General features: G+C 34.6%; 55 protein-coding genes and 1 other RNA gene (2 of these 56 cut by a window edge). 32 read left to right on the forward strand and 24 right to left on the reverse strand.

All coding sequences use genetic code 11. From position 1 onward, the window contains the following. The 3 genes in view from QO182_RS00305 to QO182_RS00315 are tightly spaced (at most 29 nt apart) and all read left to right on the forward strand, a layout consistent with a single transcriptional unit that may run on beyond the window. Positions 1-47, forward strand: the final stretch of a protein-coding gene (locus tag QO182_RS00305; protein ID WP_371541206.1) for an SDR family NAD(P)-dependent oxidoreductase. 637 nt of this gene lie to the left of the window's left edge; 47 of the gene's 684 nt are visible here — the last part of the coding sequence; its start codon lies off the left edge, out of view; the stop codon is at positions 45-47. A 29-nt stretch (positions 48-76) separates the two neighbouring features. Then, a complete protein-coding gene (gene folE / locus QO182_RS00310) occupies positions 77-691 on the forward strand; it encodes a GTP cyclohydrolase I FolE (RefSeq protein ID WP_091433551.1) in 615 nt (204 codons plus the stop codon). A gap of 23 nt (positions 692-714) precedes the next feature. After that, positions 715-2,133, forward strand: a complete 1,419-nt coding sequence (locus tag QO182_RS00315; protein ID WP_371559234.1) for an SDR family oxidoreductase — start codon at positions 715-717, stop codon at positions 2,131-2,133. A gap of 95 nt (positions 2,134-2,228) precedes the next feature. On the opposite strand, the gene QO182_RS00320 is transcribed toward QO182_RS00315, so the two are convergent. The 8 genes from QO182_RS00320 to QO182_RS00355 all read right to left on the reverse strand — a co-directional run bounded on the left by QO182_RS00320 (position 2,229) and on the right by QO182_RS00355 (position 11,433). Further along, the gene (locus tag QO182_RS00320) at positions 2,229-3,524 is read right to left on the reverse strand and encodes a deoxyribodipyrimidine photo-lyase (RefSeq protein WP_371559238.1); all 1,296 of its coding nucleotides are present in this window, start codon (positions 3,522-3,524) and stop codon (positions 2,229-2,231) included. Next, positions 3,524-3,985, reverse strand: a complete 462-nt coding sequence (locus tag QO182_RS00325; RefSeq protein WP_371559242.1) for a hypothetical protein — start codon at positions 3,983-3,985, stop codon at positions 3,524-3,526. Before QO182_RS00325 ends, QO182_RS00320 begins: the two co-directional genes overlap by 1 nt. 174 nt (positions 3,986-4,159) lie before the next feature. Further along, positions 4,160-4,600: a carotene hydroxylase gene (locus QO182_RS00330; protein WP_371541194.1), complete on the reverse strand. Its 441-nt coding sequence runs from the start codon at positions 4,598-4,600 to the stop codon at positions 4,160-4,162. Positions 4,601-4,644: 44 nt separating this feature from the next. Continuing rightward, the gene (locus QO182_RS00335) at positions 4,645-5,484 is read right to left on the reverse strand and encodes a phytoene/squalene synthase family protein (protein WP_371541191.1); all 840 of its coding nucleotides are present in this window, start codon (positions 5,482-5,484) and stop codon (positions 4,645-4,647) included. Between the two features lie 2 nt (positions 5,485-5,486). After that, positions 5,487-6,956 carry a phytoene desaturase family protein gene (locus tag QO182_RS00340; RefSeq protein WP_371541189.1) on the reverse strand — a complete coding sequence of 490 codons (1,470 nt, stop codon included), beginning with the start codon at positions 6,954-6,956 and terminating at the stop codon, positions 5,487-5,489. A 35-nt stretch (positions 6,957-6,991) separates the two neighbouring features. Beyond that, positions 6,992-7,888 carry a MerR family transcriptional regulator gene (locus QO182_RS00345; protein WP_371541185.1) on the reverse strand — a complete coding sequence of 299 codons (897 nt, stop codon included), beginning with the start codon at positions 7,886-7,888 and terminating at the stop codon, positions 6,992-6,994. 304 nt (positions 7,889-8,192) lie between these two features. Further along, positions 8,193-10,238 (reverse strand): CotH kinase family protein, encoded by a 2,046-nt coding sequence (locus QO182_RS00350; protein WP_371559246.1) that lies wholly within the window; start codon positions 10,236-10,238, stop codon positions 8,193-8,195. Between the two features lie 229 nt (positions 10,239-10,467). Further along, a complete protein-coding gene (locus QO182_RS00355) occupies positions 10,468-11,433 on the reverse strand; it encodes an ion channel (RefSeq protein ID WP_371541179.1) in 966 nt (321 codons plus the stop codon). A 578-nt stretch (positions 11,434-12,011) separates the two neighbouring features. On the opposite strand from QO182_RS00355, the gene QO182_RS00360 reads away from it, so the two are divergent. The 13 genes from QO182_RS00360 to QO182_RS00420 all read left to right on the forward strand — a co-directional run bounded on the left by QO182_RS00360 (position 12,012) and on the right by QO182_RS00420 (position 21,642). Beyond that, complete coding sequence (locus QO182_RS00360) at positions 12,012-12,635, forward strand: phosphoribosyltransferase (RefSeq protein ID WP_371559250.1); 624 nt, start codon at positions 12,012-12,014, stop codon at positions 12,633-12,635. 53 nt (positions 12,636-12,688) lie between these two features. Beyond that, on the forward strand, positions 12,689-13,351 hold the full coding sequence (locus QO182_RS00365) for a dienelactone hydrolase family protein (RefSeq protein WP_371541173.1): 663 nt from the start codon (positions 12,689-12,691) through the stop codon (positions 13,349-13,351). Between the two features lie 116 nt (positions 13,352-13,467). Next, on the forward strand, positions 13,468-14,151 hold the full coding sequence (locus tag QO182_RS00370; RefSeq protein WP_371541170.1) for a nitroreductase family protein: 684 nt from the start codon (positions 13,468-13,470) through the stop codon (positions 14,149-14,151). 37 nt (positions 14,152-14,188) lie between these two features. Further along, on the forward strand, positions 14,189-15,079 hold the full coding sequence (locus QO182_RS00375; RefSeq protein WP_371559255.1) for a dienelactone hydrolase family protein: 891 nt from the start codon (positions 14,189-14,191) through the stop codon (positions 15,077-15,079). A gap of 6 nt (positions 15,080-15,085) precedes the next feature. After that, on the forward strand, positions 15,086-15,979 hold the full coding sequence (locus QO182_RS00380; protein WP_371541165.1) for a DUF808 family protein: 894 nt from the start codon (positions 15,086-15,088) through the stop codon (positions 15,977-15,979). Beyond that, positions 15,979-16,419, forward strand: a complete 441-nt coding sequence (locus tag QO182_RS00385) for a GNAT family N-acetyltransferase (RefSeq protein ID WP_371559260.1) — start codon at positions 15,979-15,981, stop codon at positions 16,417-16,419. Before QO182_RS00380 ends, QO182_RS00385 begins: the two co-directional genes overlap by 1 nt. 9 nt (positions 16,420-16,428) lie before the next feature. Next, positions 16,429-16,902 (forward strand): SRPBCC family protein, encoded by a 474-nt coding sequence (locus tag QO182_RS00390; protein ID WP_371559265.1) that lies wholly within the window; start codon positions 16,429-16,431, stop codon positions 16,900-16,902. A 232-nt stretch (positions 16,903-17,134) separates the two neighbouring features. Continuing rightward, positions 17,135-17,497, forward strand: a complete 363-nt coding sequence (locus tag QO182_RS00395) for a hypothetical protein (protein ID WP_371541160.1) — start codon at positions 17,135-17,137, stop codon at positions 17,495-17,497. A gap of 251 nt (positions 17,498-17,748) precedes the next feature. After that, complete coding sequence (locus tag QO182_RS00400; RefSeq protein ID WP_371559267.1) at positions 17,749-18,378, forward strand: peptidylprolyl isomerase; 630 nt, start codon at positions 17,749-17,751, stop codon at positions 18,376-18,378. Between the two features lie 235 nt (positions 18,379-18,613). After that, positions 18,614-19,654 carry a zinc-dependent alcohol dehydrogenase family protein gene (locus tag QO182_RS00405; RefSeq protein ID WP_371541155.1) on the forward strand — a complete coding sequence of 347 codons (1,041 nt, stop codon included), beginning with the start codon at positions 18,614-18,616 and terminating at the stop codon, positions 19,652-19,654. A 29-nt stretch (positions 19,655-19,683) separates the two neighbouring features. After that, positions 19,684-20,292: a DUF3784 domain-containing protein gene (locus QO182_RS00410; RefSeq protein ID WP_371559272.1), complete on the forward strand. Its 609-nt coding sequence runs from the start codon at positions 19,684-19,686 to the stop codon at positions 20,290-20,292. Between the two features lie 156 nt (positions 20,293-20,448). Further along, the gene (locus QO182_RS00415) at positions 20,449-21,132 is read left to right on the forward strand and encodes a hypothetical protein (protein ID WP_371559276.1); all 684 of its coding nucleotides are present in this window, start codon (positions 20,449-20,451) and stop codon (positions 21,130-21,132) included. Between the two features lie 162 nt (positions 21,133-21,294). After that, entirely contained in the window at positions 21,295-21,642 is a 348-nt protein-coding gene (locus QO182_RS00420; protein ID WP_371559280.1) for an SdpI family protein, read from the forward strand. 155 nt (positions 21,643-21,797) lie between these two features. Here QO182_RS00420 and carB read toward each other — a convergent pair whose 3' ends face one another. Together carB and rpmH are read right to left on the reverse strand one after the other, a co-directional pair. Then, on the reverse strand, positions 21,798-24,650 hold the full coding sequence (gene carB, locus QO182_RS00425; protein ID WP_371559293.1) for a carbamoyl-phosphate synthase large subunit: 2,853 nt from the start codon (positions 24,648-24,650) through the stop codon (positions 21,798-21,800). Positions 24,651-24,840: 190 nt separating this feature from the next. Beyond that, positions 24,841-25,002 (reverse strand): 50S ribosomal protein L34, encoded by a 162-nt coding sequence (rpmH, locus tag QO182_RS00430; RefSeq protein WP_074723512.1) that lies wholly within the window; start codon positions 25,000-25,002, stop codon positions 24,841-24,843. A 164-nt stretch (positions 25,003-25,166) separates the two neighbouring features. On the opposite strand from rpmH, the gene QO182_RS00435 reads away from it, so the two are divergent. Beyond that, entirely contained in the window at positions 25,167-25,682 is a 516-nt protein-coding gene (locus QO182_RS00435) for a DUF2892 domain-containing protein (protein ID WP_339920921.1), read from the forward strand. A gap of 167 nt (positions 25,683-25,849) precedes the next feature. Here the strand turns inward: QO182_RS00435 and QO182_RS00440 are convergent, their stop codons facing one another. From QO182_RS00440 to QO182_RS00450, 3 genes are read right to left on the reverse strand one after another with little or no spacing between them, the layout of a single operon-like run. Then, entirely contained in the window at positions 25,850-26,215 is a 366-nt protein-coding gene (locus QO182_RS00440) for a sulfite exporter TauE/SafE family protein (protein WP_371541146.1), read from the reverse strand. 17 nt (positions 26,216-26,232) lie between these two features. Further along, positions 26,233-27,132, reverse strand: coding sequence for a lytic transglycosylase domain-containing protein (locus QO182_RS00445; RefSeq protein WP_371559298.1), 900 nt, complete (start codon positions 27,130-27,132; stop codon positions 26,233-26,235). A 37-nt stretch (positions 27,133-27,169) separates the two neighbouring features. Further along, entirely contained in the window at positions 27,170-27,844 is a 675-nt protein-coding gene (locus QO182_RS00450) for an esterase/lipase family protein (protein ID WP_371559302.1), read from the reverse strand. A gap of 794 nt (positions 27,845-28,638) precedes the next feature. On the opposite strand from QO182_RS00450, the gene QO182_RS00455 reads away from it, so the two are divergent. Next, positions 28,639-28,923: a GNAT family N-acetyltransferase gene (locus QO182_RS00455; protein WP_074723593.1), complete on the forward strand. Its 285-nt coding sequence runs from the start codon at positions 28,639-28,641 to the stop codon at positions 28,921-28,923. 25 nt (positions 28,924-28,948) lie between these two features. Here the strand turns inward: QO182_RS00455 and QO182_RS00460 are convergent, their stop codons facing one another. Beyond that, positions 28,949-30,127 carry a hypothetical protein gene (locus QO182_RS00460; protein ID WP_371559306.1) on the reverse strand — a complete coding sequence of 393 codons (1,179 nt, stop codon included), beginning with the start codon at positions 30,125-30,127 and terminating at the stop codon, positions 28,949-28,951. A 544-nt stretch (positions 30,128-30,671) separates the two neighbouring features. Between QO182_RS00460 and QO182_RS00465 the strand changes: the two genes are divergently transcribed. The 3 genes from QO182_RS00465 to QO182_RS00475 are packed head-to-tail and all read left to right on the forward strand — an operon-like array spanning position 30,672 to position 34,183. Then, complete coding sequence (locus tag QO182_RS00465) at positions 30,672-32,054, forward strand: TolC family protein (RefSeq protein ID WP_371559307.1); 1,383 nt, start codon at positions 30,672-30,674, stop codon at positions 32,052-32,054. A gap of 12 nt (positions 32,055-32,066) precedes the next feature. Continuing rightward, the gene (locus QO182_RS00470; protein ID WP_371559309.1) at positions 32,067-33,020 is read left to right on the forward strand and encodes an HlyD family secretion protein; all 954 of its coding nucleotides are present in this window, start codon (positions 32,067-32,069) and stop codon (positions 33,018-33,020) included. A 2-nt stretch (positions 33,021-33,022) separates the two neighbouring features. Further along, a complete protein-coding gene (locus QO182_RS00475) occupies positions 33,023-34,183 on the forward strand; it encodes an ABC transporter permease (RefSeq protein ID WP_371541137.1) in 1,161 nt (386 codons plus the stop codon). A gap of 58 nt (positions 34,184-34,241) precedes the next feature. Here QO182_RS00475 and QO182_RS00480 read toward each other — a convergent pair whose 3' ends face one another. From QO182_RS00480 to QO182_RS00495, 4 genes are all read right to left on the reverse strand, one after another. Further along, entirely contained in the window at positions 34,242-35,876 is a 1,635-nt protein-coding gene (locus tag QO182_RS00480; protein WP_371541135.1) for an ABC-F family ATP-binding cassette domain-containing protein, read from the reverse strand. Between the two features lie 167 nt (positions 35,877-36,043). Continuing rightward, positions 36,044-37,507, reverse strand: coding sequence for an alanine/glycine:cation symporter family protein (locus QO182_RS00485; protein WP_371541134.1), 1,464 nt, complete (start codon positions 37,505-37,507; stop codon positions 36,044-36,046). Between the two features lie 309 nt (positions 37,508-37,816). Beyond that, positions 37,817-38,992 carry a GlmU family protein gene (locus QO182_RS00490; RefSeq protein ID WP_371541133.1) on the reverse strand — a complete coding sequence of 392 codons (1,176 nt, stop codon included), beginning with the start codon at positions 38,990-38,992 and terminating at the stop codon, positions 37,817-37,819. 151 nt (positions 38,993-39,143) lie between these two features. Beyond that, on the reverse strand, positions 39,144-39,395 hold the full coding sequence (locus tag QO182_RS00495; RefSeq protein WP_371541132.1) for a type B 50S ribosomal protein L31: 252 nt from the start codon (positions 39,393-39,395) through the stop codon (positions 39,144-39,146). Between the two features lie 231 nt (positions 39,396-39,626). Between QO182_RS00495 and QO182_RS00500 the strand changes: the two genes are divergently transcribed. From QO182_RS00500 to QO182_RS00520, 5 genes are all read left to right on the forward strand, one after another. Then, on the forward strand, positions 39,627-40,169 hold the full coding sequence (locus QO182_RS00500) for a DUF4199 domain-containing protein (protein ID WP_371559310.1): 543 nt from the start codon (positions 39,627-39,629) through the stop codon (positions 40,167-40,169). 3 nt (positions 40,170-40,172) lie between these two features. After that, the gene (locus QO182_RS00505) at positions 40,173-41,129 is read left to right on the forward strand and encodes a glycosyltransferase family 2 protein (protein WP_371541129.1); all 957 of its coding nucleotides are present in this window, start codon (positions 40,173-40,175) and stop codon (positions 41,127-41,129) included. 149 nt (positions 41,130-41,278) lie between these two features. Beyond that, the gene (locus QO182_RS00510) at positions 41,279-43,006 is read left to right on the forward strand and encodes a phospho-sugar mutase (RefSeq protein WP_371541128.1); all 1,728 of its coding nucleotides are present in this window, start codon (positions 41,279-41,281) and stop codon (positions 43,004-43,006) included. Continuing rightward, positions 43,006-44,835 carry an ABC transporter ATP-binding protein gene (locus QO182_RS00515; protein ID WP_371541126.1) on the forward strand — a complete coding sequence of 610 codons (1,830 nt, stop codon included), beginning with the start codon at positions 43,006-43,008 and terminating at the stop codon, positions 44,833-44,835. The genes QO182_RS00510 and QO182_RS00515 overlap by 1 nt, the downstream gene beginning before the upstream one ends. Positions 44,836-44,918: 83 nt before the next feature. Further along, positions 44,919-45,623: a hypothetical protein gene (locus tag QO182_RS00520; RefSeq protein WP_371559311.1), complete on the forward strand. Its 705-nt coding sequence runs from the start codon at positions 44,919-44,921 to the stop codon at positions 45,621-45,623. A 15-nt stretch (positions 45,624-45,638) separates the two neighbouring features. Here the strand turns inward: QO182_RS00520 and QO182_RS00525 are convergent, their stop codons facing one another. From QO182_RS00525 to QO182_RS00535, 3 genes are all read right to left on the reverse strand, one after another. Then, on the reverse strand, positions 45,639-46,361 hold the full coding sequence (locus QO182_RS00525; protein ID WP_371541124.1) for a hypothetical protein: 723 nt from the start codon (positions 46,359-46,361) through the stop codon (positions 45,639-45,641). 116 nt (positions 46,362-46,477) lie between these two features. Continuing rightward, positions 46,478-48,940, reverse strand: a complete 2,463-nt coding sequence (locus QO182_RS00530) for a TonB-dependent receptor plug domain-containing protein (protein ID WP_371541266.1) — start codon at positions 48,938-48,940, stop codon at positions 46,478-46,480. Between the two features lie 20 nt (positions 48,941-48,960). Next, on the reverse strand, positions 48,961-50,661 hold the full coding sequence (locus tag QO182_RS00535) for a M23 family metallopeptidase (RefSeq protein ID WP_371559313.1): 1,701 nt from the start codon (positions 50,659-50,661) through the stop codon (positions 48,961-48,963). A gap of 178 nt (positions 50,662-50,839) precedes the next feature. Here QO182_RS00535 and QO182_RS00540 point away from each other — a divergent pair, with 178 nt between their 5' ends. From QO182_RS00540 to rny, 4 genes are all read left to right on the forward strand, one after another. After that, a complete protein-coding gene (locus tag QO182_RS00540; protein ID WP_371541120.1) occupies positions 50,840-51,130 on the forward strand; it encodes a hypothetical protein in 291 nt (96 codons plus the stop codon). 8 nt (positions 51,131-51,138) lie between these two features. Continuing rightward, positions 51,139-51,432, forward strand: coding sequence for a cell division protein ZapA (locus QO182_RS00545; protein ID WP_091092450.1), 294 nt, complete (start codon positions 51,139-51,141; stop codon positions 51,430-51,432). Positions 51,433-51,483: 51 nt separating this feature from the next. Then, positions 51,484-51,592: non-coding RNA, 6S RNA (gene ssrS / locus QO182_RS00550), on the forward strand. Positions 51,593-51,641: 49 nt separating this feature from the next. Next, positions 51,642-53,204 carry a ribonuclease Y gene (gene rny, locus QO182_RS00555; protein ID WP_371541118.1) on the forward strand — a complete coding sequence of 521 codons (1,563 nt, stop codon included), beginning with the start codon at positions 51,642-51,644 and terminating at the stop codon, positions 53,202-53,204. A 129-nt stretch (positions 53,205-53,333) separates the two neighbouring features. Here rny and xerD read toward each other — a convergent pair whose 3' ends face one another. Further along, positions 53,334-54,236 (reverse strand): site-specific tyrosine recombinase XerD, encoded by a 903-nt coding sequence (gene xerD / locus QO182_RS00560; RefSeq protein ID WP_371541117.1) that lies wholly within the window; start codon positions 54,234-54,236, stop codon positions 53,334-53,336. A 368-nt stretch (positions 54,237-54,604) separates the two neighbouring features. On the opposite strand from xerD, the gene QO182_RS00565 reads away from it, so the two are divergent. Then, positions 54,605-55,171 (forward strand): porin family protein, encoded by a 567-nt coding sequence (locus QO182_RS00565; protein WP_371541115.1) that lies wholly within the window; start codon positions 54,605-54,607, stop codon positions 55,169-55,171. A gap of 75 nt (positions 55,172-55,246) precedes the next feature. Further along, positions 55,247-55,663, forward strand: a complete 417-nt coding sequence (gene aroQ, locus QO182_RS00570; protein ID WP_371559316.1) for a type II 3-dehydroquinate dehydratase — start codon at positions 55,247-55,249, stop codon at positions 55,661-55,663. 80 nt (positions 55,664-55,743) lie between these two features. Here aroQ and QO182_RS00575 read toward each other — a convergent pair whose 3' ends face one another. Continuing rightward, the gene (locus QO182_RS00575) at positions 55,744-56,619 is read right to left on the reverse strand and encodes a cation diffusion facilitator family transporter (RefSeq protein ID WP_371541112.1); all 876 of its coding nucleotides are present in this window, start codon (positions 56,617-56,619) and stop codon (positions 55,744-55,746) included. A 19-nt stretch (positions 56,620-56,638) separates the two neighbouring features. After that, positions 56,639-57,671: the 3' portion of a UDP-N-acetylglucosamine 1-carboxyvinyltransferase gene (gene murA, locus QO182_RS00580; RefSeq protein WP_371541110.1), read on the reverse strand. Its footprint extends 281 nt past the window's final position; 1,033 of the gene's 1,314 nt are visible here — the last part of the coding sequence; its start codon lies off the right edge, out of view; the stop codon is at positions 56,639-56,641.

Raw genomic sequence — 57,671 nt, forward strand, 5'->3', positions numbered from 1 at the left:
GCCAAATTTTTGAAATGGATTACGGCATTGTTACCTTTAAAATGTAATTAAAATCAAGTACTAATAAGACCAGAATATGATAGTTAAAGAAATCAAAAGTTACGAAAAAGTAGAGCGTTATGATACTGAAATCACTGATGCAATTGCTGAAAATTATAAATCGATAATCGATAATTTAGGGGAAGATGTGAATCGGGAAGGAATTGTGAGTACACCGGTTAGAGCAGCTAAAGCAATGCAATACTTAACGCATGGTTATGGCCTGGACCCACTAGAAATTTTAAAGTCGGCACTATTTACAGAGGATCACAGACAGATGATTGTTGTAAAAGATATAGAAGTGTATTCCATGTGTGAACATCATATGTTGCCATTCTTTGGAAAAGCGCATGTTGCTTATATTCCAAATGGTAAGATCGTAGGGCTGAGTAAGATTCCTCGAATTGTCGATGCTTTTGCGAGAAGAATGCAAGTACAAGAAAGATTAACCGATCAAATAAAAGATTGTATTCAAGAAGCTCTAAATCCGCTTGGAGTAGCTGTTGTTATTGAAGCGCAACATATGTGCATGCAAATGCGAGGCATTCAAAAACAAAACTCAGTAACTACCACCTCCTCTTTTACAGGTGCTTTTGAAAAAGACAAAACCAGAAAAGAATTTATTAGTCTAATTTCCAATAAATTTAGCTAAATTTAATTCTTAAAATAAAATCTATGAAAATTCTCTTAACAGGCGCAACAGGTTACATCGGGAAACGACTATTACCAATTTTGGTAGGACAAGGACACGAAATAATCTGTTGTGTTAGAGATAAAAATAGATTTTATACGCCAAAAGAATTTGAAAAGAATATTGAAGTAATCGAAGTCGATTTTCTTAAGGAAGAAACGCTATCAGCAATACCATTAGATATTGATGCCGCTTATTACCTCATCCATTCTATGTCTAGCTCATCAGACAATTATGATGACTTAGAAAGTACTTCGGCTAAAAATTTTCTGCAACGAATCAATCAAACAAATGCACAACAAGTCATTTACCTCACCGGAATTGTCAATGACAAATCACTTTCGAAACATTTGTCTTCCAGAAAAAATGTAGAGGATATTTTAAGCTCGGGAACTTATGCAATGACTGCACTCAGAGCAGGAATTATCGTGGGTTCTGGTAGTGCTTCATTTGAGATTATTAGGGATTTGGTGAACAAGCTTCCTCTGATGATTACTCCAAAATGGCTGAACACAAAATGCCAACCCATAGCAATTGCTGATGTACTAGACTTTCTTTCGAAATCATTACTAAACCCAGTTACTTATAATCAAAATTTTGACATTGGCGGACCCGATATTCTTACTTATAAGGAAATGTTGTTGGGTTTTGCCAAAGCAAAAAAACTAAAACGATGGATTTTTACTGTTCCTGTAATGACACCTAAGTTATCTTCTTATTGGTTGTATTTTGTAACCTCTACTTCTTATAAACTAGCATCTGCTTTAGTAAGCAGTATGAAAGTTGAAGTCATTTGTAGAGATCATCGCATCAATGAATTATTGCAGCTAAAACCCATGACGTACGAACAGGCTTTGTCTAGAGCATTAATAAAAGTAGATGAAGATAAAGTAGCGTCTAGCTGGAAAGACTCTCTAGTTAGCGGTCGATTTAATACCAATATGTCTGATTACCTAAAAATTCCAGAAAAAGATTGCTTCATTGATAAAAGAAAAATGAAAATCGTAGACAGAGAATATACCGTAAATAAAATCTGGTCCATTGGTGGAGATACGGGCTGGTATTATGGAGATTGGTTATGGGAATTACGTGGTTTTATAGACAAACTATATGGTGGTGTTGGTTCCCGCAGAGGACGAACGAATAAAAGAGAAATTCATGCAGGTGACGCCTTAGATTTTTGGCGCGTACTTTATGCCAACAGAGAAGAAGGGAAATTAGTTTTGTTTGCCGAAATGAAATTACCCGGAGAGGCTTGGCTGGAGTTTAAAATCATCGATAACACCTTAATTCAGACAGCAACTTTTAAACCGAAAGGATTTTGGGGTAAATTATACTGGTATTCTGTTTTTCCGTTTCATGGGTTTATATTTAATGGAATGCTGAATAAATTGATCAAATAGATTTTAACATCTAAGTTAAATAAGTTTTTTTTAAACTGAAACTGTTTTAAAGGAATGCTGAATAAATTGACTAAGAAGATTTGCAACAAAAAAAATCATTTCAGTATCCCCGCTTTATAAGTTGCAATCGCTCGGTCTCTAGCCATAGCATGTTCTACCATAGGTTCACCATATCCTAATTCAAACTCTTTTATCCATTTACGGATATAAATTCCTTTTTCATCAAATTTTTTCAATTGAATCTCGGGATTAAAAACCCTAAAATAGGGCGCCGAATCACAACCAGTTCCTGCAGCCCATTGCCAGTTCCCTACATTTGCTGATAAATCATAATCCAATAGTTTTTCGGCAAAATAAGCTTCTCCCCATTGCCATTGTATCAGTAAATGTTTGCAGAGAAAACTTGCTACAACCATCCGCACTCTGTTGTGCATATATCCAGTTTCATTGAGTTGTCGCATTCCGGCATCAACCATAGGATATCCCGTAGTTCCAGCACACCAGCGCCTGAAATCGTCCTCATTATTACGCCACTGAATTCCGTCATAAGCAGATTTGAAATTATGAGTGACCACTTTTGGGAAGCTAAACAAGATTTGCATAAAAAACTCTCTCCATATCAATTCACTCAAAAAGACATCGTTTTTATGAAATGCCCAATTCACTAATTTGCGAGTGCTTACTGTTCCAAAACGAAGATGTGGTGATAGATAAGAGGTTTGATCCAAAGCAGGAAAATCTCTTATCTCTTGGTAATTAGAAATGAATTTTAAGTTGTGAGGCTTAACTTTGATCGAACTTTCTTCGAAACCTATCTGTTCTAAGCTTGGAAAAACAAAATCGGATTTATGTAAATTAGAAAATGTAGCTGTGCTATCAAATTCCTCAACTGGAGCCATTGATTTGTATTTCTCTAGCCATTTATTTTTATACGGCGTATAGATGGTGTAAGGCAAACCATCTGCTTTTGTGATTTCAAGTTCTTCAAAGATTACTTGGTCTTTAAAAGTATAGCTAGCTGTATTATTTGCTTCGAATAACTCACTAATGGCTGTATCCCGCTTTATCGCATACGGCTCGTAATCTTTGTTGAAGAACACTTCCTCTACGTCATACTCTTGAATAAGTGATTCCCAAATAGCAGTAGTATGTCCCTTTTTTATCAAAAGTGAACTTCCTATTTCTTGTAGTTTATCATTTATTTTCGAAAGGGATTCGTGTATAAAACCAACCCTAGCATCATTTTTTGGCAAACTGCCTAAAATCGAGTCATCAAAAATAAATAGTGGTATTACAGGAAATTTTGACTGCAAAGCATGAAACAAACCTACATTATCCTCCAGGCGTAAATCGCGTCTGAACCAAAAAAAAGTTACTTCTTGTTTGTTCATTATTTAGTATTAAACATTTTATCGACCATGACACGCCTATGCTCAAAAATATCTTTTAATTTATTTTTAACGACCAGTGTATTCATGATACGTCCAATGAAACCCAAAGGCAGGGCATAGTGCACTACATCGGTCATTTTTGTACCGTTTTCTGTGGCTTCAAAAAAATGTTTGTGATGCCATAAAGCATAAGGCCCTGAAAGTTGTTCATCAACAAAATAACTTTTTTCTTTCACAAAAGTGATTTCGCTTACCCACGATAGTTTTAACCCTAAAAGCGGAGACACTTTATATTGTATAATTTGGCCTGCATACATGGATTTGTTATCGAAATCAGTGATTTCAAACCCCATCGTTTCAGGTGTTATTTTTTGAAGATTTTTTGGATTAGAAAAAAATGTCCAACATTCTTCTAAACTTGCATTTACGTGTTGAACGCTTTCTTTTTTATAGATTTTCATCTGTCTTGTTTTTTTGTTTTTCAATAGAAAATTGTACGGAAGTGTGGCTTGCGTGAGGGATAATAGTGGAGCTCTTTTTATAACTGATATTTTTTACCAGTTATAAAAAAGCGGGAACGAATAACCCGACCCGTCCCGATAGCTATCGGGACAAGTCACGCCCAAAAGAAATTATTATATTTTATAGTATTTCAAAGGTACAAACAACATCCCAAAACACTCTCCGTGCTCCTTACCCAAGTGCTTGTGATGCACTTTGTGCGCTTTTCGCAATCCTATCAGGTATTTGTTATTGGTATTTTTGAACCACTTAAATCGCTGATGAATCAGGACATCGTGTATCATGAAATAACAGAACCCGTAAAATGTGATTCCAAGTCCAATGAAAAACAGATAGTTTACGCCACCTTGCACTCCAAAATAAAAAAGTACGATGCTGGGAACGGCAAAAATCACAAAAAAAATATCGTTTCGTTCGAAAACATTTGCATATTTGGGTTGGTGATGATCAGCATGAAAATACCACATCAATCCGTGCATTACGTACTTATGAGTCAGCCAAGTAACGCATTCCATAAAAAGAAAAACGCCTAGAAATATTAAAAAGGAAATCATTGTTTTTTATTTATAAATATTCATTTTAAAAATAAGCATATTTTTTATACTAATCTCAACTTGTAGGTTACAAAAGATTGCGCTAGTAATCCCGCTTTAGTGTAATTAGATACCCGAATCCTTTCATTTCCAATCTCATGACAGGGGGTGTTTTCTAACTTTTTCAACAGCTTTTTATAGTAGACAAATGCAGTGTAAACACCAAATTTAGCAACGATAGGCAGTTTCATAATACCTTGATAGGCAACTCTAAAATCCTCTTCGATTTCCTCTATGATGGCAAGTTTAGCCTTTTCATCAAATGAGTTTAAATCTACTCCAGGAAAATAATTCCTGTTTAAAATTAAATTATCATCCTTAAGATCACGCAAGAAATTAACTTTTTGAAAGGCCGATCCCAAACGCATAGCTTCGTCTTTTAACTGATTGTATTTCTCATCATCTCCGTTTACGAAAACCTTGAGACACATTAAACCAACAACGTCAGCTGAACCATAAATATAGTCGTCGTATTCCGCTTTATTGTTATAATCTAATTTGATTAAATCTAATTTCATACTTTTCAAAAAAGATTGAATCATATCATCAGTAATATTATATTCTTTAACCGTTTGCTGGAAAGAGTTCAAAATAGGGTTCAAACTAATGCCTCTATCCATTCCCTTGTAATACTCCTTTTCGAAGTCGTTAATCAAATCCTCTTTGTCGTAACCATGAAATGAATCCACAATTTCATCTGCAAAACGCACAAAACCATAGACGCTATAAATAGCATCTCTTATACTTGGCGAAAGCATATAGACTGCCAATGAGAATGAAGTACTGTAGTTTTTTGTTACTATTCTACTGCATTTAAAAGATACATCGTCAAATAATTGCTTCATAATTATTGTTCTAAAAATTGCTTGTTTACTAAATCTGATACTAATTTCCCAGATATCAATGCTGGAGGGACACCCGGTCCTGGCACAGTCAACTGACCTGTGAAATACAAATTATTTACCTTTTTACTTTTTAGTTTTGGTCTTAAAAAAGCCGTCTGCATTAAAGTGTTCGCCATTCCATATGCATTACCTTTGTAAGAATTATATTCTTCTACGAAGTCATTTTTACAAAACGACTTTTTAAAGATAATGTTATTTTTTATACTTTGCTGCGTTAAAATCTCAAAGCGATCAATTATTTTATTGAAATATTCCTCTCTCAACTCCTCAGTATCATGGATGCCTGGAGCTAACGGAATCAGAAAAAAACCAGTCTCCATTCCTTCTGGAGCAGCTGTTTTATCAGTAAGTGATGGGAAATTGGCATAAAACAAAGGTTCCTTTGGCCATTGCGGCGCATCATAAATATCCTTTGCATGCTGATAAAAATCAACATCAAAAAATAAAGCATGATGTGATATGTTTTCTATTTTCTTGTCAAAACCAACATAAAACAAAAGAGATGAAGGAGCAAATACGCGACTATCCCAATATTCTTCTGAATACACTCTATGCTTAGCATCTAATAAGGTTTCCGTATGATGGTAATCAGCACCACTCAAAACTATATCCGAAAATATCGTTTCACCATTAACTACTACTGCTGTTGCTGCTTTATTTTCGACAATAATTTTCTCAATATTGGAATTGGTATGAAACGTCACTCCCAGTTCTCTGGCTAGGCTTTCCATCGCTCGCACCACATCAAACATTCCTGTTTTTGGATGCCAAGTTCCCATTCCGAAATCAGCGTAATTCATAAAACTGTAAAAGGACGGAGTATCTGACGGCTTTGCTCCTAGGAACAAAACAGGAAATTCAAGAATTTGAATTAGTCGTTCATTTTTAAATTTCTTGCGAACATCACGACTAATATTGCTAAAAAACTGCCCTATCTTCTTCGTTGTTTCTAGCGTTACAAGTTCTAATGGTGAAACTCCCGGACGGTATACTAAATCTTTTATGGCAATGTCATAATTGCTTTTTGCTTCTGTTATGAATTCATTCAAGATCTTTCCGCTTCCTTTTTCTATAGCTTCAAAAGTAGCTTCGATTTCTGCTAGATTATCTGCGATTGCAATAAACTCATTTTCTCCAAAATAAACCCTGTAAGCCGGTGAGAGCTTGATGAGCTCATAATAATCTGTTGTCTTTTTTCCAAAATCAGCAAAGAAACGATCAAAAACATCTGGCATCCAGTACCAACTCGGTCCCATATCAAATGTAAAACCATCTTCTTTTAATTGCCTCGCTCTACCACCAATGGTTGTGTTCTTTTCAAAAACGAGAACCTCATGTCCGGCTTTAGCCAAATAGCAAGCAGCAGACAATGCTGAAAATCCTGAACCTATAATTGTAATTTTCTTTTTCATTTGTTTAGCAAATATACAAAATCATTAAACAAAACCTATATTTTCTCTATTAATTCTGCCATAGAATTAAAAACGACTATCCTATCAGATAGATTTTCTTTATCAATAAACTGAGTCAACCATCCGGTATACCAGAGTTCAGTAGTATCATCTAATAATTCATCTGTCATTTGAGCTATATACTCGTTAATGGCACTTCTCTCCGGCTGAACCGTTAAATAAGACACAAAAACAATAGATTCAAAATGTTTTTTCAGGTCTTTTAAGTTATCAATGGGCATACTCTCCCCTAAATAGACTGTTTTATATCCACTTAATAAAATTTCGTAATTGAGATACATCAACCCCAACTCATGTATTTCATTCATCGGAAGTGAAAGTACAAAAACCTTGTCTAATTTAGTACGTTTTTCCGCCTGAAGTTTTTCCGTATTGACCAATACTTTTTGTTTGATTAAGTAGCTGATAAAATGCTCATGAGCAGGAGTGATAGTATCAGTTTGCCATAATAAACCTAATTCTTCAAGCAATGGAATAAATACCTGATGAAATATTTCCTTAAATGACTTTTCTTCATTCAGCCAATTGTACGTGTTTAAAAAAAGTTCTTGATCAAAGTTCATCATAGCCATTTTGAAAGCGGTGATAGCATGATTTTTAGCACTCTTTGAAGATACAATTTCTTTTACCATCAATGGAATCTGTTCCTCTGGATAGGCCGAAATTTTAGATATTTTATATCCGTAATCGTGTAATAAAGTAATGTTCAACAGTTTTTGCAAACTCGCTAAATCATACAATCTGATATTAGTGTCTGTGCGCATGGGTTGCAGCACATTATATCTTTTTTCCCAAATACGTATGGTGTGTGCTTTTATACCGGAAAGATTTTCGAGATCCTTTATGCTAAAAACATTTTTTATATTGTTCATTATTTATTCATATTTATTAAACAAATATAAAAATAATTTAATTAAAAACCCTTATTATCGCCTTTAAACTTTCATTTTTGCTTAATTTTTCTATGCATTAGCATAAACAAAACAATTAGGAATATGACTTCTTTCCGAATATCAAATGGTAATTACAGCAGTTGCATTAACGATTTCTCTCCAACTTCCATCAAAAATCAAACTTTAGGAAACACCAAGGAAAAATGCATATACAAAAAAAGATAAGTAAAAGTCTACGCCTTTACTTATCTGATCTTAACATAAATACTCTTACTGTTTAAATTTATTTTTTTATGATTTCTTTGCTTGTAAAACCGTTTTGGTTGTAGATTGTTATAATATAGAGACCAGGGGAATGCCCACTTAAATCCACATTTATGTTTTCTGAATTTGATTTAATATCTTGTACTAAAGCACCAAAAACAGTAAACACTTTAACTCCAGTGACCACTTTATCAGATTGAATAATCACCCTATTTGAAAATGGATTAGGATAAACGGTAAATGAAGAAGAAGCTAGGTATGATTGAGTAGATAAGGCATTGTCATTTTTAGCAACCCAACTTGAGGCGATGTTATTGTCTAGAGAAGTGCTTACTAAGTCAAGATAATCTCCTCCTCCATCAGCTGATGTTGGCCATGGGTCAGCGTCAAAATACTCGACTGAATCAATTGTATTTCCATAGGCATCAGCGAGAACAATTTTTTGAGATTTATTGGATAGATTTCTAGTGAACTGACCAAAAGGAGCTATTCCATATTTATTTTGAAAAATCGTAGAATTACTAGCCAAATAAATAGTTCCTTCTGCTTCAATTGTTGAATTGTAAGGAAACTGATAGGTCAGTCCTAATTGTCTCAAATAAATCCCTGAAAGATTTATTTCCTGATTACCTATATTCTTAATAGCAATAAATTCTAAATCACTACTTACTGCAAAAGCAGTAGACGTTTTAGGATTGTAGTTAATTTTAGTAATTACAAGCGGTGGTAAAGTGACAGTAGAACAGTCAGAAAACGGCCCTATATTATTTGTAATCCAGGTAGTTCTTTCTTCAATAAAGGTTTTAACTCTATTTATATCGTTAGTGTGATCTCCGAGCGTTCCCCAACGTTCATTCTCCCGAGGTATAGCTTCACTGATATAACTTAAAGTGTTATCAATATAGGCAATTAGCACCTCTTTATTCAATGGTTGACCAGGTGCTATCACCTCGTTCCATCGCTTTGCTAAATAACATCTAAAATCTTCATTATCGAATAAATAAGTCCAAAATGGCGGACCGATTCTATTCCCATTGTTAAATTGCCATTGATCAACTTGACTGTCGCCGTTTGCAAATGTACTACCCAAACTTAGATTAAAATCCCACACTGGTCCTGCTCGCAATTTTCCATCTCTGTCTTTATGAAAAAAGGTACTGGACTGATAAACATCTGAATTAGAGCATAACTCATTCACCAACATAAAATCAACAAAGGAAGGTACATCAATAACAGTTTTGTACCCATCTTCTAAATCATTGTCGTAAGCATGGTCTTGCAATTTATTGAAGACACCTTCGATATACTGTGTCTGCTCAGTTGTCGCATTTTTAGATTTTGGTAAATCATGTACAAACTTAGTTTCGTCCATCCAGAAAGCGATGGGATCACCCCCGGTAGTTTTATCTGCTTTTGTAATATATCCTCCCGTGATATTGGGTAAAATATTATCTGTTTTTTCAATTTTTAAGACATCTACTCTGTTTTCATCTGATTTTATTTTTTCCTGAAAAACATACAGCCCTTTGTAATCTCCGTTAATCACAACCTCGCAAAATTGTGTTCTACTGGCATAATTCCCCAATTGTCTTGACATATAATAAGCCATGTAATCCCTAACTAAAGATGGGTCAAATCCTAATCCATTTAAGATCCAGTCATTCTCCTCTGGCATTCCAAAAATACTTACATTATTATTAGACGTATTGTCCGCTTTTAAGGTAGTTAAACCGTATTGTTTTTTTGGTAGAAGTTGAGTAGAAGAACCCCTAATTTCGATACCAATTCTACCACTATAATTTAAAAATCCAGGTGTATTTTGATCCGAAATAAAATTTCTAGTACCGTCTGGTCTCTTGATAATTTTCATACTTGCCAAAATTTTTGGCTCATCCAAAATTTCAAGTGGCAAATTTGTACTCGGATCATTATCAGTCGTAATAATTACAATAGGTAAATTACTCCCAGTAAAAGTTTGAGCAGTCACAGAATAAGAAGTAATGAATACAACTAACAAAATAATTGTTGAAATTGTATTAAGCTGAGTAATGTAAAATTTTTTCATAATCATATATCTCATTAAATTCATATTAAATTTAAAAAGAAATAATGATATAACCTATTGAAAAATAGAAGTTTAAAACAGTATACAAGACTATAAAAATTGAAAACTCTACGTTTTATGGAGGTATCTGCACGCGCTGTTTACACTCGATAATAGGTTTTAACCAAATAGAGATGGAGTACGCTATTTTGCCAGAAAGACTTTATATAGTTTATGAATAAGTTAAAAACTATCCTTTTAAAGGGACATCCTTGAATGAATTGAGCTTATCTAAATACAAAATAGTTTTAGAATTGTCCGTGCTTCGGGTGTACATCGGTTCAAATTTAGCCCCATAGATTACTTCCTCAAAAGTATAGGAAGTACGAGTGGCCACGGTATTACTGAACATATCATCAAACGTTTTTACAAAAACAAGGATCTCCCCGTGCGTATTGGCAAAATCCTCTTTCGTGAATTGGTATAGGGGACTTTCCTCAGTAATGGGATGTACTAAAGTCCAGCTCAAGGGCAGTGCGTTTACCTTTTCTAATTCTAAATCCAACGCATAGAACTTATTAACCTTCTTTCCGTTTTCCTCCACGCTCATCCCTAAAGTTATTTTCGCTTCCGCATCGGTAAAATTCGTGTTTTTATACGGCGTTAAGCGTATCATCAGTCCTGAGATATCTCCATAAGGTGCAATCACTGCATTGTGTGAGAATTTTAGAAAAGCAGTTGGCTTGCTGAACTTTCCAAAGAACAATCCTGTGGCAATAGCAAAACTCAATAAACCAATTAATGCCTCGGCGGCTGAAAGTGCGCTGGTCAAAAAACCAGTGGGACTGATATGTCCATAACCAACCGTGGTGAAGGTTTGTGCACTAAAAAAATAAGCTTGACCAAATTTAACCCATTCACTGTCCGTACTTGTAATTCCGTCCAAATGTTCGATTCCAATTACATAATAAATAGTGGCAAATATAAAATTGATACTCACATAAAACGACAGAATAATAAGCATGAATCTCCACACTGCCATATCAATCATGGTATGATACCAGCTGATGCGCTGCAAAACAGGCATTCCTCGCTTCTCTACATTAGCGCTTCCGTTTTTGTTGACAAAACGACCGCCATAACTATTGGCATTAGTACCAAATCCTGTATTCTTATCCGCTTTTGCTCTTAGATTTATTCTTTCTAACAATGCCATTATTTATGTCTTATATAGGAAGTAAAATTAGATAAAATTACCAAGCATCCAAAGATTATGTTCCGAAGGAAAATCACCGCAACATCCCAAGACCGTAATTCCTAATGAAACTAGGGCCAAAACTCAATCAACCACTTTAAAAGTCTTTCATTTCAATCTCAAACCTGATCGAATAATACCACATACTATCAGAATTATTTATTTTATTTATCATTCGAACCCGAAAAAATTTTTATAAAAGTAAACTTGGAAAATATCTTTTTTAAGCTTAATACGTTTGGTTATCACCGTTTCCATGCTCTTCCTTCCTGTTGCCAGCGTGGTAGGAATCTCTCCGCTTCCGTTTCTTAATTTTGCAATTATGATAGGCATCGTAGTTCTCTATATCATTACAGCCAACTTTTTGAAAGTTTAGTTTTTTTAAAATATAGGGCTAATTGAAAATTAATACTTCGTTCTTTATACTAACAATTAAAATTAGCTGTCAATCAATAAATTTTTACTCCGCATTTCATAAATGACTTAAAATCAGTATCTTTATGTGTGTTGTGACATTTTATTGTATAAACTTTTGAGACATGTATAACGAAATCCTAAAAGACAGAACGGAAGCGGCATTTTTGCTTTCAGAAAAATTAAAAAAGTACAAAAACAGCAATTCAGTTGTTTTAGCGGTACCTAGAGGTGGTGTTCCACTTGGCTATATAATTGCCAAAAGCTTACAACTACCTTTAGACATTGTTCTTTCTAAAAAAATAGGGCATCCATCCAATAAAGAATTTGCGATTGGCGCCGTTTCACTGAATTCTACCATTTTAGATGAACATCCTACTGTCCCAAAAGAATACATAGAAAATGAAATTGCTAGACTCCGAAATGTACTTCGCGAAAAATACAAACTCTACAGAGGCGATCGAGAACCCCAAGTTCTTGAAAATAAAAATGTTATTCTCGTAGATGATGGAATAGCAACAGGAAATACACTATTAGCAAGTATAGAAATGTTGCGAAAACAGCATCCTGCAAAAATCATTGTTGCTGTTCCAGTCTTACCCTACGATACTGTCCCCCTATTTGAAAAACATACCGATGAGCTCATCTATTTGATTGCTTCAAAAAATTTCAGGGGCGTGGGCGGATTTTACAAAGATTTTCAACAGGTAGAAGACGAGGAGGTAATCAAAATGATGCAAGCCAACTAACCGCTGGAGTAAAAGTTAAACATTACCATGTACTTATTATAAGAAAGGAAATTATGAAAAAACTAGAACTTGACATCCCCCTAACGTATGTAACATTAAAAGGAAATTTAATAATTCCTGAAGAGGCAACAGGAATTGTTGTGTTCTCACATGGTAGTGGCAGTAGCAGGTTTAGCACCCGAAATAGGATGGTTGCTGAACTCATTCAAAAACAAAAAATAGGCACTCTATTATTTGACCTGCTAACAGTCGAAGAAGATAGCGTTTACGAAAATCGATTTAATATTGACCTTTTGGTTAGCCGATTAATAGAAACTACGGAATGGCTTATGAATTATAATGAAGCGAAGGACTTGCCCATCGGCTATTTTGGAGCCAGTACGGGAGCGGCTTCGGCATTGCGGGCGGCGGCTTATTTTGGTGATACCATAAAAGCGGTGGTCTCTCGCGGTGGTCGACCAGACTTGGCGCTTAGCGCTTTGCATCAGGTGACTGCTCCCACATTACTAATTGTAGGAGGCAATGATGTGCCTGTTATCGAAATGAATAAGACAGCTTATGACGAATTACATTGTACAAAAGAAATGAAAATTGTTGCCGGAGCAACCCACCTATTCGAAGAGCCGGGAAAACTCTCTGAAGTCGCTGATTTAGCGATTAGCTGGTATAAAAACCATTTGGTCACTACACAAGGAGCTTCATTAAATTACTTCTAAAATCCCAATTTAGGGATTTTTTTGTGTGCTGTCAAAAGAAATACCTACTTGAGCAGTAAATCTACTATTTAGACTCATTTTTTTTTATATTTGACAATAAGAAAAAAACGTTCAAAATGCCCGATAAAAAAATAATCGAAGACCATCCGTATATCCGTTATAGCAAACCTATTCTTTCTGACGAAGAAATGCTCGAACGTTCCCTCTCTTTTTATGAAGCCATGGACAGCAGACGTTCGGCAAGGGAATTTTCAGACAGAGCAGTTCCTCGAGAAGTAATTGAAAATATAATAAAAACAGCCTCTACCGCTCCTTCTGGTGCGCACAAACAACCTTGGACTTTTTGTGTAATTGAAAATCCCGAAATTAAAAAGAAAATTCGCATCGCTGCTGAAGAGGAAGAACTACAAAGTTATGAGTCCCGTATGTCTAGTGATTGGTTGGACGATTTAAAACCGTTGGGAACAGATTGGCACAAGCCGTTTCTAGAAACCGCTCCCTATCTCATCATCGTTTTTAGACGCATTTATGAATTTGGTGCTGACGGCAAAAAGAAAAATAACTATTACGTTCAGGAAAGTGTTGGATTGGCTGCCGGATTTTTGTTGGCAGCGATACATAATGCAGGTTTGGTTTCCTTAACTCATACTCCTAGCCCAATGAATTTCCTGACCAAAACTCTGGGTCGACCGGATAATGAGAAACCTTTTCTATTGATTCCCGTTGGCTATCCAGCCGAAGAATGTTGGGTTCCAGATTTACAAAGAAAAGGACTCGAAGATATTTGCGTCTTCTATTGATTGAAACAAATACGTACCTTTAACAAAAGCTATAACCATGAAGAAATTAACCAAAGAAGATATAAGTCAGGAAGTATTTGACCTTTACGATGACTACGCACATAACAAAATTGACAGAAGAAGGTTCGTTGAAAAATTATCCTTGTTTGCGGTAGGAACGCTTACTGTTCCTTCTCTACTTAGTTTTATGACGCCTAATTATTTAGATTCCATTTTGATTAAACCCAGTGATCCACGGTTAAAATCAGAATATATCACATACGAGTCCCCGAAAGGTGGAGGAAAAATTAAGGCTCTTTTATCACAGCCAACGGAAACGAAAAAGAAACTACCCGGAATCATCGTAGTACACGAGAACCGCGGACTAAATCCTTATATCGAAGATATAGGACGTAGAGCTGCCATAGAAGGCTTTATCACTCTGGCACCAGATGCTTTATCGCCATTAGGCGGTTATCCTGGAAATGATGACGATGGAAGAGAATTACAAAAAAAACGGACACGTGAAGAAATGCTAGAAGACTTCATTGCGGCCTATGAGTATCTCAAGTCCCACAAAGAGTGTAATGGCCAAGTAGGAGTTGTAGGATTCTGTTTTGGAGGTTGGATTGCCAATATGATGGCGGTGAAAATTCCAACTTTAGCGGCAGCAGTTCCTTATTATGGTGGGCAACCCACTGCCGAAGAAGCAGCGCAAATAAAAGCACCGCTATTACTGCAATACGCAGGTTTAGACAGTCGGGTAAATGAAGGTTGGCCAGCATATGAAGCCATACTCAAAAAAAATAAAGTAGAAAACACCGCCTATACGTATCCCGGGGTCAATCATGGCTTTCACAACAATACCACACCCCGATACGATGATGCAGCTGCTACCTTATCGTGGACAAGAACAATTGATTTTTTTAAAGAAAAACTAAACAAATAGTAGATTATGGCATCAGGAATTTTTGCACTGCTAGACGATATTGCAGCACTTATGGATGACGTTGTGGTGATGAGTAAAATAGCAACAAAAAAAACAGCAGGAATATTAGGCGATGACTTAGCTGTCAATGCTGAAAAGGCATCAGGTTTTGTTTCCTCAAGAGAAATCCCTGTGTTGTGGGCCATAACAAAAGGTTCTTTTTTAAACAAACTAATCATCCTGCCACTCGCGTTGCTACTAAGTTATTTTATTCCCTGGTTAATTACGGTCGTCCTTATACTTGGAGCTATCTATCTTGCCTTTGAAGGTGCCGAAAAAATATACGAATACATAGTTCCTCATGAACAGGAGGGTACTAAAATTGACACCATAATCCCGAGCAAAGAGGAAGTATTAGCTCTCGAAAAAGGAAAAATAAAAGCAGCCATTCTAACTGATTTTATACTATCGATAGAAATCGTGATTATAGCCCTAGGTAGCGTAGAAGGAAAACCGATTACGACCCAAGTTATTGTAGTCACTTTTATTGCCTTTTTAGCCACCGTAGGAGTCTATGGTATTGTCGCCGCCATCGTACGAATGGATGATTTAGGAATGCTACTAACTGCTAATAGGAGTAAAACCTCTAAATTTATTGGTAAGCAGTTGATACAATTGCTACCCATAGTCATTAAAAGCCTAGCCTTTATAGGAACCATCGCATTAATTCTGGTCGCAGGAGGAATATTCATGCATAAAATCGAACCGGTGCATCATTTACTACAAAACCTACCTTCGATAGTTGGAGAGGCCCTAGCTGGACTAGTGGGCGGAATCATAGCATTAGTTGTCGTAAAAGGATTTAAAAAAATATTTGGCAAGAAAAACGATGCTATTAAAAATTCAGACACTACAAATTAATGATTACTATTCAACGTATTGAAACCTCTAATCCTCTTTATCAATTAGAAACCGATTTAAGAAACCGCATATTACTGCGCCCCATTGGTGTTCCAGATCATACTTGGGAAATGCACGATCATAAAGCCTGGCATTTTGTGGCGGTTGAAAGTAATGCTGTCATAGGATGTGTGGTATTGAATCCGCTCAACCCTGATAAAACCAAAACCCAACTCATGCAAATGGCCGTTGAAACGAACCAACAAGGAAAAGGCATCGGGAAATTATTAGTGAAGGAGTTACTGTCTTTTTGTAATGCTAACGGAATAAAAGAAGTCGTATGTCATGCCCGACACAATGCAGTACCTTTCTACTTAAGCTTAGGATTCGAAATATACGATGCCCCCTTTGTAGAAGTAGGAATTCAACATTCTCATATGAGAATTAATCTAGACAATTAAAAAGACACAATGAATACAGACAACACTTCTTACGCCGAAGCAGCAATGCTGATTAGAAAACCAATCTCTGAAGTATTTGAAGCCTTTATAAATCCAGAAATCACGACTAAGTTCTGGTTTTCAAAATCCTCAGGAAAACTAGAAGAAGGAAAATCGATTGATTGGGTTTGGGAAATGTACGGCAACCACGCTGTTACCGTTAAAGTACTTTCTCTTTTAGCAAACGAATCGATTGTTGTTCAATGGGGAGAAGATGAAAAGGCAATAGCCGAATGGGAATTTAATGATTTAGGCGAATCTAAAACCTTTGTTACTATAACATACAATGGAATTCAAGGAAGAACGGACGCGATGTGTGACCAAATTAGAGATGTTACCGAAGGCTTTACACTCGTTCTAGCGGGACTAAAAGCCTACCTAGAACACAATATTCAACTGAATTTAGTAGCAGATCGGTTTCCTATAGAATTAACTGCGGAATAAAAAAAGCTTTTAGAATGATACATTTCTTTAATAAAATACATCATAAACATATAAGGATTAGATATTTAGGTATATTTGAGAATAAATAAAGTCTGACTAACATGAGACCTGTCTCTTTAAATTAGGGGTGATAGGTCTGATTTCATTAGACCTATCTACTAGTTAGCAAACAGTTTAAGACAAACGCAAGAAAAAAAGCTTAAAAATGAAAATAAGTTATAAAAAAAGACAAATGAATATCAATCTAATTTTCGGGTTGATGTGGTTAGTTTGGTTTTTTATCGGAATCCTAACAGAAGATGAACCGAATTGGACTGATTATGGTTGGATTGTAATTTCTGCAATGTATTTGAGTGGATATTTTTACCAAAGGCAAAATAAATATTTAACAATTGAAAACGGACTTATAAAAGAGAATAGTCCATTTGGAAAGAAAATAAATCTAACTGATATAAAGCAAATCAAAAAATTTGCTGGAGATTATATCATAAAAACTGAAAAAACTGAATTGACAATCAATACACAAATAATCGACCCGAATTCACTTGCTGAATTGAAAAACGAATTGGATAAACTGAACGTCGAATGGAGTTAAAAACCGATTTGCTAAAAGCCATTTTGAGCTAGCTGGAGTATAGTGGAATTATGGTTTCGCATCGAATTTTCGGTAAACCGAAAATTGAACGGTTACGAATTCTCAGCTCAAAGTCACAAACATAAAATGCACCCACTAGCGCTCATTTTCAACGAGTACCAATTTTAATTTCCTGCACCATTGTAACGTTTGCAACGCGATTACCTTAATTTAGATTTATGAAATCAACTACTAATCCGTAAACTTGCCAGATGAGAACCTTTCTTTTTATTATACTAATCGTATTTTTTTCCTGTTGTTCGAAAGCCGTTTTTCAACCCAAATGGACTAATGACAAAGCACCCGAAAATTTTACAGCTCGGTTTGAAACCTCAAAGGGCGTTTTTGATATTCAAGTAAACAGAACTTCTTCGCCGATGGCAGTTGACCGTTTTTATCAATTTACTAAACATCATTTATACGACAACACGCTCTTTTACAGAGTCGTTCCAGACTTTGTAGTGCAATTTGGCAATAGTGACACTACACAAACGGGACCTTGGAACAAATTCAAAATATCCGATGAAAAAGTATTGAAAAGCAATATAAAAGGTGCTTTAAGCTATGCCCGAGATGGAAAAGATACCCGAGGCAATGATTTATTCATTAATCTTAAGAATAATTCGCGCCTTGACACGGTTAACTATAATGGTGTAAAAGGATTTCCTTCCTTTGGTACTGTCGTAAAAGGAATGGAAGTGGTCGAATCTATCTATTCTGGCTACGGAAATGCTACCATAGACCAATACGATTCCTTATCTCCCAATCGCGCTAAGTTTTTGAAAACTTTTCCCAAATTAGACTCCATTAAGAAAGTCTATATCTTAAAAAGAAGGCTTTAAAATTTCACTAAATTTAATTCTACATTTCAAACCCGCTCTGCGAGTGCGTATGAAGGGGTTTTGTATATAAAAACTGAACTTCAAACTCCTTGAAATACTAAGAGAGACAACAAATAAGGTCCCTTTTCATGCTATGTAAACAAAATAGCCTATATTTGAGTATAGAAGCATAAAATACTGATTAACAAATATATAGTATATTAAAATAATCGTTAAATCCTAAAAAAGAAATAAAATGAAAGCACTAGTTTATTATGGCGATCATAAAATCGCTTTAGAAGAAAAACCAAAACCTACTATCCTAAAACCGACAGATGTAATTGTAAAAGTATTAAAAACAACTATATGTGGAACCGATTTAGGTATTTACAAAGGTAAAAACCCCGAAATTGAAAGTGGACGCATCCTTGGTCACGAAGGTGTAGGTATAATTGAAGAAGTGGGTGCCAGTGTATCGCAGTTTAAAAAGGGAGAAAAGGTTTTAATTTCATGCATTACTTCCTGTGGTTCTTGCGAATATTGTAAAAAACAAATGTATGCTCATTGTACAGATGGAGGTTGGATTTTAGGGTATATGATTGATGGAGTTCAAGCAGAATATGTTAGAATTCCTCATGCTGATAATAGCCTACATAGAATCCCTGAAAGTATTGATGATGAAATCGCCGTTTTGTTAAGCGATATTTTGCCTACTGGTCATGAAATAGGTGTTCAATACGGAAACGTAAAACCTGGCGATGAAATTGCAATTGTTGGCGCAGGTCCAGTTGGGATGTCTGTACTTTTAACAGCGCAGTTCTACTCTCCTTCTAAAATAATCATGATTGATTTAGATGACAACCGACTTAAATTAGCCAAAGAATTAGGTGCTACACATACCATTAATTCTGGAACTACAAATGTTGAAGAAGCTGTTAAAGAAATAGTGGGTGGTGATGGTGTAGATGTGGCGATTGAAGCAGTTGGTATTCCTACAACTTGGGATATTTGTCAAAAAATAGTTAAACCAGGAGCTCATATTGCTAATGTAGGCGTTCATGGTGTAAAAGTAGATTTTGACATTCAAAAACTATGGATTAAAAATCTAACCATAACTACTGGACTGGTAAACACAAATACAACTCCAATGCTATTGAAAGCAGTTTCTGCTAATCGCATGGATTTAAAGAAAATGATCACACATCGTTTTCCTCTTTCTGAACTTGAACATGCATATCAAGTGTTTTTAAATGCTGCAGAAGAAAAAGCATTGAAAATCATTATTACTAATGAATAAATAATCACCGGAATAAATAGAATAGGAAAATGATTGCAGCAGCCATTCTATTTATAATACTAGGAATTTTAATAAAATACAGGAAAATGTATTTCCTTATAGCAGCTAATAACACCATGCCGAAGGAGGAAAATAAAAAACTAATTTTAATAGCTTTGTTTATAACAGCAGTTACAACAGGATGCAACCAGCACACTCCTCTTTTACCAGAGAACAGTCAAGGCAGTAATCCAGAAGTAACGAAGCTAATTCAAGACACAACTCAATTAGTCCCTACAAAACCTGCAACTTATTTAACCTATCTATCATCAACCAAAGATCCGCTAGACTATTGCAATGGTGCTATTAGCGATAGCGATGGATACAGGAAGACAATTACCCATAAAGTAATAACGAACACAGTCATAGACAAAATGACCCCAAATGAGTTAGCTAAAGCCACAGTACTGGCTGCCACTTCTGGAAAGTGTAATAGAATTATGGAGCAAACCACCATAAAAGTAACAGGGAATACTGCTTATATTGCTGCCATCGAAGGATCGGCTGGTATTTCAATAACCATGTGTAGTTGTCGCCCGGAAATTGAAGTTAACTTATTGCAGCTAGAAGGTATAAATAAAGTGGTGTTTGAGTTATAGAATAATGACTCCCTCGCTACTTCTATAGTCTCGCTCGAACGCCGCTAAACAAATAAATTCATCTACTAGAATGACCTATATTTACTTTATAATTAATTAAAAAGATGCTGACTACCGCTTTTTAGACGAAATGACATTGACATTAACAAATATATTATGAAGCATTTTTCCGTTATCCTTTTACTTTTTGTTTTTTGTCAATTATTTGGTCAGAAAAAACAGTGCTTCTGTGACAAAAACACTTTAATGAATGGTTCAACTATTAGTTGTGAAACTATTAAATTAAAAAATAATTCCAAATTATATTGGCAATATAACTGTGACAGAATTTGGTTAACTCTTGAAAATACTGAGGGAAATAAAGTAACTGTAGACGAAGTAGATATTGACCTTTATAATTATACACATAGACTTGGCTTTCATCTAATCAAAGAATATGAAAATACATTGCTTTTTAGAAGTGGTTGCTCCGCGAGTGGTCCATGCTCTTATATTTTAATTGACAAGAATAATGGAGAAAAAATAGACGAATATGGACAACTGATTTGCATTGATACTGACAGTCTATGGAGTGAGGTTTCTCGTAAATATGAATTTGATTTTATTGTATATCTATCACAAGATTCAGATGATTTAATTATATATTTCATTGATACCAAACAGACAATTAAAATTCCATTTAAAGAGAAGTTTACAGCTATAGTTCCCGAGCAACAGTTTGATAAAATGTCTTTAGATAATAGCATCTTGACCCTTTTCTATAGTACAGAAGAAGATCCACAAAAAACGTTAAAAATAAATTTAGCTCCAAAAAATGCATTTGGCGACGAGAAATTCTGATGATATGATTCATAATTAAAAATCAGAAAATTCCTGTTTTCATTCTAGTATTTTACTAAATTTGATTGATATTCAATCGCAAGTTTTCTTCACAGACTGACGTTGCGCACCATTTTATTAGAATGAAACCGGAAAATGGAACAACTAAAAAATTAAATTAATATGTTTGAAAATTTATTATTTATAATTCCATTATCGATGGGAATAGTGTTTTCACTAGCAGGACTTATAACGCTAAAATTTCCTCCACAAAAAATTAATTCGCTTTATGGTTACAGAACTCCAAGTTCAATGAAAAGTGACGAAAGATGGACTTTTGCTCAAAGCTATTCTTCAAAAGAAATGATTAAACTTGGAGTGATATTGTCTGCTTGTTCCTTGTTTGGATTTTTAACAACTTTTGACAACTTCACAAATATGATTATTGGCTTAAGTCTTATGATTACAATGGTTATTATACTTTTACTGAGAGTCGAAAAAGCAATCAAAAACAAATTTGACAAAGTGTAAATAAGAAAAACGACTGCACAATAGCTAGAGGTCCTATTTAAAGCAGAATTAAGTTATTAGCAACTTCATAACCTTGTTTCTACATACAAATAACAAAAAATTACAGCCAAAAAAAAAGCCCCTTGATAGGGGCTTTTCAATATAGTGACTTGAGCTTATTTACTCAAATACATTTTTCTTCTAGAATACAATTCGTAGAATTGATCGTCTTTTAAGTCATCAATAAATAAGATACTTTCTCCTGTTGATTTCATTTCTGGTCCTAATGCTTTGTTGACATTGTGGAACTTGCTGAAAGAGAAAACCGGTTGTTTAATTGCATATCCTTTTAATTGCGGATTGAATTTAAAGTCGGTTACTTTATTGTGACCTAACATTACTTTCGTAGCGTAGTTTACATATGGCTCTCCGTAAGCTTTTGCAATAAACGGAACCGTACGAGACGCTCTAGGATTAGCTTCAATAATATAAACAATATCATCTTTTATCGCAAACTGTATGTTAATTAAACCTACGGTTCTTAAACCTAATGCTATTTTCTTAGTATGATCTTTTATTTGTTGCATTACAAATTCACCCAGATTAAAAGGAGGTAAAGTTGCGTTACTATCACCAGAGTGTACTCCGCAAGGTTCTATGTGCTCCATAATTCCTATGATATACACATTTTCACCGTCGCAAATTGCATCAGCCTCTGCTTCTATCGCACCATCAAGATAATGATCTAAAAGTAATTTGTTTCCTGGAATTGTTTTCAATAAATTGACAACGTGCTCTTCAAGTTCTTGCTTGTTGATTACAATTTTCATTCCTTGACCACCTAACACATAAGAAGGACGAATCAATAATGGGAAGTCTAAAGTATCAGCTAGTGCAGCAGCCTCATCAGCAGTTTCTGCAATTCCGAATTGTGGGAAAGGAATTTTCAATTCCGTTAGCAACTCAGAGAAACGTCCTCTGTCTTCGGCTAAATCCAAAGCATCAAAGCTGGTTCCTATAATTTTTATTCCGTATTTAGATAATTTTTCTGCTAATTTCAGCGCTGTTTGTCCACCAAGCTGTACAATTACACCTTCTGGTTTCTCATGTTGGATAATATCGTAGATATGTTCCCAAAAAACCGGTTCGAAATACAATTTATCGGCTGTATCAAAATCAGTCGAAACTGTTTCAGGGTTACAGTTAATCATGATCGTTTCATAACCGCACTCTTGGGCAGCCAAAACTCCGTGTACACAAGAGTAATCAAATTCGATTCCTTGTCCAATTCTATTTGGGCCTGACCCAAGAACAATTATTTTCTTTTTATCAGTAACAATGCTTTCGTTATCTACATAACGTGTTCCATCAGCCTTTTCAATTTCGGCTTCAAAAGTAGAGTAGTAATAAGGCGTTTTTGCTTTGAACTCCGCCGCACAAGTATCTACTAATTTAAATACACGGTTGATGTTCATATCCATACGCAACGTATGTACTTGACTTTCAAGACAACCTACCATGTGTGCAATTTGTCTATCGGCAAAACCTTTTTGTTTCGCTTCTAACAACAATTCTCTTGGTAAAGCGTCTACTTTATAAGTAGAAATCTCTTTCTCTAAGGTATAAAGCTCTTCGTATTGTTTCAAGAACCACATATCGATTTTAGTGATTTCGTGAATACGGCTCAAAGGAATTCCCATGGCAATCGCATCGTAGATCACAAAAACTCGGTCCCAACTTGCAAAAGTCAGTTTCTCGATAATTTGTTCGTAGTTTTTATATCCTTTTCCGTCAGCTCCTAAACCATTTCTTTTAATTTCTAATGACTGCGTAGCTTTGTGCAAGGCTTCTTGGAACGAACGTCCAATTCCCATTACTTCACCAACAGATTTCATTTGAAGTCCTAATGTTCTATCAGCTCCTTCAAACTTATCAAAGTTCCAACGCGGTATTTTTACAATCACATAATCCAAAGTTGGTTCAAAAAGAGCCGAAGTTGATTTGGTAATTTGGTTTTGCAATTCATCCAAGTTGTAACCCAAAGCTAATTTTGAAGCAATCTTTGCAATAGGATAACCAGTTGCTTTAGATGCTAATGCAGAAGAACGAGATACACGAGGGTTAATTTCGATTGCTACGATATCTTCTTTTTCGTCAGGCGAAACGGCAAATTGCACGTTACAACCTCCTGCAAAGTTTCCGATACTACGCATCATCAAAATGGCCATATCACGCATTCTTTGGAAAGTTGGATCAGATAACGTCATCGCTGGCGCAACCGTAATAGAATCTCCAGTATGAATTCCCATAGGATCCATATTTTCAATCGAACAGATAATTACAACATTGTCGTTTTTATCTCTCAAGAGCTCCAACTCATATTCTTTCCAACCCATTAAAGCTTTATCAATCAACACCTCATGAATAGGTGATGCTTCTAAACCTCTGGTTAAAAGTTCATCAAAATCTTCTTTTTTATACACGATAGCCGCTCCAGTACCTCCTAAAGTAAAGGAAGGACGGATTACTAACGGAAAACCAAATTCCTGTGCAATTTCTTTACCTCTAAGGTAAGAAGTACATATCTCTGCAGGTGCAGATGGTACTCCAATTTTCTTAAGCAATTGTTTAAACTGCTCTCTGTCCTCAGTAATATTAATAGCGTTCACATCAACACCTATCATTTTTACCCCAAAATCCTGCCAAATTCCCTTTTCATCTGCTTCTAAACACAAGTTCAAAGCCGTTTGTCCACCCATAGTAGGCAAAACAGCATCAATTTGAGGATGTGCTTTTAGAATTTCGATTATCGACTTAGTCGTTAGGGGTTTCAAATAAATATGATCGGCCATGGATGGGTCGGTCATAATCGTTGCCGGATTCGAATTTATCAAGATAACCTCAATTCCTTCCTCACGGATAGAACGAGCTGATTGTGATCCTGCATAATCAAATTCACATGCTTGACCAATAACAATAGGACCTGAACCTATAATTAAGACTGATTTTATGGATGTATCTTTTGGCATTTTACTAAAATTATGTGTAGTTTATTGTTGTAGTTGTTCTCTAATCTTTTTTATTGTAAATCAGCAGAATAGCGCTCTTAATTGTTACAAAAATCCAGATATGCTTCTAAAAAAAATAATAATTTAACGACAAGGTATAAAAAAAGGCGATACTAAAAAAAGTAACGCCTTATTTATGTTTATACAAACATTATTTTTTGTGTCTTGGTTCGCAAGAAACAGTCAATTTATGTCTTCCTTTAGCTCTTCTTCTAGCAAGAACTTTTCTTCCATTCGGAGTCTCCATTCTGTCCATGAATCCGTGCTTATTTCTTCTTTTTCTTTTCGATGGTTGAAACGTTCTTTTGCTCATTGCTTTGTATCTTTAAAATCTTATTTATATGTCTTCCCGTTTTTGAATATTCGTTACCCTAAAACCGAGTGCAAATATACAAAGACTTTTTTTTCTCACAAGTAGTTTTGTAAAAATATTTTCAATTCATTTTACTATATTTGCGTTCATAAAACAAACTTACTATGTTTCACAAGAATATTAAACTTATTATCGCCGGACTTCTCGTAATTACTGGCATTTGGCAATTTACTGAAAACAATATCGGCAATGGAATTTTCCTTATATTATTGACTGCAATTCCAATTTTCCTTTATTTCAAAAACGAATTCATCCTTTTAGCATTTTTAAAACTAAGAAAACAGGATTTTGAAGGAGCAAAAAAATGGCTGTCTTTCATTAAAAATCCAGAAACAGCTTTAGTAAGAAAACAACAGGGGTATTTCAATTACCTTCACGGAATCATGCTTTCGCAAACTAATATCAATCAAGCCGAGAAATATTTCAAGAAAGCAATCGAATTAGGATTGTCTATGGATATGGATTTAGCTGTTGCTAAATTGAACCTGGCGGGAGTTGCAATGTCAAGAAGAAGAAAGTTAGAAGCTACTAACCTTCTAAACGAAGCAAAAAGACTAGATAAACAAGGTATGCTGAAAGAACAGATCACCATGATGAAAGGTCAGATGAAAAAGATATAATTTAAAAAAGGGCAAATAATTTCATTTTGCCCTTTCTTATTTTTGTTACTTCAAAAATATCAAGCATTAAAAAACGCAGCTTCGCAAATCTATTGAAAAATAGTAATTGTGAAGCTGCTTTTTTTATACAATCTAAAGTTAAGATACAATAACACCTTTTTCTTTTGTCATTTTTCAAAGAAAAGAAAACCTCCAATAACCAATAAAGTCACTGCAAAAACTCTCTTTAATATTTTTTGATCAATATGAATCGCCAGTTTACTTCCGAAATAACCGCCTACCACAAACACTAACGATATTATAATTGCAAAGCGCCAATCTATAAATCCCGCTTTATGATAATTAATTACAGCAAGTAAGGTAACAGGTGGCAACAAAGCAGCTAAACTAGTTCCCTGCGCCTGTTGCTGCGTAAATCCCATCAATAATAAAAGCGGAACCATTATAATTCCTCCTCCAATTCCTATCAAGCCACTCAAAACACCAGCAGTTAAGCCAATGCACATTAACAAAATTATAGTTTGAATTGTCATTTTCATGTCATTTTAGATTAATATCCACTCAATGGAATTTCAATTGTATATTTTTTATTCGTTGGATTCTCTAATTTTTTATCCCTAAGCCATGGGTTGTGAATTTTTAAAATCTTATAGTTTATCCCCTGTGCTTTCGCAAAACTAGCTAAGTCATTAATCGTACTATCTACGGCAATTTTTTTTGTTGGCAATATTGCGTACAGTTCTTCATTTGCTAAGGAGAATCCAAATTTGTCAGGGTTTTTCATAATTTCTTTTAGTGCCAAAATTCGGAATACATAACGAGACGTTTCTTCAGTAAGCAACAAATCATAATAATTAGATTCTTTTTGGATGTCCATTTGTTTGTTTACTCCGCCCATTCCGCCATTATAAGAAGCAGCAGCTAATGTCCAAGTTCCAAATTTTGCTTTGGCAATCAAAAAATAACTACAAGCTGCTTCTGTTGATTTTTCTAAATTATAGCGTTCATCAACAATATCGTTTACTTCCATACCTCTTTCCTTAGCCGTTTCAGGCATGAACTGCCATACCCCTCTTGCGCCAGCACCAGATACAGCATTGACTAAACCGCTTTCTATAACTGCCAGGTATTTAAAATCATCAGGAATACCATTTTCCTTAAGAATGGGTTCAATAACAGGAAAAGCGCGGTTGGCTCTTTTTAGCGCTAAAATAGTGGAAGCATGGAGATTTATATTCACAATCAACTCCCGATCCAAGCGTTCTTTGACATCCGAAATTTTTAGTGGTGTTGCTTCTCCAGCAAAATTAGCAGTAACTGGAAAATAGGGCGACACATATTCTTTTTCTTTATCTAGTTTGTCTTTGGATGCATAAGTAGTCGCAAAAATCAACAGACCGCTTGCAAAAACCACCGTAAGTAGGATACTTATTCTCTCTATTCTTTTCATTTTTAGTATTTTTAGCATTTATATCAGGCCACAACAATCAGTCTATACTTGTATTTGTTCCCAAAATAATAGCGCCCAAATTAGCATTAAACCACCTGTATTTATTCAAAATCATGATGTGAGTTCCTCCTTCTACCACAGTACATTCTTTGATGTACTTTATTGGAAAAACATCATCCATGTCACCATGAATGTGAACTACACTTTCGTCAGGGACTGTTCGATCCCAAAGAATCACTTTCTCTACTGCCCATTCTAAATAACCGATATCCCGAACTGACAGGAACTTTTCATATAATTTCAATCGATGATTAATCTTTGCCCCAAAGGAAAATTTGGCTAAATTCTCCAAATTCAATATCAAACTCATCGGAATCAGTTTATAAGCTTTAGTCGTCTTGGCAATTTTCATTCTTCGGGGGAATTCCAAATTACTCTTTACACTCGAGATGATGATTACTTTTCTAACATCGATATATTTTGCGATTTCTTGAACTAAAATACCGCCAAACGAAACTCCGATTAAAACTGGGTTTTCACGTTTAATTTTTTTGGCAATTCTTTTAGCGTACTCGTCCAAAGACTCCTTAGCCAGCGGAATCTCCCATTCTAAAAGATGGACTTCAAAATCAGCCTCCGAAAGTTGTATTCTCTCAAAAATCGCGGTACTTGCCGCTAATCCCGGCATAAAATAAACTGGTATTTTACTCATAATTGTGCTTCGATATTTTACAACAGATTGCCATCTAATTATTACAAATTCCCTATAAAATTAATTTTTTTATTGAAACCAACTTCGAATCTACCTTTATATTAGCAATAAATTATGACTGCTTCTCCTCAGAAATCTAAAACTGAAGGCAAAGCACCTTTAGTATAAGCTAAGATCAATTGCTACCTTTCCTTTCGATATTTATGCCATTCCCTTCCAATGTGTCTTAAAATATTAAAACTCCATTCGGTAATAAAGAGGAAAAGTGATTCAGATCAAAAGTACCCGAACAAGAGTAGAACACTGCGAAATTAATACGAACCAAAATTAACTTACAAAAACGCTGTAAGTACTTATGTTTACTGACAAAGAGTACGTTAACATCAAGTTATAAGTTAAAATAATTTGATACTGAGAAGCAAAGCAATACCTTTGTAAAGGTTTTTTTATAAAAAAAACATAATACTATAACTATAATATTAGTTCATTGACAAACTTTTTTTTATTTTCTAATTTTAGAAAACAACACTACCACACTACATAAGGCACACTTCCTTATAAAACGGCGTCTATCTGTTTTTTTACTTATGGTCATTAGCATTAAATAACCAAGTTTTGATAGCCAGAAGCAATCAAGAAAGCGGTTGGTTTTTATTAATTTGAAATAAAAACAACACTAAATTTAAAAATACTATTGGTTGAAATACCAATAAATCCTCAATAATAAAACTTGGATAAACATTATCCAGGTCATAAATACTTAAATAAACAATATGGAACAATCTAGCATCATCATGGAAATCAAAGACAATACTTTCGCAAGACAATTTGAAACCACAGTAGAAGAAGGGTTAGTTTCAGTTGAATATTCTTTTCAAGAAAAAAAAATATTTTTGACCAAAATAAATACCCCTGATCAGTTTGAAAATGAAGAATTTGTAGCTCAGTTACTTTCTGAAATAATGGCAATTGCGATTGAACGAAAATTAAAAGTAGTTCCAATACTTCCAAAAATCGTGGTATTTTTTAAAAAAAATCCCATTTACAAAGAACTACTTCCTCCTGGAATTAGGCTTTAAAAAAAGAGAAATACCTTTTGTTTTTTTATTGCTCCTCTTTTTTACTTTTAGAATTATTAGACCTTTTGGTTTCTCGAGCTGACTGTCTTATTTGACGATTAGTTGGAGTGGCTGGAATTGGTCTGACCTGACGTCTCGTCGATTCTCTAATTTGTTCTCTTGTGGAAGGCTGCACCTGACGTCGTGTTGATTCTCTATTTTGTTCTCTTGTAGAAGGCTGCACCTGACGTCTCGTTGATTCTCTATTTTGTTCTCTCAAGGAAGGTTGCACTTGTTGTCTCGTAGATTCTCTATTCTGCTGTCTTGTTGAAGGTCTGACTTGTTGTCTTGCCGGCGCTCTGTTTTCTCTTATTATTTCTTGTCTCGAAGGCCTTCTAATGGGAGCGGCGGGTCTTTTAAACATTCTTCCTTCATAAGTATTTCTATAAGCTCCGCTCATTCTGTTTCTTTCTACGATACGAGAGGTTGTTCGTCTTTTTTGATAATAAGAATAATTAGCAGGATACCTTACATAGGCTACTCTTCGATAATAAGGACTTCTATAATAATGATAGTGAATATCCCAATAGTTATAATATACGATGGGACTCCATGGAAAGTAATACCTAGGATAATATCCCCAATGCCAAGGCGAGATATATACCGAAAAGGCTGGCGAGAAAAGATACGCTACTATGGGCCAGCTATCGACATAAACCACAGTATTGCTATAATTATTTTCTCTAGCAATTACTGCCAGATCATCGACGTAGCCAGGATTTGGCGTTTCGGCACTACTATACGAAGGTTCTACAATGTAATCTTCCCCATACAAAGCTACATCTCCAATAACTTGCACAATAACTCTACCCGAATTATTTTTACTGACTTCAATAACCGCCACATCTTGATATTCCGTACTACTAACCGCTACACGCAGCACAATGGAATGAAAATGCCCTTGATCGTAACTCAACACTGAAATATAATCAACTAGATTGTCATTGTTCAAATCCAGATTATTAATATTAGAATCCTTAGAGTTAATTGCTCTTTCAAATTCCTCCAATGTTTTTGAATCTTGAAAAACATCCAAAACTGCGTACAGATTAAGATTATCTCCCGGCAACCCCAAGGCTCTAACTTCACTTGGCGTTTGGGCAAATAATGAACTACTGGAAAAACCTGTAATTAAGAATAGTACAGTTAAAATTAAATATTTCATGTTTAGTAATTTTAAATATTGCTAGTATACTCAATTACAAGATACAAAATATAAAAACACAATATACTAACAATCAATATTTTAACTATTTTATTTAAAACCCACCTTCAGAAGTATCAATTTTAATCTAATACATAAAATACCTTACCGTAAAGAAAACGGCATTTGAATAAATCGTATAATTTTCACTTTTTTTTATTGCTATAAATTTCAATTCTGCTACACACAATTAAAAATCTACATCCTATTTTTTAATTTTTTTTCAGGTTATCGATTTTCTTGCGCGATAGGAAAAAATATAGCACCTTAAAAATTTCATGGCGATAATTTTACTATATTTAACCTTGTTGAAGGAATATCAGTAACTCGATTAGACACAAATAATAAAATCAAAACCCGTTACTTTTTGACTGTTTTTAATGAATCAGTCATAATCGTATTTCTATTTTTGTACTAAATTGGTTTATAAATTCACACATCTATACATTCAAAACGCAAAAAAACTCACTCAACAATTTATTATACTATGGAAACACCAATTAAGATGAAAAAATATCTAGCTCTTTCCATTCTTACTTTTTTCTCGTTTGCAGGTTATGCTCAAATAGACGTTTCTATATCCCTAGAGAAAGCAATTGAAAAAGCAATTGAAAAAAACAGTTCTATCAAAAACAAGGAACTTGAAATTGAAAAATTAAATCTACAGGAAAAGAGTGTCTGGAATAAATACATCCCAACTGTGGATGCTACTGCTATTTATTCCTATTTTGATAATCGACTGACCATAGACCTCCCTACTGCAACTATTCCTATTGTTAATTACCCCCTATTTGACGGAAAAACAGCTTTCGATAATTATGGAAATCTTTTCAACGGAAGTGTAATGGCAAAAACGGTTTTGTTTAGTGGCTTGCAAATTCCAAACGGAGCAAAAGCACTTCAACAAAAAGCCAAAGGAACAGAGTATCTGAAAGAATCTGAGAAAGATGGGGTCATCAAAGAAGTCATCAACAGTTTTGATCAGCTCGCCTTATTAAATGAAGTCGAAAAATTAGTAAATGACAGTGATAAAAGATTGCAGACGGAAACGAAAAGAGTTACAAGAGCAATTGAAGAAGGACTTGCCATTCCTTATGACAGAGATAAAATAAAGTTAGCTTCATTAGAATTAGAATCAAAAAAAATTGAATTGGAAGGAAAACGGAAATTAGTCTATAAAAAAATTCAATACCTGACTGGTTATTCCGTTTCTGAGATTGACGCAGTTCAATATAATCTAGTTCCCTATTTAATTGCATCAGATAAATTATCTACCGAAAACAAACAAGAAATTAAAGCGCTAGAGTCTTTTAAAATGGCAAATGAATTTCTATTAAAAAAGGAAAAAGGAACTTTCCTTCCTACTTTGGGCGCTTTTGGTGGAGTTTCTTATTCCAGTCTATTTAATGCCCAAACTACGACCCCAATAATTACCGGAATAAATGAAGCCTTGTATTTAGGACTGAACGAAATGACAATCAGCCAAAATTGGGTTGTTGGTGCTGCGATGAAATGGGAAGTTTTTGCTGGTTTTGAGAGAAAACATAAAGTCCATGAAGCCAAAATTAACATTGAACAAATTCAAAACCAGATTGATGACACAAAAGAGAAATTACAATTGCTCTTAGAGAACAACTTTGTAAATTATTCGGTTTTAAATCAAAAAATTGAAATTGCAGAACAGCAAGAAAAGGCTGCGGCAAACAATTTGAACATGGCAACAAAACAATATAAAGAAGGTTTAATAACTGTTTCGGAACGTTTAGAAGCTGAAAATGATTCCTTCAAAGCCTCGGTCAATAAAATAAATATTTTAGTCGAACAACGATTATCAGCTATTGAAACTATCATAGCAACTGGAGAATTAACAAAAAATCTATCAAAATAAAAGCTGGAATTTATGAGAAAAATAATCGCTTTACTGATTCTTGCAACTCTTTTTATTAGTTGTGGAAAAACAAAAAATGACAATCAAATTCAAGGTAAAATTGAAAAAGAGCAAATTGGCGTCGTGAGTAAAATTCCCGGTAAAATTTTAAAAATATATGTAAAAGAGGGGGATTTGGTAAAAAAAGGAGACACCTTAGCCATTTTGGACATTCCTGAAGTCGATGCAAAAAAGACTCAAGCGCAAGGGGCTTTGACTTCGGCAAACGCGCAATACGACATGGCCGTAAACGGAGCAACCGACAATCAAATCAAACAACTGGAAGCTAAAAAAAGAGGACTGAAAGAACAGTATGAATTTGCCCAAAAATCAATCAAACGACTAAGTAACATGCTAAAAGATTCATTAGTTTCACAGCAAACCTATGATGAAACGTTTGCAAAATACCAAGGGGCGCTAGCACAGTATAATGCCGTTCAAGCAGAATTAGACGATGCCAAAAACGGAGCAAGGAAAGAGCAGCAAACTATGGCACTTGGCCAACAAGACCGGGCTTTAGGTGCTTTGCAAGAAGTCAAAGCTGCAGATAAGGAACGATACGTGCTTGCACCGCAAGACATGAGCATTGAGACCATCACATTAAACCTAGGTGAACTGGCGTTACCAGGATATACATTATTTAATGGTTACATTACAAACAGTACGTATTTTCGTTTTACGATTCCAGAAAACAAATTAAGTAGAATAAAAAAAGGACAAGATATAAGCGTGCATGTTGTCTATAATAACAAAGACATCAAGGGAACGGTTACCACAATCAAGCAATTGGGAGCTTACGGAAATATTGCTACCGCTTACCCAGATTACGAAATGCAGGAAAGTTTATTTGAAATAAAAATAAGCCCAATAAACATTCAAGAAACCAAAGAATTAATTTCGAAAACAACAGTAACTTTAACACTATAACAATGCAAATTTTTTTAGATCTTCTCAAAAGAGAATTCAAGTTATTTTGGCAAAACAAAGTACTTCGACTGTTGTTTATTGGAGCTCCGCTGCTATATGGAATAATGTTAGGCTATGTTTATGAAAAAGGGAAAGTGACGAATTTACCAATACTGGTTGTGGATGAGGACCAAAGTGAAATGAGCGCAACAGCAATCCAAATGTTTGAAGATAATGAAGTGTTACATATTGCTTCTCTTCTTTACGACCAGAAAAACATTTCGGAAATTACCATTCAAAAAGACGCTGCCTGTGTGGTCATTATCCCCAAAGGATTTGAAAAAATGGTACTCACAAGGAAATACCCCGAGATTGTCACTATTGTAAATGCATCTAATATTTTGACGGCTAATTATGCATCATCAGCGATTCAACTTTGTTTGGGGACATTAAAAGTGGGAGTTCAACTAGAAACATTACGCAAACAAGGCGTCCCCGAAAAGATAATTAGCTCACAATATGAACCGTTTAAAACTACCTATATAAAAAAATACAATCGCAGTTCCAACTACATGTATTTTCTTTGGCCAGGAGTTTTGGGTGCCGTTTTGCAACAGGTTTTACTTCTTGGCCTAGCGCTTTCCTTTGCTTCAGAATTTGAACTAGGAACATTTAAAAATTTAATAGAAAAATGCCCCTCATTAATTAAATTGATTGCCGTAAAAATTATACCCTACTTAATAATGAGTTTTGGTCTTTGGATTTTATACTGGTTGTTTACGCTTTGGTTTAGAATCCCGGTTTATGACAACATCTTTCCGCTTACAATTGTTGCAGGAATTTTCATTGTTGCCACCAGTTTTATGGGGATTTTAGTCAGTATCATGATACCATCACAAATTAAAGCCACCGAAGTTTTGATGGTAGTTGCAACACCTAGTTTTATATTAAGTGGATTTACTTGGCCCTTAAGCCAGATGCCTATTTGGGTTCAAGAAGTTGCAAATGCGATTCCGCTAACTCATTTCTTAAAAGCTTTTCGGGTATTAATTATAGAAAGAGGAAACTTTTCGCAAACCCATGACTCCATTATCAATTTGTTAATTATAAGTTTTATATGTGGCATTCTCTCCTACATCGCTTTGTATTTTAAAAAGAAAAATGTTTTGAAAACCGAAGTTTAATCCAATAAAAAAGGCATAAGAATGAACTTACGCCTTTTTTGTCTCAATTTTATAAAAATTATTTCTCTATTTCTTTCATGCTATCCATTTTCTTATGTGCTAAGAAACCAGTTATATCTTCAAAATGCTCTACTACTCTTTTGTTTCCAAATTCAAAAACCTTCGTCGCTAGTCCGTCAAGGAAATCCCTGTCGTGAGAAACTAAGATTAAAGTTCCGTCAAAATCACGTAGTGCATCTTTAATGATGTCTTTCGTCTTCATGTCCAAGTGATTTGAAGGCTCATCCAGAATCAACAAGTTAACTGGCTCTAACAATAATTTAATCATTGCTAAACGTGTTTTCTCTCCTCCTGAAAGCACTTTTACTTTTTTAGTCACATCATCTCCGTGAAACATGAAAGCGCCTAAGATATCCTTAATTTTAGTTCTTACATCCCCTACTGCGATATCATCAATAGTTTCAAAAATAGTTGCATTCTCGTTTAATAAAGCAGCTTGATTTTGAGCAAAATAACCAATTTGCGCATTATGACCAATCTCCAGACTTCCCGCATCAATACCAATTTCTTTCATGATGGCTTTAATCATTGTCGACTTTCCTTCACCATTTTTTCCAACGAAAGCTACTTTTTCGCCTCTTTCGATAACAATATTAGCATCCTTGAAAACCACATGGTCTCCATAAGCTTTTGAAAGGTCTTTTACAATTACAGGGTATTGACCTGAACGAACTGCTGCAGGAAATTTTAATTTTAATGCCGAAGTATCTACTTCATCCACCTGCACTATAACCAACTTTTCTAACATCTTAACACGGGATTGAACGGCATCTGTTTTAGAAAAAGTCCCTTTAAAGCGGTCAATAAAAGTTCTATTGTCAGCAATCATACGTTGTTGTTCATCGTACGCTTTTTGCTGATGAATACGTCTGTCTTTACGCAATTCTAAATAATGGGAGTACTTCGCTTTATAATCATAAATACGCCCCATAGTAACTTCTATAGTACGATTTGTAATATTATCAACAAAAGCTCTATCATGGGAAATTACCACAACTGCTTTGGCCGAATTAATCAAGAAGTCTTCTAGCCATTGGATACTTTCAATATCCATGTGATTTGTAGGCTCATCCAGTAAAATCAAATCTGGTTTTTGCAAAAGGATTTTAGCTAACTCAATTCGCATTCTCCATCCTCCAGAAAATTCAGAAGTCTGTCTTGTAAAGTCCTCACGAACAAAACCCAACCCGATTAATATTTTCTCTACTTCAGCTTCATAGTTCACCTCTTCAATTGCATAGAATTTCTCGCTTAAGTCAGAAACGCGCTCAATCAATTTCATATATGCATCACTTTCATAATCCGTACGAATCGTCAATTGCTCGTTGATTTCATCTATCTCCGCTTTCATACCGAAAATTTCGCCAAATGCTTTAGAGGTTTCCTCCATAACAGTAGCTCCGTCAGTAGTTAACAAATGTTGAGGCAAATAAGCCACCACTGCTTCTTTTGGTGCTGAAATATTCCCTGTTGACGGCTTGCTTTGTCCGGCAATAATTTTAAGAAGTGTCGACTTTCCTGCTCCATTTTTACCCATTAGGGCAATCTTATCATTTTCATTTATAGCAAAAGAGACATCGCTAAAAAGGGTGGTTCCACCAAACTGTACTGAAATATCGTTAACTGTAATCATTGAATTGTAAATTTGTAGATTCGGCTATTCGTTACCATGAAAACCGATTTGTTTTAAAAAGTGCAAAGATAGATTAAATAAGTAGTTTGTTTGCAATAAAATAAAAGCTTCCAGAAACAGAATAAAGATCTGATCTCTGGAAGCTTTTAAAGGTCGTAACAAAAAAACTACTCTTGTTTATTTTTATTTATTGTATGCCATATATGCGCATTTGACACCCCAATATCTTCTGGATTAAAAACAGGGTCTTTGCCCGCCTTTCGTTGTTTTTCGTAATCCTTCAAGGCTAACAATGCAGGCTTTTGTAGAAGAATAATGGCAATAATATTAAACCACGCCATTAGTCCAACTCCTAAATCTCCAATATTCCAAGCTAATTTTGCTTGATTGATAGAGCCATACATAATCACGACCATCATTAATACTTTAAGTAAATGACTGTATATAGGAGAATTCAGATTCCTTGTCAAATAAGCGATGTTTGTTTCTGCAATATAGTAATAGGCCAAAATTGTAGTAAATGCGAAGAAAAATAATGCAATCGCAACAAAGTAAGAACCAAAACCAGGAAAAACACTATCCATGGCGCTTTGTGTAAACCCAGGGCCGGCAGAAACATTTTCTGCTCCCTGATATAAAAACTGCGTAGCACCATTAGCTCCTAACACAGGATTTTGAACATTGTATTTACCAGTGATTAGTAACATAAATCCAGTAGCTGAACAAACTAATAAAGTATCGATATAAACCGAGAATGATTGTACTAAACCTTGTTTAGTGGGATGCGAAACATTTGCTGCTGCTGCAATATGCGGTGCTGTACCCTGTCCTGCTTCATTAGAATAAATCCCTCTTTTTACACCCCATTGAATGGCTAAACCAAAAACAGCTCCAAAACCAGCTTCCATATTAAAAGCACTTCTAAAAACTAAAGCAACGACTCCTGGAAGTTGATCGATATCAATCGCAATGATCACCAATACTATAATAATGTAACCAATGGCCATTATTGGAACAACGAATTCAGTAAACTTGGCAATTCTTTTTACACCACCAAATACAATAGCACCAAATATTAACGCTACTACAATTCCTGATTTCCAAGTTTCTATTTCGAATGCATTCTGTATTCCGTCTGCCACAGAATTAGCTTGAACTCCTGGTAATAATACCCCTGCAGAAACGATAGAAACTATCGCAAACAAGATACCAAACCATTTCACTCCTAACCCTCTCTCAATATAAAAAGCAGGTCCACCACGAAATTCACCTAAATGTTTCTCTTTATAAATTTGTGCCAAAGTAGCTTCAACAAAAGCGGTGCTTGCCCCTAAAAAAGCAACCATCCACATCCAGAATAAAGCGCCAGGCCCTCCAAAAGCAATCGCCGTAGCTACCCCTGCAATATTCCCTGTACCCACTCTACCTGCAAGAGACATTGATAATGCCTGAAAAGAAGAAACTCCAGACTCAGAGCTTTTACCATCAAATAATAATCGGAACATCTCTTTGATATGACGCACTTGCAAGAAACGTGTTCTTATAGAAAAATAAAGCCCAGTTCCTAAACACAAAGCGATTAAAGCATTACTCCAAACAAAATCATTTAATACTCCAATAATCTCTTCCATAAATTTATTTTACATTAATAATTATCAAAAAAAGAGCAAAACAAACGTTTTGCAACTTTTTTTTGATAAAACTATAACATATGAATAAAAAAAACTAACGAACAGCTATATAAAATAACAGAAACTGATTATTTAACTAAAAAAAACTCACCAATAAAAAGAGTGCTTTTTAAACAAAACCCCTACTTTTAACAAAATACTCAATGTTTATTGAAATAATTATCAAAAACCAACAACTCTCACAACAAAAAAATGCTTCATTAGTAGATAATGAAGCATTTTAAATATTTTACAAATAGATTAAAGCATTTATTCTTTTCTCCATTTTTTTGTCTCTTCGAACACATGCTCTAAAATTGCCGCTTCTTTCTCGTCAAAATCTAAATTTCTACGACTCATTACGATTCTTGCCGTTTCAAATGCTTTTTTAGTGATGTAAGTAGAAAAACCAGAAGCACCACCCCAAGAAAAACTCGGTACAAAATTACGCGGAAAGCCACTACCAAAAATGTTTGCACTAACCCCTATTACGGTTCCTGTATTAAACATGGTATTAATTCCACACTTACTGTGATCCCCCATCATCAACCCACAAAACTGCAGTCCGGTTTTAGCAAAACCTTCTGTTTCATAACTCCATAGTTTTACTTCTTCATAGTTGTTTTTCAGATTCGAATTATTACTGTCAGCGCCAATGTTACACCATTCTCCCAGTACTGAATTTCCCAAAAAGCCATCATGTCCTTTATTAGAATAAGCTGAAATAACAGAGTTGTTTATCTCTCCGCCTATTCTAGAGTAAGGTCCTACAGTAGTAGCACCATATACTTTGGCCGCCATTTTAACTACAGCGCCTTCACACAAGGCAAATGGCCCGCGGATTACGGAACCTTCCATAATCTCAGCATCCTTCCCTATATAAATAGGGCCTGAAGAAGCATTTAAAGTAACAAACTCTAGCTTTGCTCCTTCTTCGATAAATATATTTTCGTGCCCAAGTACATTGACACTTTTCGGAATTGGTTTTGATTTTCTATCTGCCGTCAAAAATTCGAAGTCTTCGCGAATCGCAGCATCATTTTTTGAGAAAATATCCCAAGTATGCATCACAGTTAAACAGTCATCATTGTATTCAATAATCTCATAAGAATCAAAATTAACTTCTTCCTGATTTTCATCTGTATAAAATGCAACAACTTCTTCTCCTTTAAAGATAACTTGATTTGGCTCTAAATTGATCACCATTTCGACCAGAACAGCATTAGGAAGAAAAGAAGCATTAATCATTACATTCTCTTCTAACTCTACCATTGGATATTTATCTGATAAATATTCCTCAGTTAATGTTGTAGTAGTAGAACCCAAATGCATTTCCCATTTTTGACGAATTGTCATAATCCCAATTAGAATATCAGCTACAGGACGCGTAAAAGTAAAAGGCAACAAGGCATTTCGAGCGGGTCCGTCAAAAAGTATGTAATTCATAATATTTATATTTGTGGAGGGTCAAGTCTCAACTTGGCCGTACATTAATTTATTTTTAAATAAAGCTCAAAGTTACAAAGTTTTCAAATAGATAAAAATAAAAAAGCCTCCCAATAAGGAAGGCTTTAGTATGTTTAAAAACAAGCTACAATTATTTAGCGTGTTTAGCGTATTTAGTTTTGAACTTGTCAATACGTCCTGCAGTATCGATAAGTTTGTTTTTTCCTGTGTAAAAAGGGTGAGATGTTCTAGAGATCTCTAATTTTACAACTGGGTATTCAACACCGTCAACTGTAATTGTTTCTCTTGTATCCGCAGCAGATTTAGTGATAAAAACGTCTTCATTCGACATGTCTTTAAATGCAACTAATCTGTAATTTTCTGGGTGCGTACCTTTTTTCATCTTTTTTTATTTGTTTGGCTATAACTTGTTTTGAAGCTTTTCTTTCGACAGAAAAGGTGTAAACTCATTATAACTTTTTGTTTTACACTATTATTTTGAGTGTGCAAATTTACAATTATTTTTCAATAAACAAATCTTTGTTTCATTTTTTTTATTAAATCGTAAAAACTGTTTTTTGTAGCCCAATATATCGGGAATTGTTATATTTGTGGATTAATAAATAAAGTCTCTATGGAAAAAAGTGTATCCCCAGGCAAGTCTGGACTAGTATATGGTGTGTTATTTGGTGTTATAATGGTTCTCGAATTTGTAATTATGTACATAATAGGTATGCGATCCTTAGTAGGAACGAGCGCCGGAGTGATTGTCAACATTGCTAATTACTTAATACTACCCTTACTATTCATCTATTTAGGATGCATCAACTATAAGAAAAATTTAAATAACGGCTTCATTTCCTTTGGTGAATGTCTAAAGGTAGGAGTATCTATCACATTTATAGCAGGACTAGTATATGGTATATTTAATATTGTCTTTAATTATGTTTTTCCTGAGTTTATTAATGAGATGATTTCTATTTCTAAAGATGCAATGATTAAACAAAACCCTAACATAACGAGTTCTGATATGGAAACGGGACTTGCAATGATGAAAAAATTCATGAATCCTCTAATTGTCTTTCCAGTTACAATTGCAATGTATTCGTTTATTGGATTGATTTATTCGTTAATTGTTGGTGCAATTGTAAAAAACCAAAATCCCCAAAGCCTTTAATTAATGAATTTATCCATACTCATACCCCTTCTTAACGAGGAAGAATCACTAAAAGAGCTTTATACCTGGATTATTAAAGTGATGCAATCGAACAATTATTCCTATGAAATCATTTTTTTAGATGATGGTAGTACGGACAATTCCTGGTCGATTATCGAAGAATTTGCAGCTGAAAACCCAAATGTAAAAGGAATCCGTTTCATGAAAAACTTTGGCAAATCCCAAGCTTTACACGCTGGTTTTGCTAAAGCAAAAGGCGATGTTATCATAACAATGGATGCCGACTTACAAGATAGTCCTGAAGAAATTCCGGGACTATACAATATGATTACTTCCCAAAACTTTGATTTAGTTTCTGGCTGGAAAAAGAAGCGCTACGATTCTGTGGTCGCTAAAAACCTACCTTCAAAATTATTCAATTGGGCAGCCAGAAAAACGTCTGGCGTAGAGCTAAACGATTTCAATTGCGGGTTAAAAGCCTATAAAAACATAGTCGTAAAAAACATTGAAGTTTCGGGCGAAATGCACCGATACATTCCGGTTTTGGCAAAAAATGCCGGTTTTGGGAAAATTGGAGAAAAAGTGGTACAGCATCAAGCTAGAAAATACGGGGAAACTAAATTTGGAATGGAACGTTTCATAAATGGCTTCCTAGATTTAATTACGATTTGGTTTCTTTCCCGTTTTGGAAAAAGACCAATGCATTTATTTGGAGCCATGGGATCATTAATGTTTATTATTGGTTTTTTATTGGCAGGATACATTGGAGTATCAAAACTATACCATATGTATTTAAACATGCGCTATAGCTTAGTTACTAATAATCCATGGTTTTTTATTGCCTTAACTACAATGGTACTGGGTACTCAATTGTTTTTGGCAGGATTTCTTGGCGAAATAATTTTACGCACAAAAAGCAACGAAGAACGCTATAAAATTTCGAGTGAAGTTAATTTATAACTCGACACTGACAGTATCGACATAATACGCTATAATTGAACACATAGAGCGTACCAACGATTCGAGAATAGGAAGTTGCTTCAAAAACGAAAGCTGACAATGCAGTCAGTATTTTTAAAATTTAAACTAAAAGCTTAAAACATATATAAATGGAAATCAAACAAAACATTTTGAATGCGGCAAACGAATGGTTAACTCCAACATTTGATGCAGCAACACAGTTAGCTGTAAAAGAATTAAAAGCTGGTTCTCCAAAAGAACTAGAAGAGAGCTTCTATAAAGATCTTGAATTTGGAACTGGCGGAATGCGCGGTGTAATGGGCGTTGGAAACAATAGAATCAATAAATACACCCTTGGAAAGAGTACTCAAGGACTTTCTGATTACTTACACAAAGCTTTTCCTAATCAACCTCTAAAAGCTGCTATCGCTTACGACTGTCGTCATAACAGTGATACTTTAGCAAAAATAGTTGCCGATGTTTTCTCTGCAAACGGAATAGAAGTATTTTTATTTTCAGAATTAAGACCAACACCAGAATTATCATTTGCCGTTAAGCATTTAGGATGTCAATGCGGAATTGTACTTACAGCATCTCACAATCCTCCTGAATATAACGGATACAAAGTATACTGGGAAGATGGCGGACAAATTGTTCCCCCAGAAGATGCAGCAATTATAGGTACTATCGAAAAGCTAAACTTCAATCAAATTAAGTTTGAGGCTAATGAAGATTTAATTCATTATATAGGTGCCGAAGTAGATGCCGCTTTCATAAAGTCATCTATTGAAAACGCAAGTTTTAACACTCCCGCTGAAGCGAAAGAAAACCTAAATGTTGTTTTTACTTCATTGCACGGGACTTCCATAACACTAGTTCCTGACACTTTATCACAAGCGGGTTACACCAATGTGCATATTGTAGAAGAGCAAAGAGTTCCAAACGGTGATTTCCCAACTGTAAAATCTCCAAATCCAGAAGAGCCAGAAGCCTTGACGATGGCTTTAGCTTTAGCTGATAAAACAAATGCAGATATCGTTATTGGGACTGATCCTGATTGTGACCGTTTAGGAGTTGCTGTTCGTAATAACGAAGGTCAAATGACTTTGTTAAACGGAAATCAAACTATGATTTTGATGACTGCTTTTCTATTAGAAAAATGGAAAAATGCAGGTAAACTAAATGGAAATCAATTTGTTGGTTCGACGATTGTCTCTACTCCAATGATGATGGAATTAGCTACAAACTACGGCGTAGAATGCAAAATTGGATTGACTGGTTTTAAATGGATTGCCAAAATGATCAAAGATTTTCCTGCTCAGGAATTCATTGGTGGTGGCGAAGAAAGTTTTGGTTATATGGTAGGCGATGCAGTACGTGATAAAGATGCCGTTGCCGCTACCCTATTAATATGTGAATTAGCTGCGCAAGCAAAAGCTAAAGGAAGTACCGTTTATAAAGAGTTATTGCAATTATACGTTGATAACGGATTCTACAAAGAGTTCTTAGTTTCTATCACCAAAAAAGGAATCGAAGGACTGCAAGAAATAAATCAAATGATGATTGACTTGCGTGAAAACCCATTAAAAGAAATCAACGGACAAAGAGTGATAATAGTCGAAGATTACCAATCTTCTATAGCAAAGAACATATTAGACGGTTCAGAAACTACAATGGACATTCCTAAATCGAATGTTTTAATTTATTACACAGAAGACGGATCTAAAATTTGTGCGAGACCAAGCGGAACGGAGCCTAAAATAAAATTCTATATCAGCGTCAATACTATATTAGATTCAGTTGATGATTTCAAAGAAGTAGAAGCTGTTTTAGATCAAAAAATTAAAAATATTATTATTGCAATGCAATTGAACTAATGGATAAAAGTTTATTAAAATTAATACCTTATACAAAACCATATAAGTCACATATCATCTGGAATGTGGTGTACAATGTTTTATACGCATTGTTTAGCACTATTTCTATGCTTACGCTACTCCCCGTACTTGAAGTACTTTTTGGCAAAACAAAAGCAGTACTAACTAAACCAGTATATACAGGAATAGGAGACATAAAGCAGTTTGGTACGGATTATATGTATTACCAAATTTCAGCACTTACAAAAGAGAACAGCATTCAAGTTGCGCTTTTATTTGTAGTCTTAATGGTAATAACCACATTTTTACTAAAAAACGTATTTAATTATTTGGCTTCACATCATATTATGCACCTGAAGAATGGTGTTTTAAGAGATTTGAGAAAATCTATGTATAATAAAATCATAGAATTGCCTATATCTTACTATTCTGAAAAAAGAAAAGGAGATATCATGGCACGTATGCTTGGTGATGTCAACGAAGTACAGAATTCGTTTTTCTCCATTCTAGAACTAGTTGTAAAAGAACCGCTTACTATTGTTTTTGCATTAGCAACGATGTTTATAATAAGTACAAAACTAACTTTGTTTGTTTTAATTTTCATGCCTATTTCAGGATGGATTATTTCAAAATTAGCCAAAAACTTACGAGCAAAATCATTGCAAGCACAAAAAGAAAGTGGATTCTTAATTTCTATTGTTGATGAAACTTTAGGAGGATTGAAAGTAATCAAAAGTTATAATGCTGAACCTAATTTCAAAAATAGATTTAATGATTCGGTAACGAGATTATTAAATTTAACGAATAGCATAGGAAGTAGAAACAATCTAGCCACGCCATTAAGTGAATTTCTAGGAGTCACAACCATAGCCGTTTTACTTTTCTATGGTGGTAATTTAGTTCTTATCGAAAAAACGCTAGATGGATCTGCTTTTATTGTCTATCTAACATTGGCATTCAATATTCTTACCCCGGCCAAAGCAATCTCTAAAGCATCGTATTCCGTAAAAAATGGATTAGCGGCTGCAGAGCGCGTTTTTGAAGTTTTGGAAGTGGAAAACGAAATTACATCGAAAGAAAATGCCATTGTAAAAAATACTTTTGAGTCAGACATCACGATCAAAAACATTAACTTCAAATACGAAGACGAAAATGTCTTAAAAGACTTTTCACTTCAAGTTAAAAAAGGACAAACGGTAGCACTGGTAGGACAATCAGGTAGCGGAAAAAGCACCATTGCTAATCTATTGACCCGTTTTTATGATGTCAATGAAGGGATAATCAGTATCGATGGAATAAACATACAAGACCTAAACCTACAGTCTCTTCGTGGACTAATGGGGCTGGTTACGCAAGACAGCATTTTATTTAATGACACTATAAAAGCAAATATTTCATTAGGAAAACTAGATGCTACAGATGATGAAATTATTGAGGCCTTAAAAATTGCTAATGCTTATGAATTCGTACAAGAATTACCAAAAGGCATTCACACTAACATTGGAGACAGCGGAAATAAACTTTCTGGTGGTCAAAAACAAAGACTTTCAATCGCTCGTGCAGTTTTAAAAAATCCTCCAATTATGATTTTGGATGAGGCTACATCAGCACTAGATACCGAAAGCGAAAAATTTGTTCAGATAGCCTTGGAAAACATGATGCAAAACAGAACGTCTATTGTAATTGCTCACCGTCTTTCGACCATTCAAAAAGCAGATACTATTATAGTGATGCAAAAAGGAAAAATTGTAGAACAAGGGAACCATGACGAATTAATGGCGCTGAATGGAATGTACAATAAATTAGTTACTATGCAGTCATTTGAATAATGGCTGTTAATTTTTTTGTTCAAGGTTTATCCATCAAGTATAATCTTTAAATTATTTAGTTTTTAAATCTTTAAACGAAAAAAATGTATCTAAACAACCCGAATATTAAACTCCCCGACGACCCTGACACGATTATATGGAAGTATTTAGACCTATCTAAATTTTTAGATTTGTTAATGTCCAGAAAACTTTTCATGTCACGCTCTGATAAATTCGAGGATCAATACGAAGGTACTTTTAGCGAACCTACCTATGAAGAAATCAGAAAACTATCTATCGATAATCCTGATTTTTTAAAATTTTACAAAACACACCGTGAAAAAGTAGCAATTAGCAGTTGGCATATCAACGAATATGAATCCTTTGCCATGTGGCAAATATTTACTCAAAATAGTGAAGGACTCGCGATACAATCCACAATAGGACGATTACAAAATGCACTTGCACCCGAAAACAATTACAAACAGTATATTGGTGAGGTAAATTATATTGATTACAAAAAAGAATACATCCCTTTTGACGATATGTTTTTCCCGTTTTTATTTAAAAGAAAAAGCTTTCAATACGAGCGGGAAGTACGTATTATCTCGGATGTCGCCGAAAAAAGTAACATTACGTTAAATGACGGCTTAAAAATCAATGTGGATCTCAGTCAACTAATTGAAAAAATCTACATCCACCCAAAATCAGAAAACTGGTATAAAAACCTAGTTATTCAATTAGTGAAACAACTTGGTTTTGATTTTACTATTGAAAAATCAGACTTGGAGAGTGATATCCTAATTTAGTATTTCGCTACTATTTTAAATTGGTTCGTAGCTAGATACTTTCCAGTCATTATTTGACAGATCGATATAGTTGTAATGTACCACGTCATTTTTATCAAATTGCCCATTTTTATTTGTGTCTTCAACTGTTCTAAAATACAATCGGCTTTTAGAATCGATTAAACTCCAATCAATCAATTCCTCTAAATCTGCTGACACTTTTGTAAATCGCTCTCCGCTAATATCACTTAAGTATAAGGATTTAATATCACTGCTATCTAATTTCCCATCTCTGTTCGTATCCGTATCAAACATAGTGTAAACCATAATTTGTTTTTTAGCTCTATCAGAAACAGACTTTAAATAAGTTGCCGTTTGAATTAAAGCAGGTTTATCAGTTAATGGTCGTATCGAATCAGAATCGGTTTTTTGAAATTTTAAGTTTTGTAAATAACCGGTAATCTCATTTTCACCATAGTTAGAAATCGTAAAACTCAAATCAATAACACTAGAAGATCCATATCTTGCTTTTGTTCCTCTTTCATAAACTCTTAAGTCTCCTACTGGATGAATCAAATAATCAGTCCCTTCCATCTGAATAGGTAAATCAGAAATGGCTACTTGTGTAGAATCTACCTTAGAGATACCTTTCCCTTTATTGGCAGCATCATAAATTACTTTAGGCTTTTCCACTTCTTCCTTACAACTGGCTAGAAGCAAAACAATACTACTTAATAGGGCTATATGTAATTTTTTCATAGTGATGTAATATTAAAATAAATTCAAATGTAATGATTTTTAAAAATGGTTCTGATATTTATAACCAATTTATATGATAAAATGGATGCTTACCGAAAGCTACTCCTAACTCTAAACTACAACCTGGCACTCAACTTAACATTGAAAACCCTAGTAGTCATATAATTTGGAATTGCATATTCGTTTTTAGAATAAACATCTCGCACCCACGTATTCGTAATTGCATTTTGATTGTTAAAAAGATTAAAAATCTCTAATCCTATAGCAAGCTCTTTAAAATTCCCTAGCCAATTTGTCTTTGGTGTCCCTGAAGTATTATCCAATAACACTTTTGAAAATCCCACATCTACCCTACGATAATCATTTAATCTATTTTGATACAAATAAGGATCTGCGTAAGATGGCGAACCTCCGGTTAATCCTGTATTGTAAACCAGATTCAAATAGATTTTCATACTTGGAATATTAGGCATATAATCCTGGAATAAAAGCCCGAATTTCAGTCGTTGGTCAGTAGGTCTAGCAATATAACCTCTATTTTCACTATTTTCTTCTGTTTTTAGATAACCAAAACTAAACCAAGACTCTGTTCCGGGAACAAATTCACCATTCAATCTAAAATCTAATCCCTGCGCATAGGCTTTGGCAACATTAGAAGCAGCATAACGTATTCTAACATTATCAATTGTATAGGTATTTACATCTGTAAGTGATTTATAATACAACTCTGAAACAAGTTTAAAAGGACGATCCCACATTTTAAAACTATAATCGTTGCTTAAAACAAAATGAATCGATTTTTGTGCTTTTACATTAGGTTGTACCGCTCCATTAGCACCCCTCAGTTCTCTATAAAATGGTGGCTGATAATACACACCTCCTGAAACTCTAAAAACCATATCTTTTTCCCAATCCGGTTTTATAGCAAATTGTGCTCGCGGACTAAAGGTAGTTTGGGCAGATCCATTTACATTCTCGCCTGCAACTTCCCAGTTATGGATTCGCACTCCTGCATTGTACCATACTTCATTGCTGCCTATCATATCTTTTCGGCTCCATTGCCCATAACCGGAGAATCTATTGATCGTATTAAAATTAGTAGCACGTACATTTTGATAAGGAAGCAGTGGCCCATTATAAGTTGAGTTCGGCTGTTCGTTAACAGGTAAATCAATAATTGGAGGATTTATTGAAAAACCAGCTGAATCAATTACTTCCCACTCTACTACTCTATCCCGAATCGATTCACGGGTATATTTAATCCCCCATTCGAATTGGTTTTTTCTCCAATCATGAAACCCTTTTATTTCGGTATTTACGATCAGTGCATCCAAATCATTTCGAGCATGATTGAGTTGACTACCAATACCTCGCGTGAAAGCAACATCACCATAGGTTTCTGATCCAATATTTGAATCCACTTCCCCTAAACGATATTGAGCAAAAACATCAAAATGCTCTTGTTCTATAGTATGAAAAACCGAACCAATGAATTTTAATGTAAATGAATCAGTTGCTTTGAATGTTGTTTTAAAAGCACCAAAATAAGTATCGTATTTATCTTTTTCCTGTCCTTCATAATACACAGTAAGCGACATCGGATTATCTAAGGTACCAAATTTAGTTTGTCGTGTTACTGGCTGATATTGGTATTTATTTTGGGAGATATTCCCTAGAAAACTCCAATGCCATTTTGGCGAAGCCTCATAATTAATATTCGTTTGCACATCAACAAATGCAGGCGTAAAATTAGTTTGAGTATCTTGGCTATTTACTAAAAGGCTATTATTTCTATAGCGAACCCCGGTAATTGCACTCCATTTTTTATTTTTCGAAATTGCATCTAGGGAGAGGCTGCCGCCAAGAAAACTCGCTTCAAGTGTAGCACCAAATTGTGTTGGTTTCCGATACGTGATATCTAATACGGAAGATAGTTTATCTCCAAATTTTGCTTGAAAACCACCTGCCGAGAATTCTACGTTTTGAACTAAATCAGTATTAGTGAAACTCAACCCTTCCTGTTGTCCAGAACGGATTAGAAAAGGTCTATAAATCTCGATCTCATTTACATAAACTAAATTCTCATCGTAATTTCCTCCTCTAACAGCATATTGCGTACTGAGTTCATTATTAGAGTTTACGCCTGGTAGTGTTTTTAAAATATTTTCGATACCGGCATTCGCTCCGGGAATTTTCCGGATTACCTCAGGTGCAATAGTAACAATTCCTTGAACTTGTTTCTTGTTGTTTGTAGTAACGATAATTTCGCCCATTTGTTCTTCCCGCTCATTCATAACCAGGTTAAACTCATAGTCTTCATTCCTTTTTAATGTAAGATAAACCGTTGCTTTCTTTAAAGATACATGGCTAAAAATAACAGCTACCCTTTGATTTACCGGTACCCTAATAATATAAAAACCATTTTTAATAGATTGCGTTCTGTTTCCTGCGACTGTAACATTTACATTCTCTACCGGTTGATTATTTTTATCAAGAATAATTCCCTTAACGTGTGCGAATTGTGCAAACGAAGGCAAGCTTATGTATAAAGTTATAAAAACAAAAACTATTTTAATGATCCTCAAGATGTGCTATATTATTATTTTTGACTTCTAAAAAAATGAGTCTCAAAGATAGTAGAATTCCCTACATTATCAGTGACAACCACTTTTAAATCATTAGCACCTTCAGCCACAATACCATCACTAAAATCATGTGTGATTTTTCTAGTTTTATTATCGTACTCAAATAAAATCCAATTACCGTTCAAATATCCATTATAGCTCTTAATTCCTGAACCACTGTCATTAATTGAAAGCTGAATCGTTTTTTGCGTACTCAACCACCTACCTTCAATTGATTTACCAATAGAAATTGTTGGTGCAGTAGTATCCATTGCCAAGGTGTAATTACCTAATGATCTTACTTTAGCTGTAAATACGTTATCCTTTGTCGAGGTACTATTATAACCCACTCTCCCGCTTTTACTAATATCTGCAATAAAAACTTTCTCCTTTTGACTTTCCGAATATTTACCGTCGTCCTCTATTGTAATTGTAAAATTGGAATGCACAGGAACTGACTCGTCATGAAGGTATAAAGTACCGTCTTTTACATTAAAGTTCATATCAAAATCTTCATAAAAGGTTCCCGCAGGGAAGAATACTGACATGTTATTTTTAACAAAACTATTGTCTTTATTTACTTTTACAAAATAATTAGAAACTACAGCTTCTTTATCAACAATGGTAGTAGACAAGTCATAACTAATCGGAATAGAAACTGTTGTTGTATTCCCCTGAAAATCGGAAACTTCAATACGATACACAGAGGTTAAGTTAGGGACTACAGTAACAACTCCATTTGTTTCATCTGTCTTAATAAAACTTAATTTATAAGGATTAGCCATAAATAGTTTTTGCACCCTCTGCGAAGTCGTTTTATACCTTGGATAATCAATTAAAGCATTGATATAACGCATTTCGTCAAATGAATAGGTATCGAATTGATAACCAAAATTAGGTTTTCCATTTAAATAGGTCTGCACTTTATAAATTCCGTTTCTATTACCCGAAACATTATCATAATCTACAGCTGTGATCCCAAAACCAATTTTACCATTAGCAACCACCTTATTCGCTAGATAGCTACCGTCTTTTTGTAAAGACAAATTTAATAATAAGGGACGTTTAGATTGATTTACTGAAGTTTTACCATCAACCGGATACACATAAACAGCGGAAACCGAAGGTTTTTTAGTGTCTTTGATGTCTTTATCAAAACCAAATAACATAGGGTTGATAATTTTTTCTGTTTTGCTATCGCGAAATTCAAAATGTAGATGAGGCCCTTCTGAAGATCCTGTATTTCCAGATAAAGCAATCGTTTGGCCTTTTTTGACAACCAATTCATTTGGTTTCAAAAACATTTCTATCTCAAATGATTTTTCATTATAATGTGTCTTATAGATATAGCTTTCAATTTCACCTGTAGCTCTTTGAAGATGACAATAAACAGAGGTATAGCCATTGGGGTGAGTAATGTAAATCGCCTTACCATTACCGAAGGTAGATATCTTTATTCTGGATACATAACCGTCCGCAACTGCATGCACCTCTAAGCCTTCCCGTTGCAAGGTCCTAAAATCAAAACCCGAATGAAAATGATTAGGCCGCAGTTCACCAAAATTACCTGACAATTGCATAGGAGTCTCTAGAGGATGACTAAAATAATCCTTTGGATACTCTGTTTGTGCAAGAATAGAGCCCGATAAAAATAGAATAAAAACTAAAAATTTCATGGTATACATTTTTGCTAAGGTAAAAAAAAGTAATTTATTCTCCTTTATAAAATAATACATTTCGTAACCGTTTAAAGTACAACAATTTGCTTATTTTTTAATAAAAAAACGAATAATATATTGTAATAATAAAAAGTAATACTAAATTTGTAATATTAAGTAATGAATAGGATAAATAATGAGTGTAATTGCAGAAATAATTGATACTCTTGAAAATAAAGTTGAAAAACTAATTCTAAAAATAAAACGTTTAGATCATAATACTCAAGAATTAAAAATCGAATTAACAAAATCTGCACACATCATACAAACTCAATCAAATGAGATTGAAGCGTTAAAAGCGCAATATGAGACACTTAAGATTGCCAACTCATTATTAGGCAGTGACGATAATAAAAGAGATACGAAGCTTAAAATAAATTCATTAATTCGGGAAATTGATTACTGTATAGCACAGCTATCTGATTAGTAAAACATATGGACGAAAAGCTTAAAATTAAAATATCAATCGCAGACAGAGTCTATCCATTAACGGTAGATCTTTCTCAGGAAGAAGGACTTAGGAGTGCTTCTAAAAAAATTGATGTAATGATGAAGCAGTTTGAAGAAAATTATGCTGTAAGAGATAAGCAGGATGTATTAGCCATGTGTGCTTTGCAATTTGCTTCTCAAGTAGAGCAAAAACAAATAGATAATACGATCAATGGTGATGAGACTATTGAAAGAATTAAAAAATTGAATGCACTTTTAGATCAATATCTCGACAATTAAACGTTCTTTACAGAAACTAAGATATTGCCTACATTAGTTCACATTTGGTAAACTCAACACTAACATTTTAGAATGAGCGAATCATCACTACTAAAGCATGCCACGCCTAGGCGAGGAAACTTGAACAGTGAGTTAGCTCAAAACTTGTCTTTTCGAGTTTATTCAATCAACCTAATGTAGGCTTTTTTTATATATAAATTTTAACAAACATGGACATATTAACGATCGTTATTTCAGGAATTATAGGTATTGCAGCGGGTTTTGGAATCGCAAAAATTATAGAAAAAAGCAATATTTCTAATCTTATTAAAAACGCAAAAAAAGAAGCTTCATCCATCTTAAAAGATGCTAACCTTGAAGCCGAGAATATAAAGAAAGATAAAATCCTTCAGGCAAAAGAAAAATTTATTGAATTAAAATCAGAACACGAACAAGTAATTCTGACTAGAGACAAGAAAGTAGCCGAAGTTGAAAAAAGAATCAGAGACAAAGAATCCCAAGTTTCTAACGAATTATCTAAGGCTAAAAAAGTTAACGACGATTTTGAAACAAAAACGACTGAGTACACTGCTAAAATTGAAGTTTTAGACAAAAGACAAACGGAGGTTGACAAACTTCATAAAAGTCAATTACAACAACTTGAAGTAATTTCAGGCTTATCTGCTGAAGAAGCTAAAAATCAATTAGTAGAAGGCTTAAAAGCAGAAGCTAAAACTAAAGCGATGTCTCATATTCAAGATACAATTGAAGAGGCTAAGCTAACAGCTCAACAAGAAGCTAAGAAAATCATAATAAACACTATCCAAAGAGTGGGGACAGAAGAAGCGGTAGAAAACTGTGTATCTGTATTCAATATAGAATCTGATGATGTTAAAGGTAGAATTATTGGTCGTGAAGGACGTAATATTAGAGCATTGGAAGCTGCTACAGGAGTAGAAATCATTGTTGATGATACACCAGAAGCTATTATCCTTTCTTGTTTTGATCCTGTACGTAGAGAAATTGCACGTTTAGCTTTGCACAAACTAGTAACGGACGGACGTATTCACCCTGCCCGTATTGAAGAAGTTGTTGCTAAAACAGCCAAACAAATTGATGATGAAATTATAGAAGTTGGAAAACGTACCGTTATCGATTTAGGAATTCATGGACTACACCCTGAATTAATAAAAGTAGTGGGACGTATGAAATACCGTTCGTCTTACGGACAAAACTTATTACAACACTCCCGTGAAGTTTCTAAACTTTGTGGAATCATGGCAGCAGAATTAGGTCTGAATGTAAAATTAGCTAAAAGAGCTGGTTTGTTGCATGATATCGGTAAAGTGCCAGATGCAGAAAGCGATTTACCTCATGCTTTATTAGGTATGCAATGGGCTGAAAAATATGGTGAAAAAGAAGAAGTATGTAATGCTATCGGAGCCCACCACGATGAAATAGAAATGAAATCTTTATTGTCTCCAATAATCCAGGTTTGTGATGCCATTTCAGGTGCAAGACCAGGTGCAAGAAGACAAGTATTAGACTCTTATATTCAACGTCTGAAAGACTTAGAAGAAGTAGCATACGGATTTACTGGTGTTAAAAATGCTTATGCAATTCAAGCTGGTAGAGAACTTAGAGTTATTGTAGAAAGCGAAAAAGTGTCAGATGACAACGCAGCAACACTATCTTTTGAAATTTCACAAAAAATTCAAACAGAAATGACTTATCCAGGTCAGGTTAAAGTAACAGTAATTAGAGAAACGAGAGCAGTTAATATCGCTAAGTAATCCTCCCCTAGCCCCTCCAAAGGAGGGGAATAAAGAAAAAGACCTATCGAATTATGATTCAATAGGTCTTTTTTTTGCTTTTTTATTCCTGTAAAGCCGTATTTCGATACTGTATTTTTCTATGGACAATCAAGAATTCTTTCGAGGATGAAAATTATTTATCACTTCCGTTAAAAACTTCCGATCCAAATGCAAATAGATCTCTGTTGTAGTAATCGATTCATGTCCTAACATCAATTGAATTGAACGCAGGTCTGCACCATTTTCAAGAAGATGTGTCGCAAAAGAATGCCGAAAGGTATGTGGACTTATTTTTTTACGTAGCTCTATTTTAACCGCTAAGTCTTTGATAATTGTAAAAATCATGGCTCTTGTGAGTTGGCCTCCCCTCCTATTCAAAAACAAAACATCCCCATGCTCTTTCTTTATATTCAGATGAATCCTAATGGTGTCTTTATAGATATGAATATACTTTTGTGCTAATTCCCCTATAGGCACAAAACGTTGCTTATTCCCTTTCCCTGTGACTTTAATAAAGCCCTCGTCAAAGAATAAGTCGGAGATTTTTAAAGACACTAATTCTGAAACTCGAAGACCACAACCATAAAGAGTTTCTAGCATCGCTCGATTGCGCTCTCCTTCATTTGAAGTCAAATCAATTGCCCTGATCAACGCATCAATTTCATCAACAGAAAGGGTATCTGGCAATTTTCTACCCGTTTTAGGAGATTCAATTAACTCCATAGGGTTATCTATTCGATAATCTTCAAAAATCAAGTACCCAAAGAAGCTTTTAAGACCTGAAATTATCCTAGCCTGAGATCTTGGATTAACCTGACTTGAAACTGCATAAATAAATTGCTGAACCGTTTCTTCAGAAATTTTGAAGGGAGAAACGATAATTTGATTATCGTCTAAAAACTGACACAAACGCTCAATATCAAAAGTATAATTGTCAATTGTATTTTTTGACAAGCCTCTTTCAATACGAAGATAGGATTGATAATTTTTAATATCGCTATTCCAGTTCATACTACAAATAAACGAATTTTTAGTGCATAAAAAAATATTTGAACCAAAGCCATCAATCGATTATGAGGTGTTGGTATCAAAATGCGGACACTTCTTTTAAATTTTCTATAGTGATAAAAACTGATCTGCTTAGATAGCGAGCAAAACCTATAATTAACCACAATTAGACTCAAAGAGAAAAACCACCTAACTAAGAAGCTCAAAGTTAGTGATTGACTGATTCATTTATCAAAACATAATTCCAAATTCAATCTAAGAATAACTTTTTAACAGATGGGTATTATATAAAATAAATTTACAATTACACAACAAATTTGCGAATCTAGAGTTTTATCTTGCATCAAAAATAAACTTCAATTTTAAAATTTATGAAAAAGACAATTCTATTCGCTGCATTACTACTTGGAACGACAATGATTTCTCAAGCACAATCAATTCGATTTGGTGTAAAAGGTGGAATCAATTATGCTAACCAAAATGGAACAGACATTACTTTAAATTCTGAAAATTATAATACTGAAGAAGCAATAACTAGCTACCACGCTGGTATAGTTGCTGAAATTAAATTATTTAAAAACTTTGCTATTCAGCCAGAGCTTTTATACTCTACTCAAGGAGCAACTTATAAAAATGCAACAGAGGAATTCAAAAATGAATTAGGATATATTTCGATTCCTGTAGTTGCAAAAATATACTTAAACAACAGTCTTTCTTTGGAAGCAGGTCCTCAAGCATCTTTCTTATTAAGCGAAAGAAATAAATTTGACTATAAAGAATCTGAAACTTTTGAATTTGCTGGTGTAGTAGGTTTAGGGTTACAAGTTACCAACAATTTATTTTTACAAGCTAGATATGGTCTAGGACTAACCGAAGCGAGTAAAGATGCACAAACAAAAAATTCAACATTTCAAATTTCAGCTGGAATACTTTTCTAAAAAAATCCCTGACAAAATAATACAAAACCGTTCTATAATTAGAACGGTTTTTTTATTTTTACAAAAACAAGAACTATGAAAATTTGCATTATCAATGGCCCAAATCTTAACTTACTAGGCAAAAGAGAGCCCGAAGTTTATGGCAGTCTTACTTTTGAAGAATACTTTACTTCATTACAGATCAAATTCCCCACTATAGAGTTCAGCTATTTCCAAAGCAACATAGAAGGAGAGTTAATTGATAAAATTCAAGAATATGGTTTTACCTATGATGGAATTATTTTAAATGCTGGTGCTTACACACATACTTCGATTGGAATTGGTGACGCTATTAAAGCTATAACAACTCCTGTTATTGAAGTCCATATTTCGAACACTTATTCACGTGAAAGTTTTAGACATCAATCTTATATTTCAGGAAATGCAAAAGGAGTAATACTAGGCTTTGGATTACAAAGTTATGAATTGGCTATAGTATCGTTTATAAAATAATCGCCATATAAAAAGTACAACAATAAAAAAATGGGTCAGACGATATAGTCTGACCCATTTTTTTATTCATTTTTCCCTTTTCAACGCTCCCTGTGTGGCTCCACATGTATTAAAACATGTCCTAATTCAGGAAGTTCTTTTAAGAGTCTATCTTGTAACTTATGAGATATATCATGCCCTTCTCTAACTGAAATATTGCCACTTACAATTGCGTGTAAGTCTACGTGATATTTCATTCCGGCTTTTCTGATGAAACATTTTTCAGTATCAATAACCCCTTCAACCTGAGTTGACACTTCTCTAATATTTTCAATTAAATCATCATATACATGTTCATCCATTATCTCCCCAAGCGCTGGCCTAAAAATAAGATACGCATTAAACAAGATAAATCCTGAAGCAAAAAGTGCCGCCCAGTCATCTGCCGACTCATATCCTTTACCCAATATTAAAGCGATTGCAATCCCAATAAACGCGGCAACTGAAGTAATTGCATCACTCCTATGATGCCAGGCATCTGCTTTTAATGACGAACTATTAGTTTCTACACTTCTTTTCATAACTAATCGAAAAGAATATTCTTTCCAAATAATTATTCCGCCAAGTACGAAAAGAGTCCATGGTTTAGGTAAATCATGTGGCATTCGAATATTTGAAATGCTTTCATAAGCAATAATAGTAGCCGAAGTTATTAGAAAACCAACAACTATAAAGGTGATCAATGGCTCTGCACGACCATGTCCATATGGATGGTTTTTATCTGGCGGTCTGTTTGAATATTTGATTCCAAACAACACTAAAAATGATGCAAAAATATCTGTCGTAGACTCAATAGCATCAGCAATTAAGGCATATGAATTGCCAAAAAAGCCTGCCATCCCTTTGATAAGGGCTAGGCAGGCATTTCCAACAATACTGAAATAAGTTGCTTTTACAGCAGTTTGTTCATTCGTCATTACTTGTTGTTACATTTTTTTATTCAACACGAACAATATTTGCACCAATGGCTCTTAATCGTTCGTCAATTCTTTCATAACCACGATCAATTTGCTCAATATTTTGTATCGTACTTGTTCCTTTTGCCGAAAGCGCTGCAATCAATAAAGAAATACCCGCACGAATATCTGGTGAAGACATGGTCGTCGCTTTCAATTGTGATTGAAAATCATGCCCCATAACTACAGCTCTATGTGGATCGCACAACATAATTTTTGCCCCCATATCGATTAGTTTATCAACAAAGAATAATCGGCTTTCAAACATTTTTTGATGTATCAAAACATCTCCTTTGGCTTGGGTTGCCACAACCAAAACAATGCTCAACAAATCAGGTGTAAATCCTGGCCAAGGCGCATCGGCAACAGTAAGAATAGAACCGTCAATATCTGTTTTAATTTCATATCCATCTACATGAGATGGGATATATATATCATCACCCCTGCGTTCTAATGTGATTCCTAATTTTCTGAATGTACTTGGAATCACACCTAGGTTATCCCAACTTACATCTTTAATTGTAATCTCACTTTTTGTCATCGCAGCCAATCCAATCCAGCTACCAATTTCAATCATGTCAGGCAGAATTCTGTGTTCACAACCACCTAAGCTTTCTACTCCTTCAATAGTTAATAGATTCGAGCCAACACCCGTTATCTTAGCTCCCATCGAGTTTAGCATTTTACAAAGTTGCTGTAAATAAGGCTCACAGGCAGCATTATAAATAGTCGTTTTTCCTTTTGCCAAAACTGCAGCCATTACTATATTAGCAGTTCCAGTTACAGACGCCTCATCAAGTAGCATATCTGCTCCCTTCAATCCATCTGGAGCCTCAACTCCATAAAAATGGTCTTCTCTATTGTAGCGGAATTTCGCCCCTAAATTGATAAAACCTTCAAAATGCGTATCTAATCTTCTTCTTCCAATTTTATCTCCACCTGGTTTTGGAATATATCCTTTACCAAAACGGGCCAAAAGCGGACCAACAATCATAATAGAACCGCGTAACGAG

Origin of the sequence: Flavobacterium sp. Arc2, assembly GCF_041431385.1 — a bacterium.
Classification (GTDB): Bacteria; Bacteroidota; Bacteroidia; order Flavobacteriales; family Flavobacteriaceae; genus Flavobacterium.

Coding starts and splice junctions, on each gene's coding strand:
- QO182_RS00415 (WP_371559276.1), top strand. CDS start 20,449: ATGAAGCATTTTTCCGTTATCCTTTTACTTTTTGTTTTTTGTCAATTA.
- QO182_RS00420 (WP_371559280.1), top strand. CDS start 21,295: ATGTTTGAAAATTTATTATTTATAATTCCATTATCGATGGGAATAGTG.
- QO182_RS00410 (WP_371559272.1), top strand. CDS start 19,684: ATGATTGCAGCAGCCATTCTATTTATAATACTAGGAATTTTAATAAAA.
- QO182_RS00565 (WP_371541115.1), top strand. CDS start 54,605: ATGAAAAAGACAATTCTATTCGCTGCATTACTACTTGGAACGACAATG.
- QO182_RS00520 (WP_371559311.1), top strand. CDS start 44,919: ATGTATCTAAACAACCCGAATATTAAACTCCCCGACGACCCTGACACG.
- QO182_RS00330 (WP_371541194.1), bottom strand. CDS start 4,600: ATGATTTCCTTTTTAATATTTCTAGGCGTTTTTCTTTTTATGGAATGC.
- QO182_RS00535 (WP_371559313.1), bottom strand. CDS start 50,661: ATGAAATTTTTAGTTTTTATTCTATTTTTATCGGGCTCTATTCTTGCA.
- QO182_RS00470 (WP_371559309.1), top strand. CDS start 32,067: ATGAGAAAAATAATCGCTTTACTGATTCTTGCAACTCTTTTTATTAGT.
- xerD (WP_371541117.1), bottom strand. CDS start 54,236: ATGAACTGGAATAGCGATATTAAAAATTATCAATCCTATCTTCGTATT.
- QO182_RS00500 (WP_371559310.1), top strand. CDS start 39,627: ATGGAAAAAAGTGTATCCCCAGGCAAGTCTGGACTAGTATATGGTGTG.
- QO182_RS00465 (WP_371559307.1), top strand. CDS start 30,672: ATGAAAAAATATCTAGCTCTTTCCATTCTTACTTTTTTCTCGTTTGCA.
- aroQ (WP_371559316.1), top strand. CDS start 55,247: ATGAAAATTTGCATTATCAATGGCCCAAATCTTAACTTACTAGGCAAA.
- QO182_RS00365 (WP_371541173.1), top strand. CDS start 12,689: ATGAAAAAACTAGAACTTGACATCCCCCTAACGTATGTAACATTAAAA.
- QO182_RS00370 (WP_371541170.1), top strand. CDS start 13,468: ATGCCCGATAAAAAAATAATCGAAGACCATCCGTATATCCGTTATAGC.
- QO182_RS00385 (WP_371559260.1), top strand. CDS start 15,979: ATGATTACTATTCAACGTATTGAAACCTCTAATCCTCTTTATCAATTA.
- QO182_RS00350 (WP_371559246.1), bottom strand. CDS start 10,238: ATGAAAAAATTTTACATTACTCAGCTTAATACAATTTCAACAATTATT.
- QO182_RS00395 (WP_371541160.1), top strand. CDS start 17,135: ATGAATATCAATCTAATTTTCGGGTTGATGTGGTTAGTTTGGTTTTTT.
- QO182_RS00485 (WP_371541134.1), bottom strand. CDS start 37,507: ATGGAAGAGATTATTGGAGTATTAAATGATTTTGTTTGGAGTAATGCT.
- rny (WP_371541118.1), top strand. CDS start 51,642: ATGGACATATTAACGATCGTTATTTCAGGAATTATAGGTATTGCAGCG.
- QO182_RS00525 (WP_371541124.1), bottom strand. CDS start 46,361: ATGAAAAAATTACATATAGCCCTATTAAGTAGTATTGTTTTGCTTCTA.
- QO182_RS00380 (WP_371541165.1), top strand. CDS start 15,086: ATGGCATCAGGAATTTTTGCACTGCTAGACGATATTGCAGCACTTATG.
- QO182_RS00400 (WP_371559267.1), top strand. CDS start 17,749: ATGAGAACCTTTCTTTTTATTATACTAATCGTATTTTTTTCCTGTTGT.
- QO182_RS00340 (WP_371541189.1), bottom strand. CDS start 6,956: ATGAAAAAGAAAATTACAATTATAGGTTCAGGATTTTCAGCATTGTCT.
- QO182_RS00510 (WP_371541128.1), top strand. CDS start 41,279: ATGGAAATCAAACAAAACATTTTGAATGCGGCAAACGAATGGTTAACT.
- rpmH (WP_074723512.1), bottom strand. CDS start 25,002: ATGAGCAAAAGAACGTTTCAACCATCGAAAAGAAAAAGAAGAAATAAG.
- folE (WP_091433551.1), top strand. CDS start 77: ATGATAGTTAAAGAAATCAAAAGTTACGAAAAAGTAGAGCGTTATGAT.
- QO182_RS00355 (WP_371541179.1), bottom strand. CDS start 11,433: ATGGCATTGTTAGAAAGAATAAATCTAAGAGCAAAAGCGGATAAGAAT.
- QO182_RS00440 (WP_371541146.1), bottom strand. CDS start 26,215: ATGACAATTCAAACTATAATTTTGTTAATGTGCATTGGCTTAACTGCT.
- QO182_RS00490 (WP_371541133.1), bottom strand. CDS start 38,992: ATGAATTACATACTTTTTGACGGACCCGCTCGAAATGCCTTGTTGCCT.
- QO182_RS00360 (WP_371559250.1), top strand. CDS start 12,012: ATGTATAACGAAATCCTAAAAGACAGAACGGAAGCGGCATTTTTGCTT.
- QO182_RS00345 (WP_371541185.1), bottom strand. CDS start 7,888: ATGAACAATATAAAAAATGTTTTTAGCATAAAGGATCTCGAAAATCTT.
- QO182_RS00315 (WP_371559234.1), top strand. CDS start 715: ATGAAAATTCTCTTAACAGGCGCAACAGGTTACATCGGGAAACGACTA.
- QO182_RS00390 (WP_371559265.1), top strand. CDS start 16,429: ATGAATACAGACAACACTTCTTACGCCGAAGCAGCAATGCTGATTAGA.
- QO182_RS00505 (WP_371541129.1), top strand. CDS start 40,173: ATGAATTTATCCATACTCATACCCCTTCTTAACGAGGAAGAATCACTA.
- QO182_RS00435 (WP_339920921.1), top strand. CDS start 25,167: ATGTTTCACAAGAATATTAAACTTATTATCGCCGGACTTCTCGTAATT.
- QO182_RS00495 (WP_371541132.1), bottom strand. CDS start 39,395: ATGAAAAAAGGTACGCACCCAGAAAATTACAGATTAGTTGCATTTAAA.
- QO182_RS00375 (WP_371559255.1), top strand. CDS start 14,189: ATGAAGAAATTAACCAAAGAAGATATAAGTCAGGAAGTATTTGACCTT.
- QO182_RS00545 (WP_091092450.1), top strand. CDS start 51,139: ATGGACGAAAAGCTTAAAATTAAAATATCAATCGCAGACAGAGTCTAT.
- QO182_RS00320 (WP_371559238.1), bottom strand. CDS start 3,524: ATGAACAAACAAGAAGTAACTTTTTTTTGGTTCAGACGCGATTTACGC.
- QO182_RS00325 (WP_371559242.1), bottom strand. CDS start 3,985: ATGAAAATCTATAAAAAAGAAAGCGTTCAACACGTAAATGCAAGTTTA.
- QO182_RS00480 (WP_371541135.1), bottom strand. CDS start 35,876: ATGATTACAGTTAACGATATTTCAGTACAGTTTGGTGGAACCACCCTT.
- QO182_RS00575 (WP_371541112.1), bottom strand. CDS start 56,619: ATGACGAATGAACAAACTGCTGTAAAAGCAACTTATTTCAGTATTGTT.
- carB (WP_371559293.1), bottom strand. CDS start 24,650: ATGCCAAAAGATACATCCATAAAATCAGTCTTAATTATAGGTTCAGGT.
- QO182_RS00460 (WP_371559306.1), bottom strand. CDS start 30,127: ATGAAATATTTAATTTTAACTGTACTATTCTTAATTACAGGTTTTTCC.
- QO182_RS00515 (WP_371541126.1), top strand. CDS start 43,006: ATGGATAAAAGTTTATTAAAATTAATACCTTATACAAAACCATATAAG.
- QO182_RS00475 (WP_371541137.1), top strand. CDS start 33,023: ATGCAAATTTTTTTAGATCTTCTCAAAAGAGAATTCAAGTTATTTTGG.
- QO182_RS00540 (WP_371541120.1), top strand. CDS start 50,840: ATGAGTGTAATTGCAGAAATAATTGATACTCTTGAAAATAAAGTTGAA.
- QO182_RS00455 (WP_074723593.1), top strand. CDS start 28,639: ATGGAAATCAAAGACAATACTTTCGCAAGACAATTTGAAACCACAGTA.
- QO182_RS00450 (WP_371559302.1), bottom strand. CDS start 27,844: ATGAGTAAAATACCAGTTTATTTTATGCCGGGATTAGCGGCAAGTACC.
- QO182_RS00405 (WP_371541155.1), top strand. CDS start 18,614: ATGAAAGCACTAGTTTATTATGGCGATCATAAAATCGCTTTAGAAGAA.
- QO182_RS00445 (WP_371559298.1), bottom strand. CDS start 27,132: ATGAAAAGAATAGAGAGAATAAGTATCCTACTTACGGTGGTTTTTGCA.
- QO182_RS00335 (WP_371541191.1), bottom strand. CDS start 5,484: ATGAAGCAATTATTTGACGATGTATCTTTTAAATGCAGTAGAATAGTA.